The sequence below is a fragment of the Methylobacterium sp. P1-11 genome, from assembly GCF_008329595.1.
GTDB lineage: Bacteria > Pseudomonadota > Alphaproteobacteria > Rhizobiales > Beijerinckiaceae > Methylobacterium.
The window spans coordinates 1-55,615 of the sequence record NZ_NPKS01000038.1; the positions used below are offsets into that span (position 1 = coordinate 1).

Consider the following 55,615-nt stretch of genomic DNA (forward strand, 5'->3'; position numbering starts at 1 on the left):
GCGCAGGTCCACAGACAGGGGTGAAGGCATGAGCAAGCTCCTTCACCCACCAACGCGCTACCCGCAAACCCGTCTCAAGCGGCGCGGGACCGGCTCTAGGAGCGCGTCTGAGTAACGGGGTTTGGAGCCGGGATGGAGCGGCGAGGCCTGAGCAGAGGCTGCGGCTTGGCGGGCTCAGCGGCCGCCCTGTGCCAGCTTCAGCAGGTTGTGGGCGGGGCGCTGCCAGAAAAGCGGACAGCCTCCTATCGACCCAACTCAGCCGCAGAGATGGTTGCAGAGGCTTCCCCGAAAGCGGCCATAGCTCTGCCACCATCTACGGTGTGTTCGGAGGTTCAGCAGCCGGTTGACGGTGCGCGCACAGCCTCAGCGAACTCTGCAGCACCGCCGTTCACCCAGAACTGCTCGTGCGTGGTGTCGAGGAACCGGCGGAACAGTTCCCGCGCCTCTTCCCTACGGATCCCCCGACTTACAAGCAGCGGTCGGCTTTGATGCCGAGGAGGTAGTGCGGCGTCAGAAATTTGCGCGCAGCCCCGGTAGGCATCCTCCATCGCGTAAACCAGTCTTGTGACGGGCAGGTGTCTCAGCGTTCCCCAGCACATGATGCAGGGTTCGAGCGTCGTATAAAGACACAAGCCATCTTGGCGCGAGAAGCTGTAATTACCTTGAAATGCCGAGTGGAACACGACCATCTCAGCGTGGTCGAGATGGTTCGATCCCATAGCCTTGTGTCCGGTTGCAATGACTTGTTGCCCGGCTGCCAATACGGCCCCAACGGGAAAGTACGCCTTGGCTAAGGCCCGCTGAGCCTCTCCGAGCGCGTGGCCCATCATCAAGCGGTCGAGGGCTTCGTCCATGCTGAAGGTCTAGAGGACACACCATGGTCCGAGAAGGGTCCGGCGAGTTCGAACCGGCAACTTTGACTTGGGGTGCAATGCAGACGTCGAATGGGTATGCTCGACCGATGGCTCCCGCCCTCATTCGTGTTGCCAGCGAGGCCGACTGGCGGATCTATCACGCTATCCGACGCACCGTTCTCTGGGAGGAGCGGGGACTTACCGGATATGACGAGACCCGCGCCGAAGAGCGATTGCCCGACCACCACCCCCTTTTGCTGATGTTCAACGGGCAGGGGATAGGCACGACAAGGCTTGATGATCTGCGGGACAGCACGGGCATCATTAGGCTCGTGGCGATCGCTGCCGCCGTTCGTGGACGGGGTCACGGGCGCATCCTGAACGCCAGGGTGGAGGAGCACGCACGCGGTCTAGGCATCGGCATCTTGTTCGTGAACGCGGCTGCGGACGCCGAAGGGTTCTACGCCGCGACAGGGTGGCATCGCTTCGAGGGCGATCTGCCACGGATGCTCGGACGCGATGCCAACTGCGTTCCAATGCGGAAGGAGATCAGCCGTTAGAGGTGGAACGCCGCCAATCAGCCAGAGCAGCGGCTTCAACGGCTTCGATCCACGCGCTCTTGCACGCACCATACGCGTGAGAGTTGTCGGGATGAAGCGCCCGGCACCGGACTTTTTCCTGCTCATAGGAGGCGACGAGCTCTGGCCGTTTCCGAAGGTACTCGCGAAATGCGAGGTGGCGGTCGATGTCGGGCGATCCCGCGGTGTAGCAGTGCAGTTGCACGAGCCGCCGCCCAGACAGGGGCTCGTCCTTCGTCGCGTAGCGCCGCCCCGGCAGTCCGAACTCGCCCCACCATGCGAAGCCGATAGCTTCGAGGTCATTTCTGCGCCGATCCAGCTCATGGAGGTCGCCGACGACCGGCATGAGATCCAAAATGGGCTTTGCTGTCAGACCTGGGATAGCGGTCGATCCGATGTGGTGGACGGCAAACAAGATTGGCTTGAGCGCGACGCGCAGGATCGCGGCCTGCGCCTCAGCCGCTTCTGACCAGTGCGGGTCGTGTTCGGCCAACTCGACCTTGAATGGGGGCGGCATCAGGTGGTCAACAACGTGCGCCCGCGCGCGGCGTCGATTACCACATGCGCGGGAACGTTGATCCATGCGTCACCGCTAAGGTCGGCTCCCGCTTCCAGCCAATCGCCCACGATACGATAGCCTAAGGTGTAGCCGAGCCAACGCGGATACCGTCCCCCGAAGCCGAAGAACCACGCACGGTGGTCGTGCCCGTTGCCGACGAGCGTCGCGGTGTCCGGCAAGTTGGCCGCGAGCACCTCGTCGGTCACGGCACATTCCCACGGCTCGGGCAGCGAGTTGAACAGGCGGCTCACGAACTGCCCCGCCAGGCCCTCGCTCACCAGGGCCTCACCCAGCGTCCAGCCGTAGCCGGGTCCAGCCATGCGCAAGCAGTGGTGGGCCTCGTGCGCCACAGTCCGGCGCAGGTCTCCATCACGAAGCGCATGGGAGAAGTTTGGGTTGTCGGGGTCGATAGTGAGGGAGAACAGGCCAGGGCGCATCGCCAGTCCCGTCGTGCCAGTCTCTGGGATCACTGCGCCGGGCAGGCGCTGCACGAGTATGTCGAGCGGCGACACCGGCAAGACGCCCGCTACAGCCATTCGAGCGATCTCAACCTCTTCGGCGATGGTGCTACGCCAGGGATCCAGATCGCCGGACGCCTCAAGCCAATGTAGCCGCCACATTATCCTGAACCTCGTCGGGCTCCATAGCCTCATCCTGCCGGGGTTGGCAGGACGGGACAACTCCGCCTACGTCTCGGAGACAGGCGCGGCCGCGTCCGCTTCCACGCATTGCCGACCGGAAGCGGATCGGCGGGAAACCACCCAGCGGAGACGTTCAGGGAGTGATGCGTGGCGGCCGTCGTTGGCCGAAAGCGGAATGACCGCTTCGGAGAAGGCCGGCCGGAAAACCGGACGGCCTCCTACCGACCCAACCCGGTCGGAACGGCATGGGAGAGGCACCGCTGGAAAGCGGACGCTGCTACCATCGCAAGTAGCTCTTCCGCCCTCAGTCTGCTTGCCGAATATGCTCAAGCGCAGCGACCAATTCGCTCGGGCGAGAAAAGAATGGCGAGTGATCGCTCTCCAACGCGACGGTGTGCGAAACTGGAGTGGCTCGTTGCATGGCTTGCTGTTGAGCGATCGGGATCGCCTGATCTTTCGCGCACGTGATGTAGGCTCGTCGGACCGACCCGAAGCGAGGCTCAGTAACGTGGATCGGCGTCGACCAAATCTTAGTTGTCTCGGGAATAAGGCGTTCGCACGCGAACTGCACGAGCGGTTCAGGCGTTTCGTTGTAGAAAAATGTTTTGACGCCTTCGCGGCTGACGGTACAGTTTCCGTCATCATCAAATATTATTGCCTTACTAAACGCCTCGGCATTGACCGATTCCTGCACGATATCATTTAACGTCTGACCATCTTTGAGAAGAAAAGCGCATAGATAAACGAGTGACGCGATTTTATGAGGTATGCGTTCGGCCACTTCACTGATGATGAGGCCGGCGCGGCTGTGCCCGACGAGAATGACCGGTTCGTTCTGGGCGGCAGTAATCGCGGCAACCTGATCCGCCCAAGCTTGGAGCGGCTGTTTTGCCGCGGAGTGCTGACCGGAGATCACGTCGTACAGATCGGGTGTCAGAACGCGATGTCCGGCTCGCTCAAGCAGCGGCACGACCTGCGACCAACACCAACTACCGTGCCACGATCCAGCAACGAGTATGTAGATAGCCATTCGACACCCTTTCTGGCGTACGTCGGTGTCTCTTGGTCATGCCTCGTTACAGTATGATTTCAGGTGGGGTTCGATACGTAGTGCGCGTTTGAGGTCCCATTGGACGTCGGCGTTCAGATCGAGCTTCCTGAACCGCGGACGGCTCATGTGGGTCGAAAGCGGTTCCGGCGGCGATGTCGGCTGCAAGACGTTGTCGTCCGAAAATAGACCGTCTCGAAACCGCCTATCTAAGATGTTTAGGTGAGCGCTTCGTGGTGGCAAATGTGGTCGAAAACCGCCGGCCTGCCTCTGCGCTGACCTACTAGAAAATCGGACGCGCTGCCAAAACTCGAATTAGACAGATTTACTTATCAGAACGTCGCAATGAAACAGACGTTCGGGGCAAATTATTCTGCAAGGGGTGTTTGACCGCGGGTGGCCAACGCTACGCATTTGTCGTATTCAAATCCCCACGCGCATTACGCCGGATAGCCTGTGGCGGCTGCCCGAACGCTCGAAGGAACGCGCGACGCATCCGGTTGCGGTCTGCGAAGCCGGTTTGGTCGGCGACGGCGTCAATAGGATGCCGGCTGCGTTCCATCAAAACTCGCGCAGCCTCGATCCGGAGGTTCTCGACCGCCTTGGCCGGCGACTGGCCGGTCTCGGCATGGAACACACGGCTGAACTGGCGCGGGCTGAGGTGGGCGGCTTGCGCCAACTCCTCGACCGAGAGCGGGCGGTGGAGGTTCTGCTTGGCGTAGGTCAGGGCCGCCTGGATGCGGTCCGACTTCGCGTCGAGGTCGAGCAGTGTCGAGAACTGCGACTGGCCACCGGCTCGGCGATGGTAGAGCACGAGCTTCTTGGCGATCTCCTTCGTCATCTCGTGGCCGAGATCCGCCTCGATCAGAGCGAGCGCGAGGTCGATGCCGGCGCTCATGCCCGCCGACGTCCAGATAGGGCCGTCGTTGATGAAAATGCGATCCGTGTCGGCCGTGCATTGTGGGAATTGGGCCTGTAGCTCCCGCGCATGCATCCAGTGAGTTGTGACCCGCCGCCCGTCGAGCAGTCCGGCCTCGCCGAGGACGAAGGCCCCCGTGCAGATGGCGGCGACGCGCCGGGCCTGAGCGGCCGCACGCTGAACGAGCGCGACGAGGCCCGGCGTCGATGATTGCACGAAGGTGCCGCCGCCGATGATCAGCGTGTCGAAGGGCGCCTCGCCGAATGCCTTCGTCTCCATATTCATGCCGGCCGAGGCACTCACCGGCCCTCCATGCTCAGATATGAAGTGGATGTCATAGGTCGCTTCGTCCGACGCGAGGTTGGCGACCTCAAAGGCCGGCACGGCCGCCAGCGCCATCATCGAGTAGCCGGGATAGACGACGAAGCCGACGCGCTGCATGCCCGCCTCCTATGACCTAAATCGACGCAACTATGACATTTGCGCCGAGCTGGGGCAACGGTAGCTTCCTTCCATCGAGCGCCGCCAAGCCGTGGCGTGAACGAAGAGGAGAACGACGATGTCCACTCAATCCAATAAGGGCCTCGCTGTCGTGACCGGCGCATCGGCCGGCATCGGCGCGGTCTACGCCGACCGTCTCGCCAAGCGGGGGTACGACCTCCTGCTGGTCGCCCGCAACGATGAGCGCCTGCAGGCGCTGGCCGACCGCTTGACCCGCGAGACGGGGCGCAAGGTCGAGCCGTTCAAGGCCGACCTGAGCCGCAAGGACGATCTCGCGCGCCTGGAGGCTCGCCTGCGCGAGGACGCGAGCATCACCATGCTCGTCAACAACGCCGGGATCGGCTCCGTCGCCTCGACCCTTCAGGCCGACGTAGAGGCGATGGACGCGATGATCCAGCTCAACATCACCGCCCTGACCCGCCTGACCTACGCGGTCGCTCCCGCTTTCGTGGCGCGGGGATCGGGGACCATCATCAATATCTCGTCCGTGGTCGGCATCGCGGTCGAGATGCTGAACGGCGTCTACAGCGCATCGAAGTCCTATGTCCTCAGCTTCGGCCACGCGCTGCAGAAGGACCTCACGGACAAGGGCGTGCGCGTCCAGACCGTGCTGCCCGGCGCGACGGCCACAGAATTCTGGGATGTCGCAGGATACGCGGCGCAGAAGACGTCCGCGATCACCATGTCGGCGGCCGATCTGGTCGACGCGGCCTTGGCCGGTCTCGACCAGGGCGAGCTTGTCACCATCCCGGGCCTGCAGGATGCGTCCGACTGGACGCGCTGGGAGGAGGATCGCCGGGCCCTGGCCGCCAAGTTCGGCAACGCCAAGCCGTCGGCGCGCTACGGGCTTGCGACCGCGAACGCCGCCTGAACTTGGAGCCATCCATGCCGTACCTTCAGCTGGACGTCATCGGCCCCCATCCCGTGGCCTCCAAGAAGCGCCTCGCGGCGCAGATGAGCCGGACCTATGCGGAGATGATGGCGGTCGACATCAGGCGGATCAGCGTCGCCATCCGCGAACTCGGCGAGGGTGGCGTGTGGCGGATGCCGGAAGTCGGCGGCGAGCCGGTGCCGGTGTCCGTGATGATGCTGGACATCCGCAAGGGACGCTCGGCCGAGTTGCGGATGGAGGTCGCCAAGGCGCTGTGCGCCCACTGCATCGAGATCCTCGGGTTGCACAAGGATCGCCTCAACGTTGAGTTTACGCAGCATTCCGGCGACGAGATGTATCACCCGACCCTCGGGGGCTACAGCCCCGAGTGGTCTCCGAACGAGCGATGATCCGTGTCGCAAACGGTTCTGGCCGAAAGCGGCAGGTCCGCTCTCGGATAGCCCGGGTATCGAAGTGGACACTCCGCGGTTGACTCGACGATGCATCCCTCCGTCGGGGGGGCGGCATAATGCGCATGCTCTCGGCTGCAGCTGCGCGCAGTACGATTGAAGGCCGGTCGGCTCGCCGCGCTGGAGCGCTCGCATTCAACAGTTACGTGAGATCTATCTGCAGACGAAGATTGTGGCCGCCGGCCCCTGCTCACAGCGGGCGCCGGCCGTCAACGGATGTATCCTTCCCGCACCGCCGACGAACAGGGACGGCACATCCTGCACCTGTCGAACCGGAACTGAGATGGCCGCCATGATGACTCGGAGACTGTTCAGCCAAACGCTCTTCGCCAGCGCCGCCGCCGCGCTGCTTCCCGGGACGGCGCCGGCCTAGGATCTGCCGCGTGCGCGCAGCGTCGTCCTGGTCCACGGACTGTTCGCCGACGGGTCGTGCTGGTCCGAGGTGATCCCGCGGCTGCAGGAGAAGGGCCTGAACGTCACCTCCGTGCAGAACCCGCTGACCACCTTCGAGGAGGCCGTCGCGTCCGCACGGCGGGTTCTAGCCCGGCAGGAGGGACCGACCGTCCTCGTGGGCCACTCGTTCTCCGGCATGATCGTGACCGAGGCCGGGATCGACCCGAAGGTGTCCGCCCTCGTCTACGTCGCGGCCCGGGCGCCCGATGCCGGCGAGGATTACACCGCGCTGGCCAAGACCTATCCGACGCCGCCGGCCTCGGCCGGAATCGTGTTCGACGGCGACGAGGGGCGCCTGAGCGAGGCGGCCTTCCTGAGAGACTTCGCGGGCGACCTACCGGCGGACCGAGCCAAGGTTCTGTTCGCGGTCCAGCAGCCGTTCCACAAAGCGTTGTTGGCCGGGAGGACAACCCAGGCGGCGTGGCGATCGAAGCCGAGCTTCTACGCGGTGTCGACCGAGGACCGGACCATCAACCCGGACCTCGAACGGTTCATGGCCAAGCGCATGAACGCGAAGACCGTGGAACTCGCGGCGAGCCACCTGTCCCTAATTTCGCAGGCACCATACGTCGCGGACCTCATCCTTGAGGCTGCCGGCCAACCCCTAGGACGTCGCTGACCGGACAGTCCCACGCATGCTGATCCGCGCCACGGCTTCCCCGGGCTGCAGGCAAGGACCGTCGCATGTCTGATCGGACGAAGGACATCATCATGGGGAGCGCGCGACCAGACCGTCTGCCGGAACCGTTCGCGCGGCCGAAATCCGTCAATCGATCAACCGCAACGAGAGCGCACGGGCCACCGCATGCGTTCTATTGACGACGTTCAGGCGCTTCATGGCCTGGTCGAAATGGAAGTTGACGGTTCGCTCCCGCAGATCGAGGATCAGGGCGATCTCGGCGGACGTTTTCCCGCGGCTGGCCCAGGTCAACACTTCCCGTTCCCGGCCGGTCAGATGGCCCAACGCGTCTTGGCTCTGCCCGCCTCGACCCGCGCGGAGACGATGCTCCACCACGACAGCCAGCATCTCGAAGTCGACCGGCTTGGTGAGATAGTCATCCGCGCCCTTCCGGCGCGCGGCGATCTCGCTGCCGCGATCGTCGAGCGCCGTGAGGAACACGAATGGGATCCGCGCGAGGTGCGGGGCGGTCGCAGCCAGTTGCTCGAGCAAGTCCAGGCCGTTCATCCCCGGCATGCGCACGTCGCACAGGACCAAGTCCGGAGGTGACATTTGGATGGCCGACAAACCCGCCTCCCCGTCCGAGGCGAGTTCCACCGTGTATCCGAGGTCGACCAGGGCTTCCGCGAGCAGGCTCGCTGTCTCCTCGTCGTCGTCAACGCAGAGTATCCTAGGCATGCTCCGGCTCCGGGGATGACAGCGCCCCGTCTCGCGGCAGCGCCAGCATAGCACGGGTTCCGCGGCCCTCTTCGCTCTCGATGACCAGGCGGCCACCATGGCGGCGTGCAATCTCCTCCACGAGGCTCAGCCCGATCCCCGTGCCCGGTATCGTGCCGACGTTGCTCGCCCGGTAGTAGCGCTCGCGGATGCGTCCGATCTCGCCGCGCGGGATGCCCACGCCCTCGTCCTCGACGACGATCTCGACGCCGGCGCCGGACGGGTATGCCCGCAGTCGGACGGGGTCGCTGTTCGACGCATACTTGAACCCATTCGAGAGAAGGTTGCTGACGGCCAGATGCAAAAGGTCGGGATCGCCGACGATCTCCAGCGATGCATCCGACATGTCGTCGACCAACTCACCACCCATCCCGATCTCGCGATAGTACCGGCACAACGACCGCAGCATCGCGGCGAGGTCGAAGCGGCGCATGCGCGGGCGGAAGTTTCCGCCGGTATCCTCCAGCGCCCGCGATAGGCCCGACATCAGGCTCGCGATCCGGAACACGGCGGACCGGATGCGGTGTGCCCGATCGGCGATGTCGCCCGGCTTGGCCCGGTCCTTGGTCGCGATCAGCCGCTGCGCGTTTCCGTCGATCGCCATCAGCGGCGTGCGGAATTCATGCGAGACCGTCGTTATGAAGTTGCGCTGCTCGACGGCGAGCGCCCGCTCCTTCCGCAAGGCGGTGCTTAGCGCCCCGGATTGTATGGCTAGGCGCTTGCGCGACTCAAGAAGCTCGGTGGTATTGCTCCGGAACACCGCAAGCGCTCGCGCCATCGCCCCGATCTCGTCTGGCCGCTTCTCGTCGGGGAGCGCGAAGTCGGTCTCGTAATCCGCGAGACGCCGCATACGATCAGCCAGCCGCAGGAGCGGCTGCGAAATGGCGCGCCAGACGTAGACCGTGATGGCGAAGAACAGCGCCAGGGTCCCGAGCATCAGGTCGGAGACCCAGTCCTGAGCTTCCGCGATGGCCGCGGCCGCTCGGCCGCGGTCGGCCTCGGCGCGCGCTTCTGTCACGAGCGTCAGGGTGAAGGCGGCGTTACGGGCCGCGTCGAAGGTGGTCTTCGACTCGTCGTTGAACAGCAGGATTGCTTGGTCGGCCTCGCCGTCCCGGCTCAGCGCGGCCACGCGCTCCGCCACGGCTGCGTGCGCGCGCCACAGGTCTTGCAGCCGCACGAGCTCGCTCCGGTCCTCGTCTCGCCGGAGCAGCTCCGCGTAGCGTGTCATCACTTCCGCGAGATGGGCGGACATGCGCTGCAGCGACGCCAGGCGATCGGGGCGGTCCACGGGATCCGGGCCGAGAAGGATTTCGGCCTCCGCGGTGCGCGCGTCCGAGATCCCGTGGTTCAGACTCCCGAGGACCCGGATGCGCTCTAGCCAGCGGTGGTGCATCTCGCGGGAGAGCGCGTCGGCATGTTCGAGCCTATCCAGGCTGAGGAGGCGGGCGCCCTCCGTCGCGGCCATAAAGAGGAGCACCATGAGACCGAGCTTCGCGACCAGGGAGTGGCGCCAAGCCAGAGTCTTGCGCAGCAACGACATGGCGATCCCCAGCGGACCCGGTGGCCGGGCTTCGAAGGCTTAGGCCCAGCCTGTCCGATGTAAGCCTGTCAGATTTCACAGGATGACGCCGGGGGCCACGAACTGATCTGTAGACCGCGAGCCGGCGGACGGTCCGTCGCGCAGAGGGGTCACATGAGGATCGCCGTGATTTCGGACGCCGTGACGCCGACGGGCCACCTGCCCGCGGCTGGACGCCCCTGAAATGGCGCCGCGTCCCGTCGGTGCCGTTCGCTCGCGGATGCCCGATATCCGGCACGCGGCCCGGGCTGCCGTCCCGATCGTCCGCGACGTCGCGGACGCCGCCGATCGACCGGCTCCAACGGACCGGGGTGGGGCCAGTGCGCCTGCGCCGACCGCCGCGCCCCGAACATGGGCCGGCTTCGCCATCCTGTGCGTCGGCATGTTCATCGCCATCCTGGACATCCAGATTGTCGCGACATCCCTTCCGCGGATCCAGGCGGGTCTCGGGATCCCGCCGGACCGGATCAGCTGGGTCCAGACGGCATATCTCACCGCCGAGGTGCTCGTCATTCCGCTCACGGGTCCCCTCACGCGCCTGGCGAGCATGCGCCGGCTCTTCGTGACATCGGTGACCCTGTTCACGCTCGCGTCGTGCGGTTGTGCCGCGAGCGGCGGCTTTGCCTCGCTCATCGTCTGGCGCGCGCTCCAGGGCGCGTCCGGGGGCGCGTTGATCCCGACCGTGTTTTCAGCCGTCTTCCTGCTGTTCCCGCCGAACCGCCAGGGCATCGCCACGGCCGTCGCGGGAACGCTCGCCGTCCTCGCCCCGACCGCCGGCCCCGTCGTCGGCGGCTGGATCACTGAGACGGCGACCTGGCATTGGCTGTTCCTGATCAACGTGCCCGCCGGTCTCGTCTCGGCCATCGGCGGGTACTGGCTGCTGCCGCGTGACCGGCGGCGCGGACGGCTCGGCGAACTCGATGTGACAGCCCTAGGGCTCCTGGCCGTCGCCCTGTGCAATCTGGAGCTCGGCCTCAAGGCGGCCCCGGAATCCGGCTGGGTGGCGCCTGCAGCCGTCGCACATCTCGGCGCGAGCACAGTGGCCGCGCTCGTGTTCGTCCGCCGTACCCTGGCGGCTGCCCATCCGCTCGTCGAGCTCCGGATGTTCGCGGATCGCCGCTTCGCCGTGGGCTCGGCACTCAGCTTCGCGTGCGGGGTGGGCCTTTACGGTTGCGTCTACCTCATGCCGGTCTTCCTCGGCTACGTGCAGGGACGCAGGCCGCTCGCGATCGGCGAGATCATGCTCGTCACCGGCCTGGCGCAACTCGCCACGTCTCCGCTTGCCGTCGCCCTGGACGAGCGCGTCGACGCGACCGTGCTCGCCGTCCTCGGATTCGGTCTGTTCGCGGTCGGCTCGTTCCTGAGCACGACCCAGGCGGCCTCGATGGATCCTGGCGCGCTGGTCGTCCCGCAGATCGTACGCGGGCTCTCCATCATGTTCTGCCTGCTGGCGCCGACACGGTTGGCGCTGGGTCATCTGGCGGCCGAGAGCGTTCCGGATGCCAGCGGGCTGTTCAACCTCATGCGAAATCTCGGCGGTGCCGTCGGCCTCTCGCTGATCGACACCGTGATCTACGGGCGGATTCCCGGCCACGTATCCGATCTCGTCGCGCGACTCGCGTCCGGCGATCTCGACGCCGCGAAACTTGTTGGCATCCCGCCGGCCGTCTTCGCGGCCCAGTCGGGCAAGCCGATCAGCGAAGCAACGCGTGCCCTCGTCGCGCCGCTCGTCGAGAAGGCGGCCCTGACCGCTTCGATCGGCGATGCCTGGATGCTCGTCGGGACCCTCAACGTGGTCGCGATTGCCGCCCTGCTGCTCGTTCGCAGACGCGCCGAGCCGAGCCTGGAGCCGAAGCCATGACGGAAGCCTACCTCAACCGCATCGAGACGGCCGTCCCGCCCCACGACGTCCACGCGGCCTTCGCGGCCTTCGCCCGATCTCAGCTCGCTGACGACCGGCGCAAGCTGCGCATCCTGGACCGCATGGTGGAGCGCAGCGGGATCGAGCATCGGTATTCCTGCCTCGCGCCCGGGCTCGACCCGGGCAACGACGCCGTGGATGCCGACGGCCTCTATCGACCCGGGAGCTTCCCGACGACCGCGGCCCGCATGCGACTCTACGAGGAGCACGCCCCTGCGCTCGCGACGCGTGCGGTCGAGAAACTCCAACTCGGGGATCAGCGGGACCGCATCACCCATCTCGTGGTGTCGAGTTGCACCGGCTTCTCGGCACCGGGGCTGGACATCGACATCATCGAGCGCTGCGGTCTCAGGGGGTCGGTCGAGCGGACGATGGTCGGCTTCATGGGCTGCTACGCCGCGATCAACGCCCTGAAGATCGCGCGGCACATCGTTCGTTCGGAGCCGCAAGCCCGGGTCCTGGTGCTGAGCATCGAGCTTTGCACGCTGCACCTCCAGGAGACCTCTGATCTCGAGCAGATCCTGACATTCCTCCTCTTCGCGGACGGGTGCGCTGCCAGCATCGTCTCCGCCGATCCGACGGGGCTGAGGCTCGACGCGTTCAACGCCCTGCTCACGCCCGACACGCGACAGCTCCTGACCTGGCATATCCGCGAATCCGGGTTCGACATGGTCCTGTCGGGCCGCCTGCCTGCGGCGGTGCAGGAAGGGATCGGCGGTCGCGCTGACGAATTCCTGGCGGGACACCGGATTCCGGACGTCGACGCGTGGGCCGTCCATCCGGGCGGGCGGACCGTGCTCGACGCCGTGGAGCGCGCCTTCGCGCTGCCGCCCAGCGCTTTGGCGGTCTCGCGCAATATCTTGCGTCGGTTCGGCAACATGTCGTCGGCGACCGTCATGTTCGTGCTCGCCGCGCTTATGGATCAGGCGACGGCGGGCCAGGTCGGTTGTGCGATGGCGTTCGGCCCGGGTCTCGTCGCCGAAACGATGATGTTCCGAAAGGCGGCCTAGCTCCGCGCCTCCGGCGCCCGGATCCGGCATCCCGGGCGCGCCGGCCGTGATTCAAAGACGCTGCGACATCCGGGCGGGATGTCGGCGCCCGGTCTCCGCCCGTCTCCCGGCGCAAGGCGCGGGCATTCCGGTTCGGGAGGCGTCATTCGATGTCGACGCGCGAGAGGTGTTCGATGGCAACGACGGAGACCGAGATCGAGCGATGGCCGGAGCCGCCGACGCGCGGCCCCGACAGGGCACCGGTTCCGCAAGGTTCCGGGCCCTGCGGAACCACGGGGCGGCACGGGCCCCAGCGCCCGCGATCGCTAGCGGTCCGGGCCTCGGCGCAAGAACAGATGGATGCGCCGGATCTGCCCGAGGCCGCATACGCCGCGCTCCTTGTAGACCTCGCGCGCGTCAACCGGTGGACGCTGGCGGCGCGGCCAACCTTGGCCTTCCTGAGGCGGGCGGCTCGGCGCGCCGGGCGGCTCAGGCTCCTCGACGTCGGCTTCGGGCAGGGCGACATGCTGCGTCGGATCGCGCGCTGGGCGGCCCGGGAGGGCGTTCCCGTGGCGTTGGTCGGGATCGACATCAACCCCCGTTCGGCGCCGGTCGCCCGCGCGGCAACCGACGGCGCGCTCCGCATCGAATACCGCACGGGCGCCTACGCGGACCTCGCCGGAGAGGGCTGGGACCTGATCGTCTCGAGCCTGGTCGCGCACCACATGGATCACCCGGAACTGCTGGCATTCCTTCGCTTCATGGAAGCCGAGGCGCGTGTCGGCTGGCTGGTCAACGATCTGTACCGGCACGCCCTGCCCTATGCGGGCTTTCCGATCCTGGCGCGGGCGATGGGATGGCATCGGATCGTCCGCGAGGACGGCACGCTCTCGATCGCGCGCGCATACCGGCCGGCGGAATGGCCGCCGATCCTCGCCGAGGCCGGCATCGCCGATGCGTCAGTCTCTCGCCGCTTCCCGTTCCGGCTATGCGTCGAGCGCCTCCGCTGATCATCGGGGGCGGCCCGGCCGGTGCCGCCTCCGCCATCGGACTCGCCCGGGCGGGCCTGCGGCCGTTGCTGATCGAGCGGAATCCAGAAGCGCAGGATGCCCTGTGCGGCGGCTTCCTGAGCTGGACAACGGTCCGGCGCCTGATCGATCTGGGCGTTGATCCCGTTTCCCTCGGCGCCCATCGTGTCGAGGCGCTGGCGTTGTTCTCGGGGCGGCACGGCGCCGAAGCTCGGCTGCCCGCACCCGCCGTCGCCCTCTCGCGCCGCGTCCTCGACGAGGCCCTCCGGGCGCGCGCCCGGGCGGCGGGCGCGGCGATCGAGACCGGGATTGGGGTGCGGGCCCTAGCGGAAGGCCGGGTGCGTCTTGTCGACGGTGGCGAGATCCACCCGCCCTGCACGATCCTCGCGACCGGCAAGCATGATCTGCGCGGTGTCGCGCGCCCGCGCCCGGACGGGGACGCCGCGGTCGGGCTGCGCTGGCGCCTGGGTGCGAGCCGGGCGCTCGCGACGTTGCTCTCCGACCGGGTGGAGCTGCACCTGTTCCGCGGCGGGTATGCCGGATTGGTCATCCAGGAGGACGGCCGTGCCAACCTCTGCCTCGCCGTCCGACAAAGCCGCCTCAGCGAGGTCGACGGCGGACCGGATCGGCTCCTCCAGGCTGTCGCGGAGGAATCGCCCGCCCTCGGTCTGCGCTTGGCCGCGGCAACGCTCGGGCGCGCCCAAGCGGTCGCGAACGTACCCTACGGCTGGCGCGCGGGTGCGGGACCCGCGAACCTCTACCGGATCGGGGATCAGGCCGGGGTCATCCCGTCGCTCGCGGGCGAAGGGATCGCCATCGCGCTGTGCAGCGGTTTGGCCGCGGCCGATGCGATCGCGCGCGGTGAGCCGGCCGAACGCTTCCAGCGATCGTTCTCGCGCAGGTCGTCCGTCCCAATCGCTCTGGCCGGATGGCTCTGGCGCGCGGCGGAGACCCCCACAGCCGCCAGGCAGCTGGTGCGCGCTGTCGCCTCCGCGCCGGCGCTCGGGTATCTGGCCTCGCGGCTGACGCGGATCTGACCGCAGCTTGCCTCCGGCCCGACGCCGGTGGCGCTGGTGACCGAGGTGGATCGGGTCATCCGGGCAAGCCGGTCGTGGCTCTCGTTACGCCGGGCGCTCCACCTCTCCGGGGAAGCGCCGCCGATATGGGACCGGCCCGCTCCGCATGGCCCGGACTTCGGCTGATCGAAAGACCAGCGTTACAGGCCGTTCTCCTGCTGCGCGTCCCCTCTGAGGTGGCGGGTCGCTCTGTAACGGCCGGGCGACAGACCATGATGCCGGTGAAAAAGCTTTGAGAACGCGGCGACGGACTCGTAGCCGACGCCGGTCGCAATGCGTGCAATCCCCTGGTCACTCGTCTCGAGCAGGAAAGCAGCCTCCGACATCCGGCGCGCGATCAGGTAGCGGTACATCGACTGACCGACGAGCTTGGTAAAGCGAGCCGAGAACGCCGAGCGACCAAGCCCGACCTGTTGCCCCAGCTCGTCCAGTGTCCAAGACCGATCCAAGCGCTTGTGGATCAATCGAAGCGCCGGTCCGATATGTGGGTCCGTGATCGCCCCAAGCCAGCCGCCTTCGCCGGGACGCAGCGATGTCGACCAGCTTCGCAGCACCTCGACGAAGAGGACCTCCGTCAATCGTGAAAGGACCACGTCCTGGCCGGGACGCGGCTCCGCCGACTCACGCACCATGCGCCGCAGGATCTGCTCGAGCCACGCACCGTCCTCCGCCGATTTGAGGTGGAGGACGGGCGGAAGCAATTCCAACAGGCTGCTCCGCGATGGCTGTGCCACGGTGAACTTGCCGCAGATCATCGTGGAGCAGGGCGGGGCGCTGCCGCCATGGCGAACAATGCCGTGATGCGCGGACGACCGATCGAGATCGATGACCGAGAACGGTTCTGCTCGGCGATCCGAGTAGAATTCGTGGGGCTCGCCGCGCGAGATGACAACAAGGTCGCCCGCGCTCATGTGGAATTCTCGCTCCTGATCAAGCGCGAGCGTCGCCGAGCCATGGCTGACGTAATGGAACAGCGCGTACGGGCGTTGCGGGAGGGCCAGGTTCCAGGGATGGCCGAGCTCGAAATGGAACAGCAGCGTCCCACCCAGGCGCACGCGGTCGAGTACTTCGGCGAGGACGTCCATCATGGCGACGATAAGGTCCCGGACGATCGGACACAACACGCGGACGATCAAGCTCTACCGGTCAAGGGATAGTCATATTAGGTCGTGCAGAGGGCGTTGACGCATCGTGCCATCGTCCATCGTTCCTGACGCAAGGTTCAGGACGCGGATAATTCGCAGCGCCTAAACAACCGCGACCTCGCGTTATCCGCCCGTCGGCAGGAGTTGTTATGCAAAGTGTTGTTCTGCCCCTAGCCGCAGCCCTGATGTCTGCAACGACATTGGCCGCTGCGCACGCCACCGAGCTGCCCGAGGGCGCGGCTCACAATATTGTCCTTGTCCATGGCGCGTTTGTCGACGCATCGAGCTGGAAGCCCGTCGCCGATATCCTCACGAAAAAAGGCTACACCGTCACGCGCGTTGAAAATCCGCTGACCTCTCTTGCCGCCGATGTCGAGGCCACCGCGCAGGCGCTGGCAAAGCAGAGAGGCAAGACGGTTCTCGTCGGCCATTCCTGGGGTGGCGTCGTCATCACGCAGGCCGGGAACGATCCCAAGGTCTCGGCGCTCGTCTACGTTTCCGCCTTCGCGCCGGACGTGGGCCAATCGCTGGCGGACCTCGCCAAGAGCGGTCCGGTCACGGAAGGTGCCGCGGCGATACATCCCGACGACAAAGGCAATCTCTACATCGATCCCAAAGTCTTCCCCTCAGCGGTCGCGGCCGACCTTCCCCCGCAGATCGCCCAGTCGCTGGCGAACCATCAGCTTCCGTTGAGCCACACGGCGTTCGAAGCGCCGGTCGATGCGGCCGCTTGGCACCACAAGCCGACGTTCTACGTGATCAGCACGAAGGACAAGGTGATCGCACCGGAAGTCCAGAAACTGTTTGCCGCCGCTATGACGGCCCAGACGACGGAAGTCGCCGGCAGCCATGCCTCGCTCGTCGTTCACGCGAACGAAGTCGCCGCGGCGATCGAGAAGGCCACGCTCGCCAAGTAACAGGGCCGCTCCCGGTCCGTCCGCGTCGGGAGCGGCTGCGCCTGCCGAGAGATGTGCCGCCTGGATAACGTGCCGGCGATTGCGTGATCGTTCTGACGTTCCGTCATGAACGCACGCGATCCATCGAATGTATTTCGTGCGGAGGCGATAATGAATGTGGATAAAATTGCCGTCGAGCGGTTTAAAATTCTGAGCTCCAGACCGTTCGACGCTGTCGTGACGGCGCTCAAATCCGCGGTCGGCCAGCCGGACTGGAACCAATTCGTTCGGGCGTCGCAGGCTGCAACCTCCGCCTCGGATTTCGAGCGCGTTGTGCAGCGTGGGCTCGGCCGCACGGGTTTCATGCTCTTTGCGGAATTCGACCTGGGTGCCGTTCTGCGACGCGAATCCAAGTCCGACGCACCCAAGAGCGTGCGTTTTCTGATGGGCAATCCCCTCATCATGAAAGAGATGGTCAAGCACGTGCCCGACGCGGGGTCCTATGCTCCGGTCACGATCCTTGTCGATGAACGGCCCGATGGCGTGCACCTCTCCTATGACAGGATGGAGAGCTATCTGCTGCCCTATGGCAACACGGAAGCTCTCGCCGTTGCCCGCGATCTAGATGCGAAGATCACGGCCTTGCTGCGGGACTGTGCAAGCTAAGACCGCCTGATCAGGGTTCGGCCGGCGAGCCTTGGCGTCTCGGGGCTGCGGGACCGCGCCGCAGGAATGATGCGTCGTTCGGCTGTCCGGCCGACAGGCTCGAAATGGGGAAGGAAATTACGGCATGTCTAAGCGCTGTCTTGCCAGCTTCACCGCCGCGGTTCTTTTCACCGCGGCTGCCGCGGGAGCATCGGCCGCCCAGGCGGAGCCTCTGGATTCCGCGAGCGTCGGTGCGATCAGGGCGCAGTTCAATCGGCTGATGGAACTGGCCAACAAGCACGATTTCAAAGCTTTGCATGATATGTTCTGGCAATCGCCGACAACCCTGTTGGTGGCGAAGAGCGCGAACCCGGCCGAGGGAAACTGGGCTGGCTATTGGGGCAACGAGGCAATCGATCAAAAGCTGCATGACATCGGCAGCTCCGGTCCGGTCGTGCTCGAGCCCGACTATTCGAAGCTCAAGGTGGTCGGACTGACGCACGACGTCGCGGAGTCTTACGTGCCGATGAACATCACCGTTTCGTACGCGGGACAGGACGGAACGCCCAGACCCTTTCTGATGATCATCAATTGGCTGCGCATCGGGACGGACTGGAAGGTCGCCGCCGAGATTATTCTCCCCGTACCGCCAGCACCCGCGACAAAGGGCTAGATAAGGCACTCCGCAGGTGTCCGATACCGGCTCGCCCGCCTCCTGCGCCGAAGGCTTCGCCCTGAGCTTGCGGCCGCGAAACCCGAAGCCGCGAGCATATTCCGCCATTGGAGGCTCAGGCATGTGGTTGCGCCTGTCGAAAATTGCCCTGGTGGCCTCGATCGCCCTGACATGCAGCCTGGTGGCACTGGGGAACATCGTAGACCCAAATCTGAATCTGGCATTCTTGCAGCATGTCCTGTCGATGGACACCATTTCGCCGGACCCTAGCGTCCGCAATCGAGCTATCATCAATCCTGAGCTGCAATGGTTTGCCTTCATCCTGATTGTGTTGGGGGAGACTCTGGCCGCACTGCTCCTATGGCTCGGCGCGATCCAGATGCTCCGGCACCTGACGGCGGCCGGTCCCCGTTTCGCGCGCGCCAAAACGCCGGCCATCGTCGGGCTCAGCATCGGATTCATGATCTGGCAGGGTGGGTTCCTGGGCATTGGCGGTGAGTGGTTCGGTATGTGGATGTCCAAGACATGGAACGGTCAGGAATCGGCCTTCCGATTCGCCATGATGATGCTCGGCGTGCTGGTCTATTTGGTCATTCCGGATTGAGAAATGGTGCGTGATTCTTAAATGATGTTTCATATACATGCCCCGGGACGTCCGCTTGCTCCGATGCCGTCCTAGGTTTCATCATTGCCCCTCCTTGAGCGCCCGCGCGAGGCAGGCCTCGGCGGGCCAGCTGTCTGACGCCGGCAGCAGCGTTGCACCGAGGACGGCGGCGAAGATAATGACGCCTGCGTCGGGTTTGGCGGCATCTACGAGTTGTTCGATGGCCGGCTCTAGTCATCGGACGGCACCTGCGCCGGAAAATCAAATACTATCCTGCAAAACTTGAGAAGGAAATCAGGCATAACTTGTCAACGTCTAGATTTTTACAACGACTTATGTTCAGAGATGTCGGATCCGGACCTATGCGGGCACGGCATTAACACAACGATCGATTGGGTCGCAGTCATTGAGCGAGCATCGCTCGCCTGTCCGGCATCATTTTGATGTCCGCTTCCGGGTCGCATGGCTCGCTCGCTCAACGACCGAATCGGGCGCCAAGCCGAACGTCCGTTCCCGCGCGTGCTGGCGAAATGGCGTGACGTAGTCTGGCCGTAAGCGGCACGTCCGCTTACGGATATCAGAGCCGGCGAAGCGGACGCTCAGTCCTGAGGTATGTGGCCGACAGCTACGATCAAATTGTCATTAATCCAGACCGCTCACGACAGCGTAGCGGCAAGACTCATTGGATTCCGTCGATGGCAATCCCGAGTTGCTGAGGGCCCCGCAGTGAGGCGCCTGGCCGGTAGGGCGGCGGGTTCTGGAGAAGGCGTGGGGACACGAGCCTGCGGCTCAGTGCGACGAGGGCGATCTCGGCCTCGATCCGCGCGAGCGGCGCACCGATGCAGTAATGCAGGCCGCCACCGAAGCCGAAGTGCTGGTTATCCTCACGGTCGGGGTCGAAGCGGTTGGGTTCGGGAAAGCGAGCGGGGTCGCGGTTGCCGGCGGCGAAGACCAGGATCACCGGTGCGCCTTTCGGGATGGTCTCGCCGGCGATCTCGATAGCCCCAAGCGCCTTTCGGGTCCGGAAGTGCACCGGCGGATCGAAGCGCAGCAATTCCTCGATCAGCCGCGGCGCCCGCTCGGGGTCGGCGCGCAGCCGCTCCAACTCGTGCGGATGGCGCAGAAGCTGGAGCATCCCATTAGTGATGAGGTTCACCGTGGTCTCGTGGCCCGCCACGAGCAGCAGGACGGCGGTGGCGATCAGGTCGAAGTCGCCCATCCGCTTGCCTCCGGCGGAGGCCGGGGCGGCAAGGCCGCTCAGCATGTCGTCGGCCGGGCGCCGCCGCTTCTCGCGGATCAGGTCGCGCATGTAGGCGGAGATCTCGTCGAAGGCCGCCACGGTCCTGTGGCGGCCCCCCTCGTCGTAGCGGGCGTCCGGCTCTATGGCGGTGGCAAGTTGCGTCGCCCAGACTTGGAACCGCGGCTCGTCCGCCTGCGGCACGCCGAGAAGCTCGCAGATCACCGTGACCGGGAGCGGGTAGGAGAAGTCATCCACCAAGCAGATCCTGTCGCGGCCACGACATGCGTCGATGAGCCTATCGACCTCGCGCACGATGCCTTCACGCAGCGCGTTCACCCGCCCCACCATGAATTGGCGCATCACGAAGCGTCTTAAGGTGTCGTGGTCCGGAGGGTCGCGGAAGATCAGCGGGCGATGCGCGGTGACGATCCGGTTCTTGATCGGGTTGAGGAACCAGTCTCTCAGCGGGTTTCCGGTGTGAGGTCGTCGCGACGGCGGCAGGTCCTCGGAGCTGAGACGCGGGTCGAAGATCAGGCTTCGGATCGCAGCGTGCGAGCTCACGACGTAGCTGCCATCGCGCTGTCGCGAGACCGGGATCTCCCTCAACCGCGCGTAGAGAGGGTACGGGTCGGCGCGATTGTTCTGTAGAATGATCTCGGAGAACAGCACGTCCGGCTCCCCGGTGTAAGAACTGGCGTCAGGCATGTCGTGTCGCTGCCAAGTGCAGGCTCACCTGTCGGGTTGGCGGCTTCGTGGCCACCGAGCCTTCCATCACGAGCTCTCGGTCAATCCGTTCGGTCAGCCACGGCTCGACGGCAGTGGCTTGAGATCTCCGAGCACGGTCGGGATCAGTTCGGAGACGGTGGGATGGATCGGGACCGCCCATTGCAGGGTCGGCGCGGTCGCGCCCACGTTCATCATGTCGAGGATGCCGTGGACCGCCTCGTCACCGCCGGTGCCCAGGATCGCCGCGCCCAGGATGGCTTGGCTCTCGGCATCCACCAGCACCTTCATGAAGCCCTTGGTCTCGCCCTTCTCCACAGCCCGACCCACCCGGGTCATCGACCGGGTGCCCATCAAAGCCGGGCGGCCGCTCGCGCGCACCTCCGCCTCGCTCATCCCCACGCGTCCCAGCGGCGGGTCGATGTAGAGGGCGTAACCGGGGACCCGCTCGCTGACCCGGCGGCTCGCCCCGTCGAGGAGATTGGCGGCCACGATCTCGAAGTCGTTGTAGGCGGTGTGGGTGAAGGCGCCTCGCCCATTGCAATCGCCGAGCGCGTAGACGCCCAGCACGCTGGTCTGAAGGGCGTCGTCGACGGTGATGTAGCCGCGCGCGTCCACGGCGATGCCGGCCGCCTCCAAGCCAAGGTCGTCGGTGTTGGGCCGGCGGCCCACCGCCAGCAGCACGTGAGTGCCCACTATCTCCGGCTCGCCCTCGTTGCAGTTCACCCCGACAACGACACCGTCGGCATGAAGCTCGAACCTGATGCACTCGGCGTTCAGCCTCAGAGCGATGTCCTCGTCGCTTAGGATGCCGGCGACCGACTCGGAGATGTCCGGGTCCTCACGACCAATCAACCGCGGCCCCATCTCCACGACGGTGACCTTGCTCCCAAACCGGCGGTAGGCTTGCGCGAACTCCAGCCCGATGTAGCTGCCGCCGACCACCACGAGGTGCTCGGGAACGATGTCGAGCTGCAGCAGCGAGGTGTTGGTCAGGAACGGCACCGCGTCGATGCCAGGCAGCTCGGGCACGCGCGCGCGGCCGCCCACGTTGATGAAGATCCGCTCGGCCTCCAGGATCTCGTCCTCAACCGCCACCGCGTGCGCCGACACGAAGTGGGCATGTCCGGTGAGGACGGTGCAGCCGGTCATGCCGCGCAGCCAAGCCTCGACATTAGCCCTTGCCCGGGCCGAGACACCCTGCTGGCGCGCGGCGACTGCCTTGGCATCGATGCCGACGCCACCCTGTAGCACGACACCGTAATCCGCGGCCCGCCGCGCGAGGTGGGCGGCGTAAGCGCTGGCGACGAGGGTCTTGGTCGGCATGCAGCCTGTGTTCACGCAGGTGCCGCCGAAGAGTTTGCGCTCGATCACCGCGACGCGCTGGCCCGCGGCGGTGAGGCGCCCAGCCAAGGCCGGACCGGCCTGGCCCGCGCCGATCACGATGGCGTCGAAGCGTTGGCTCATCCCAGTGCCCCCAGCACGAGCGCGCCGGCGAGGATCGCGACGGCGTCCTCGATGAGCGCCGCCGGTCGGTCCTTGCCGAAGGAAGCCGCGAGGCGTCCGCGTGCCTCGGCGCCCCCGAGAGTGCCTACCACGGCGCCGACGACGCCTGCCAGGAGGCCACCGGCGAGCTGGCCGGACGAAACACCGACGGCAGCCCCGCTCAGGGCTCCGCTGAGGAGTCGCGGGGCAAACTGCATCGGGACCTTGCGGCTCGGGGTGCTTGGCAATTGGTCGGTGACGAGCTCGACCAGAGCGAGCACCGTGAACACGAAAGGCGTGAACCGGTAGCCTAGGAAGGCGAGCCACGACCCGTCGAGGTTGAGCCAACCCAAGGCCGCAGCCCAACTCACGACCGCTGGGGCCGTGAAGGCGCGCAGGCCCGCGATGATACCGACGAGCAACGCCAGAAGATAAACGGTCACCGATGATCTCCATCGCGGGGTAAGTGCCAAGGCAAGCCAATGTCATGCCGGAGTTTGGGTGAGCGCGGCAGGAACCTGCGACACCGAATTCTTCGAGAAACGATCCGGGCGGCTCAACACAGTGGGATGCTTCGATCCGCTTAGACCGCGTTCAACACGTCGGCGTGAGCACGAGCGAACTCGCCGACCGTCATCGAACGCTTGCCCGTCAGAAGCTCGACATTGTTGTCCGCTCCGGACATCGCTCCGTGCTGGTACTCTTCCATCGCGCCGCCGAAATGCTGGACGATGTACGCAGGCACGCCCATCGCGGCGAGCGAGGCGCAGTATTCGTCGACTGGCAGATCCTGGAAGATGATCTTGCGTCCGAGCGCCTCGGACAGCTCGGCAGCCATCTGCTCGTGGTCCATCTCGACGGGACCCGAGAGCGGGATGGTTTTGCCGATGTGGGCCGCGGGATCCTTCAGGAGCGCCGCGATGACGCGACCCTGGTCGTCGGCGGCGATCGGCGAGTGCCGCCCTTTCCCCACCGGCATGCGCAGCACGCCCTGCCTCAGGTACGGGAGCTGCCACGGATAGAGCAGCCATTCGAGGAAGTAGGTCGGCCGCAGGTGGATCACCGGGACGCCGGACCAGTCGAAGACCTGTTCGGCGATGAAGGTGTCCCGGCAGGACTCGCTCTTCGAGTGGCGGTCGGCAGAGCGCTGCGAGAGGTTGACGATGGTCTCGACCCCCGCCTCCTTGGCGGCCTGGGCGAAGTTGACGGCGGCACTTAGAAGGCCTGGGGCGACCGGCCAGACGAAGTAGGCCGCGTCGACCCCCTCCATGGCGGTGCGGACGGTATCGATCTCCTGCAGGTCGCCGACGACGACCTCGGCGCCTAGCTTCTCAAGCGCCTCGGAACGGGCGTCCTGCTTGTGAACCATCGCCCTGACGTCGAGACCAAGGTCGATGGACGACCTCACGGCGGCACGGCCGGTGTCCCCGGTGGCGCCCGTGATCAAGATCTTGCGTGGCATCGTTGGCATCCTTCTGCGTCCATGACCGGAACCGCGCGCCGCACCTCGATTGCTGAGAGGCGTTCACGTCAGCGGTGATCGCGCCCCTGCATGGACGCGGGCATCCTTGGGGGAGTGACGCTCAGGCGTCGGCGTCCGGGCGGAGCCGGCTCGGCGGCACGACCGTGTCCACGCGGCCGGTCGCGACGTCGTAGACGACACCCGTGACGACGAGGCCGGCGGGCAGCCGAGGGTTGGCCTTCACCGCGGCCACGTCCACGGCCACCGCCTTGTACGGATCCGTGATGGCCAGGCCTTCGAGGGCGGCCTCGTCCACGCGCAGGTACTCGGCGATCAAGTCAGGCACGAGCCGGTACCCGATATTGATGCCGCAGTCGGTGTGGTGGAGGACGATCAGGTTCCAGCCCTCGCCGATGTCCTTGCCCGCGCCCTGGGCGACCCTCCTGAGGATCGCCATCGTCTGAAGCGTCGTCATGTCGACGCGGCCGGCGACGTTGCGGATGACGACGGCCTCACCGGGCGCGAGGTCAAAGACATCCACGGGATCGACCCGCGGGTCGACGCAGCCGACGATGATGGTCTTCTCAGACGGCAACATCTTGAGGCCCGAGGCGAACGTCCGCTCGGCGAAGGCTTTGTTGCGCTGCGTGAGCGTCTCGACGAAGTCCATGGTGCTCTCCTGTTCGGGCGAAGGGCCAAGTCGGTCGTTCACTTGGCCGGATTGTTCAGAAGCATGCGGAGCGGGCTGATTGGGCCGAGCGGGATGAGCTGAAACTCCATCAGTCCTGCCGGGCCGAACGGGAGTTTTTCCAGGAGCGCCCTGGCCTCACTGGCGCCGTTGACGTTCATGAGGAACACGACCCCGCTCTGGTCCTGCTTCACGAACCACTGGTCGATCTTGCCATCGAGGTAGAGGAGCACGGTCGCGCGCACCTCGTCGGGCAGCACCTTCTGCCAGTCCGCTGGGGTGGCCTTCGCGGTGAAGCTGCCGATGGCGAGGACCTTCGTCGTCGGAACGGGCGCCGGAGCCCGCGACGCCGCCGTTTCCGGTGGGGTCACCCCCTGGGCGTGGGAGGTGTTAGGCAGGGCCGCCAGGGTGGCGAGGGCGAGGAGCCCGAGACCTCGACCAGAGAGATCCCAAGTGACCGGGCGAGCGAAGAGGCGGTTCATGACAGCATCTCCGCGGCCACAAGGCCTGGCTCGTCGAGCTGCAGCCAGTGACCGGCCGGTAGCAGGCGGAGGGAAGCGTTCCTGAAGTAGGAGGTGTACTCACGCGCGTGATCCGCGCTGAAGTAAGGATCGTTGTCACCCCAGATGACCTTCGCCGGGATGTCGAGCTCGGACAGCTCGGGGATGCGCGCCGCGTTGCGCTCCATCTCATCGAAGAACTGCGCGGTCATCTGCACGAAGGCCGGTCCCGCGCCATCCACGCGGAAGTTTTTGTCGATGACCGGGCCGAGGAAGGCTTCGTAGTGCGCCTTGTGCTTGTCCGCGAGGCGCTGCTTGAAAGCCTCGCGCTGGAAGTTCACGACCCATCCGAACTGCTCCGGGCTCTGGATGAGGGCGCCTGACAGCGCCGCGAGGCTCGGCGTCGCGAAAAGGGTGATGAGCTCGGGCCATCGCGCGGCCGGCGATGCGGCGAAGGCGGCGTTGAGGATGACGAGGGCGGCGGTCCGGTCGGGATGCGCGAGGGCGTAGTTCAGCGCCGCGGCACCGGAGGAATCGTGCGCGACCGGGATGATCCGCTCCAACCCGAGTTGATCGACGACGGCTTCGAGGTCACCGAGTTGCTGCCGGAAGCTGTACTGCGCTCCTGCGGGCTTCTCCGACTGCCCAAACCCCAGAAAATCGAAGGTCACCACCCGACGCCCGGCGGCCGCCAAATGGGGGACCAGGTCGTCGTAGATCTGCAGGTTGTCAGGGAAGCCGTGCATGAGCACGAAGGCCGGCGCATCCCCTGGATAGTCGCGGGCATAGAGATCGCCCAGTGGGCCTTTGATCCGGTGTTCCTTGAACGTCGGTGCGTCAGCGTCCGGGTGGGTTGAAGGTTGGGTCACGGTTCTGCCTCCTCGATTGGTGCATATGCAACATTACGAGTAAAACTCAGACGGCCTCCGGCTTACTCAGGATGTTGTTGGCGATGTCCATCACGGCGACCGTGCCGGCTTGGCCGAGCACCTTCTTCGCCTGTGCTTGCGCTTCTCGCCAAGCAGGCGTCGCCTTGATCAGGAGCTCCTTTCCCGCATCGGTCAGTACGAGCGGCCGGACCCGGCCGTGCGCGCGGGCCGGATCCTCTTCCACCCATCCCTCGGTCATGATGACCTTGAGGTTGCGGGATAGGGTCGACCGGTCCTGGCGGTGATAGCGCCCAATCTCCGCCCGGCTCGACGGCCCCAGCTTGCCGATGACGACGAGAAGGACGAACTGCGCGGCACCGACGCCGAACGACTGAAGCGCCTCGTCGTGGATGGCCGTGACGACGCGGGCGATCAGGCGTGTCCGCATGAGGACGCAGGTGCCTCCGATCTCCGTGAGGATCTCCTCCACCGTGTCCTGGCAGTGCTGGGATGTCATGACGCTCAATTGGTGCATATACACCTTAATGTCAAGGCCGATCCTAGACTGCCGTACCGCACTATCAGGTCTGGACAGATCCATCATGCATGCCCGAGCGGCGGTCGATACGCTCATGCAGTCGGACTTCAGCCCTTCCGGCGCTCCAGCATCAGCCCCCCGGCACTGGCGGCGATGCAGGCCACGACGTTCGCGACGATGGCGACGTGGAAGGCATTGACCAACGCTGGGCCACGAGCGGCGAGGATGCCGCCGATCAGGCTCGTGGCCACGAGACTGCCCGCGCGGGCGACGGCGCTGTTGAACCCTGAGGCTGAGCCGCTGTGGCGCTCGTCGACGGACCCGAGCACGGCAGTCGTGAGCGGCGCCACGGCACAGGCCATGCCGAGCGCCGCGACCACGAGGCCGGGCAGAACTGTCGACACGTACGCGGTGTGCTCGCCGATACGCAGGAGCAGCAGGAACCCGGCCGCCACGACCAGGGGGCCGGCTGTCAGGAGGGGCCTGGAGCCGATGCGGCCGGCGAGACCACCGAGAACCGGCGAGCCGACGGCGATGACGAGCGGCAAGGGTAGGAGCGCCGCCCCGGCGGCCGTGCTCGAATACCCCGAAGCCTCGATCAGAATGTAGGGCAACAGGACGAGCATGGGTCCGAGCGCTCCGTAGAGGAGGAGCGTCAGCAACGTGAGGCCGGCGAAGGATCGCGTACTGAACAGGACGAGCGGCATCATGGCTCGGTTATCCTGGCGCCGCTCCCACAGGACGAAGCCGACGAGGAGCACCGCGCCGACGCCGAGAAGCGTCAGAGCCTGCCAGTCGAAGCCTGGTTGTCCCGAGCCGACGATGAGGCCCCAGGTCATCGTGCCGAGCCCGAAGGTCGCGAGAATCGCCCCGCCGATATCGAGGTGCCCGTCGTCGGCGGCGCGGTCGGCCGAGACGTATCGCCAGGCCAGGAAAGCGGCACCGAAGGCGAGTGGCAGGTTGACGAGGAACATCGCCCGCCAGCCGATCCCGTCGATCAGCCAGCCCCCGAAGACCGGGCCGATGGCGGCTGTCGCCGCACCCGCGGCGGACCAAGTGCCCACGGCGCGACCCCGGTCCTCTCCGGTGAACGTGTCGCTGAGGATGGCCAGGCTGTTCGGCAGGAGGAGCGCGGCTCCGACGCCCTGTCCGAGCCGGGCGGCGACGAGGACCGCGAGGTTCGGTGCCAGGCCGCAGGCCAGCGAGGCGGCCGCGAACAGGAGGGCCCCGAGGATCAGGGTTCGGCGGCGTCCGATCCGGTCGCCGAGCGCCCCGCCCAGGAGGAGCAATGCGGTGAGCGGCAGGAGGTAGCCGTTGATCACCCACTGCAGGCCTGCCGCGCCGCCACCGAGATCCCGACCCAGCGCCGGGAGGCCGACATTCACCACCGACCCGTCCACGAAGGCGAGGCTCGACGCGAGGATGCAGGCCGCCAGGGTCAGCCGGGGGTGTCCAATGGGCTCACTCCTGCGCGACTTCACGGATCCGTCGTGGGGGGATGCGTCCACCGCGTGTTCCTACGTCCGAGAGATATGGCTACGTCGGTTTCAGAGACCGGTGGTCGTTAGCCGGCCTCAATGCGCGCCGGCCGCGCCCGCACCCGCTGCGGATTTTCGTGCCAGCAAGACCGCGACCGCCGCGGCAGACAAGACGACCCCGATCACCGCGAAGGTGTCGCTGAAGCCCATGATCAGGGCCTGGCGCTTCACGACGGCCCCGAGCTGGCCGACGGCCTTCGCAGTGGCGACAGCGCGATCCGCGATGCCGTGGGCCATGAAGTAGTCGGTCATCTGCTCGATCCGGGTGCGGACCTCGTCTCGGGTCAGCGTGATCGACTGCCCGATGATGTTCGAGTGGAACTGCTCACGCTTGGTCAGGACGGTCGACAAAGTCGCCGTACCGACGGCACCGCCGAGGTTGCGCATCATGTTCGACAGGCCGGAGGCCGCGCCGGCTTCGCTCGGAGCGATGCCGCCCGTGGTGATGGCGCTGATCGGGGTCAGGACGAGCGCCTGCCCGATGGCCCGCACGACGTTCGGGAGGAAGAACTGGTCCCCCGAGTTGTCGAGGGAAAGCTGAATGTTCATGAAACAGCTCGCGGCGAAAATAGCGATGCCAACGAACGCGACGTAGCGAACGTCCCAGCGCTTCATCATCATGGGCACGAGCGGGATGAGCAGGAGTTGCGGCAGGCCTGTCCAGGCCAGCACGTTGCCGGTCTGCTCGGCGTTGTAGCGCTGCACCTGGCCCAGGTACTGGGGCAGGATATAGACGGTGCCGAACAGGGCGAAGCCGACGAGCGTGTTCGCCAGGACGCCGATGCCGAAGTTGCGCTGCTTCAGGAGGCGCAGGTTGATCAGGGGCTTCGCGACCGTCAGCTCGATGGCGACGAAGGCCGTCAGGAACACGGCGGCGACGATGGCCAGCCGCAGGATGAAGGGCGAGGCGAACCAGTCATCCTTGTTGCCCTCTTCCAGCACCGTCTGGAAGGCGGCCAGGCCGATGGCCATGGTGACGACGCCGGCCCAGTCACCTTCCTTCAGGAGGTCGAGCCGCATCGGCGAGGGGTCGAGCGTGAGGGCCAGGGCCACCACCATCACGGCGCTCGGGACGGCGTTGACGTAGAAGATGGTCTGCCAGCCGTAGTTCTCGGTCAGGTAGCCGCCGATGGTCGGGCCGATGGCCGGGGCGAAGGTCACCGCGATGGCGAACAGCGCCAGGCCGATGGGCTGCTGGGGCTTCGGTAGCTTGGTCAACACCATGGTGAAGGCCATGGGGATCAGGATGCCGCCGGCGAAGCCCTGCAGGGCCCGCATCACGATCATGGAGCCCAGGTCGTGGGTGAACGCGCAGGCGATGGAGAAGAGCGGGAACAGGATGCTGTTCAACAGGATGTAGCGGCGGAAGGAGAAGACCCGGCTGAGGTAGTCGGTGAGCGGGATTACGATGATCTCGCCGATCAGGTACGAGGTCGAGATCCAGGCGCCGTTGTCGACACCCGTGCCGATGCCGCCCTCGATGTCGAGGAGCGAGGCGTTGGTGATCTGGATGTTCAGGATCGCCATGAATGCGCCGATCATGCTGGCCGAGACCGCGATCCACTCGCGGGTGCTGGCGCGGGCCGGCTGGGAGGCGGCGGGTTGCTGGACGCTCGACATGGGACGACCCTCCTGGGACGATGCCTCACTCGACCTGCGCGAAGGCTGAGCGGCCCTGAGCCTGCGCCTTGGTGTCGATCACCGGCTCGACGGACATTCCGGGCCGCAGGTCGCCCGTGCGGACGCTGGCCGGGTCCAGCGTGATCCTCACGGGGATGCGCTGCACCACCTTGGTGAAGTTGCCGGTGGCGTTGTCCGGGGGCAGGAGCGCGAAGGTCTGGCCGCTGGCAGGCGCCAGGCTGTCGACGTGGCCGGTGAAGGTGCGGCCCGGGAACATGTCGACCTCGACCGTGACACGCTGGCCCGGGCGGACATCGGTGAGCTGCGTCTCCTTGTAGTTTGCCACCACGTAGACGGCCGCGGTCGGGACCACCGACATAAGCTGGGTGCCAGCATTGACGTACTGGCCGACGCGCAGGGTGCGGTTGCCAACGACGCCGTCCACCGAGGCGCGGACCTCCGTGTAGGACAGGTTGAGCTCCGCTTGGTGCTCCAGGGCCCGGGCGCGAGCCAGGGCGGCCTCGGCCTGCGCGAGCTCGGCCTTGAGCTGGCCCACCTGCTTGGTCGCGGAGGCGAGCGCCGCGACGTCGCGCTGGACAGTCGCCCGGGAGGCGGCGATGCGGGAGGCCGCCTGCTGGGCGTTTTGGACGGAGCCGTAGCCGGTGGAGGCGAGGTCGGCGTAGCGCTTGTTCTCCTGCTCGGCGAAGACCTGCGTGGCCTGGCTGACGGTCACGGTCGCCTTGGCGGCTTCGATGACTGCCTGCTGGGTCTCGATGGCGGCCTTTTTGCTCTCGATGGTCGCCAGCGCGGCCAGGACATCGGCCTTCGCTTGGTCGAGCGACACGCGGTAGTCGCGGTTGTCGATCCGGGTCAGGACCTGGCCGGCCTTGACGGCCTCGTTGTCGCCGACGAGAACCTCGCCGAGGTAACCCGAGACCTTGGGTGCGACGGTGACGCTGTCGGCCTGGACGTAAGCGTCGTCGGTCGAGACGTTGAAGCGGCCGACCGTCCAGTAATCCCAGCCGTAGTACGAACCGCCGGCGAGCGCCGCGAGGCTCGCGCCGACCAGGAGCAGCCGACGGAACACGCCCTTCGCCTTCTTGGGGGAATGCAGCTGGTTGGCCTGGGCGACCAGTTTCGGATCGGCCAGCGCCTCGTCCGGCGAGACTTGGCGGTCGACGGTGAATGCGTCCTGATGCTTCGACATGACCGCTGCTCCTCGTGAGGCGGATGCCGGCCTCGTGATCGATCCGGCAATTAGGAAACTTGCTAGTTTCCAAAATGGTTCCTATAGTCTGCGGAGTCAATCGAGCCGCCGAGTTTTTTTCTGATGGACCCGCAGGCCCAGCCCGCTCGCCGCTCCCGCGGCCGACCGCCGACCCGGTCGGACGACGAGACCTGCCGCCTCATTGCGGAAGCGGCGCGGCAGGCCTTCATGGCGAACGGCTTTGCCGGCACCAGCATGGACGACGTCGCTCAGTCGGCCGGCGTGTCGAAGAAGACGCTCTACCGTCTCGTGCCGAACAAGGCCGGCCTCTTCGAGAGTTCGGTGACGGACCGCATCTCCCGGTTCATGCTGGCGGTCGATCCCGCCACCCTGGACGCGTTGCCTGTCGCCGCGGCGCTGGGCCGGATCATGGAGCAGTACGGCCTTCTCACCCTGTCGCCGGACACGGTGGCGATCCAGAAGCTGGTCATCGCCGAGAGCGACCGTTTCCCGGATCTCGCGACCAGCTTCTTCACGGATGCGATCGTGGCGACCCAGCGGGTCCTGGCCGCCTATCTCGGCCAGCAATGCGAGCGAGGCGTCCTCACTATCGAAGATCCCGACATGGCGGCGGGAATGCTTCGGGGAATGATGGCGATGGAGCCTCAGAGAGCGGCGATGATGAAACAGCGTGCGCTGCCGTCTCATGAGGAGATTACGGCGAGGGCTCGCCATTGTGTCCAAGTGTTCCTGTACGGCACCGTGGCGAAAGCCTGATAGATTACGATCTGACCGGCCGCACAGGCCACTACCGGTCCGCCGCTGCATCAGCGGGCACGGTCGTCGTCGCATTCGTGCCCATTGCTGTTGGCCGACGACTTGGCATTGCCGGCAAAGCTGGAAGAACCGCTTGACTACAAGGTGCATATACACCATTTTGTCATGACTTACGAGCTAGTAGACGGGTAAGACCGTCGCCGACCCGGCCGCAGCTACACGTCGCTGCATCGTTCGAACTGCCCACTCGCTCTATGGTGCGTATGCACCATAACTGGCTCGATGGTCAATGGAGAAGGTCATGGATGCGCTCATCGAGGCCGTCAGAGAGCACTACAGCCCCTCCAATCTGACAGCGCGCATCATAGGACTGCTAACCGATCTCGCCCCAGGCGAGCAGCGTCTGACCGTCGAGCAGCTTGCTCCGCTCGACCAGTTCCACACGCGCGGCCTCGCAGCTACGTCCGACTTGGCGGGGCTTGCGGGCATCGACGGGCAGACGGAGGTCCTGGATCTGGGATCCGGCCTCGGCGGTCCCGCCCGCTACCTGGCGGCGACGTTTGGGTGCCAAGTCGTCGGTATCGACCTCAGTCCGGAGTTCGTTGAGGCCGCGGCCTACCTGGCCCAACGATGCGGCTTGGCTGATCGCGTGACGTTCAAGCTCGGGAGCGCCCTCGACCTCCCCGTCTCGGACGAGGCTTTCGACGTCGTGTTCCTGCAGCACGTCGCGATGAACATCTCGGATCGCGACCGGCTCTACGGGGAGGCGCACCGCGTACTCCGGCCGGGTGGCCGCCTGGCCATCTATGACGTGGTGATGCGCGAAGGGGAACTGCATTACCCCGTACCTTGGGCATCGGATATCTCGACGAGCTTCGTGTTCAGTGCCGATGCCACGCAGGATGCCTTGAAGCGAACCGGCTTCGAGGTTCTCCATTGGCACGACGACACGGCGAAGGCCCTGTCATGGTTCTCTGCGGCGGCGGCGCAGCCCGCTCAGGGTCCTTCCCTGGCAACCATCCTCGGATCCGAGTTCCCAAGCAGGGCCGCCAATCTCGTTCGAAATATCCGCGAGGGTCGGGCGGGCATTCTTTCGGCCATCCTCAAGCGTGACCCAAGCTTTGAGGCACCCCGAGGCAACGCACCTCGCGAATAGGCCCAGGACATTCAACGCGGTTGGCGGCGGATATTCGATGCGCCGCCTGATCGAACAAGAATGACGGACCCGTTCGCGCGGCCTCGCCTCGATGTGCGCGGATAGGCTTCAGGAGATCGGCATGTCTCGACTCGAAGAGCACCCCACCGTCGTTCGGGTTCGTCGAAACGAACCGCCTCCTGTACCGGTCCCGTTGGATCGGGAGTGGCTACGAACACTCTGCCTTGAGGCGGGCGCCGACGACGTCGGCTTTGTCTCCATCGACCGTCCGGAACTCGCTGGTGAGAAGCCTCACATCCTTGAAGCTTTCCCCAAGGCGCGGACGCTGATCAGCCTTGTGACACGGCTACACCGCGAGGCCGTCCGCTCGCCAGCGCGATCAATCGGGAACCTGGAATTTCACCGCAACGCCCATGCAATCAACGAGGTCGCTCACCGGGTGGCGGCCGCATTGGAGAACAAGGGCGTCCCGGCCCTACATCCGGCAGCCGGCTTCCCGATGGAGATGGACCGTTTCCCGGGCCGGATCTGGGTCGTCTCGCATAAGCCCGTTGCGGTCGCGGCGGGACTTGGGCAGGTGGGGATCCACCGCAGCGTCATTCACCCGGTCTTCGGTAGCTTCATCAACCTGGCGACCGTTCTCGTGGCAGCGGAGGTCACGACCGAGACCAAACCGATCGACTACAATCCGTGCCTCTCGTGCAAGCTGTGCGTCGCCGCCTGCCCGGTCGGCGCCATCGAACCGGACGGCTACTTCAACTTCTCGGCCTGCCTGACCCACAACTACCGAGAATTCATGGGGGGCTTCACCGACTGGGTCGAGGGCATCGCCGATGCCAAGAGCGGCCTGGCCGTCCGCGATAAATTCGCCGGGTCGGAGCAGGCCTCCTTATGGCAGAGCCTGTCCTTCGGGGCGAACTACAAGGCCGCCTACTGCATCGCCGCCTGCCCGGCGGGGGAAGACGTCATCGGGGCCTACCTCGATGACCGAGTCGGCTTCGCCCGCGACGTCGTCAAGCCTTTGCAAGCCAAGGTGGAGCCCGTCTACGTTGTGCCGGGCTCGGATGCCGAGGAGCACGTCCGGAAGCGTTACCCTTCCAAGACAGTGAGGCGGGTGGGAAACGGCGTCAGACCGCAGGACATCGCGAGCTTGCTCGTCGGGATGCGCTTGACCTTCCAACGCAACAAGGCCCGCGAATTGGATGCAGTCTACCACTTCCGCTTCACGGGAGCGGAGAAGCGCGACGTGACCATCACCTTGCGCCGCCGTGACCTCACCATAGAGGATGGCCTCAAAGGCACCGCCAACCTCGTCGTTCAGGCAGACAGCGAAGCGTGGCTGCAGTTCGTACGCAAGGAACGCGGACTTCCCGGCCTGCTGCTCTCGCGCAAGCTGCGCGTCAAAGGCTCACCGAAGCTCCTCGGCGCCTTTGGCAAGTGCTTCCCATGACCCCAGGTGATATTTAATACACTTTCGACCATGCTCGCCCTTCGACGGAACAAGCGGCGACAGCCATCTTAACTGGCCGCTTCATGTCCGCTTACGGGATTGAACGGGTGGCCGATATACGACCGGGAAGGGCGCTAAGCCGAACGTCCGGTTCAGCCGCGATGGTGATCCGGCCGGCCTAACGTAGCCTGCACGAGAGCGGGCTGGCCGCTTTATGGGTGACGCGCTGAGAAATCGGGCGGGCTCGCCCAGGTCCCTTAGCGCGCACGTGAAGATATTGCGCCGAATCAGGCTCGAGCTTCCACCGGATGCGATCTCCCAATGGCCGCGACTAGCTTCGCCATCAAGAACGATCCGGCAAGACCGGTCGCAGGCGCTGGAAATTTCCGCCTCGGGACACTGGGGTACTGCGCCGACAGCGGCATCACCCTGCCTCCGCATATGCAGGATAGCATAACGCTCGCGAGGCAGAAGAAATCAGGCTCAGCTCACAGCATCGAGCGTCTGCTGGTGGGTACGCGCCGAGAGCTGCTTCAGGGCGACTGCACACGCATTGATGACATGGAGGCGCGCCACGTGCTCGGCTTTCGCCGCGTCGCGGGCCTGAAAAGCCTCGACGAGGGCATCGATCTCGGCGAGGCTGTGTGGCAGCCGCTCGGGATGCATCAGGGATGTCGCACGCAGCAGGTTGATCCGGGAGTAGAATCCGCGAAGAATCTCGCAGACGAGATCGTTTCGGCAATTGCTGAGCATGATATCGTATAGAATACCCTTCGCGCGCAGGACGTGGTCCGTGTTGCCGCTGCCGGCTGCCTCGCGCAGATGCTGGGCCGCCGCCCCGAATTCTGCAATGGCAGCGTCCGAAGCCTGGGTGGCGAATTCTTGGGCTGCGTAGCCTTCTAGGACAGCCCGCAGCGCGTAGAGCTGACGCGCCTCCTCGACCGAGATCGAGGCTACGACCGGGCCGCGATGCGGGACCGTGTGGACGAGCTTCTCGGCCTCGAGCCGGCGCAGGGCCTCGCGCACGGAGGCGCGGCTGACGCCGAGGCCCTCGCACAATTCGCGCTCGATCAGCCGCTCGCCGGGGGCGTAGACGCCCGAGGTGATGGCCTCGCGGACCGCGTCCTCGACCTTTCGACGGAGCGTGTCCGGCTGGATGGCCCTGATCTTGTTCATCGCTCGGTGTTCGGGGATCACTGACGAGCCGAACGGGTGACATGGCGCGCCGTCGGGTGGCAAGGCATGCCCCGGAGCGCGTCCGTCAGCCCCGACGTCGCGCCGCCAGTTCGTCGCGCAGGATGGGCGCGGCCAGCTCCGCGCCGTGCATGCCGATCAGGCTGACGATCTCGAGAACCTCCATGAGCTCCTCCTTGGTCGCGCCGTAGCCGAGCGCGTTCTTCATGTGCATCTTCAGGCCCGGCACGTAGAGATGGGTCGCCGCGGCGTCGAAGGCACAGTAGACGAACTCCTTCATCTTCGGGGTCAGGACGCCGTGGCGCCAGGGCCAGGCCGAGAAGTCGAGATAGCCCTCGAACAGGTCGGGATCGAGTTCGAGGAGACCGTCCCAGAACGCGTGCCAGTAGCCCCGGTCGCGGGTGAAGTCGGACTTCAGTTGCTCCTGCCGCGGCGTCAGCGGTTCCGGCCCGCTCCGCTGCCCGGCCTCCTCCAGCACCTCCAGCAGCAGCGGCACGCCGATGTTGCAGGCGTGGATGCCGAGCGTCGCCGTGAGCGCGAGCACCTCCGTGATCTCGTCAACCGTCGCGCCCGCGTCGAGGGCGTTGCGGATCTGGCGGCGGGTCCCGGGCGCGTAGAGGTGGGTCGCGGCCGTCGCGGCCGAGAGAGCGATCAGGGCGCGGTCCTTGGCGCCGAGATGGTTCTTGCGCACCGGAACCGTCGCCAGCCGCGCCCAGGCGTCGAGGAAGCCCGGAGACAGCTCGGCCAGAGCCGCCTGCTCGGCGTCCCAGTAGCCGAGCTGCTGCTGCACGGTGTGCTGAAGGGTCTCCGGGTTCGGCGCGGTCCCGGTCATGCCGTGGCTCCGGCGTAGTCGGCCTCGACCACCTCGTCCTGCCAGTCGGTCTTGCCGAGCGAGATCGCCGTGTGGAGCAGGTAGCTGTCGGCGGCCGCGCCGTGCCAGTGCCGCTCGTCCGCGGGGATCCAGACGGTGTCGCCCGCCCGGATCGGCTGCGCCTGCTGGCCCGCGACGCAGATCCAGCCCTTGCCGGCGGTCACCTGCAGGATCTGGCCCTGCGCGTGCGCGTGCCAGAAGGTCCGCGCGCCGGGCGTGAAGAAGACGTTGTTGATCATCACGCCGCCCGTCGACGGCATGACCGGGTCGGCCCAGACCTGCCCGGTGAAGGTCGGCCCGCGGCTCTCGGATCTCGCGCTGTTCTCGCGACCGTGGAAGATCTGCATCGTATCCTCTCAGTTCTCGTGTCGGTTGCCGTGGAGCCGGACGCCGCCGGAGACGTCGCCGATGGCGTCGACGACGCGGTTGGAGATGACGTCGCCGTAGCCGAGCGCCGTGGCGAGGCCGAAGCTCGCCATCGGGCCCGCCGCGTTGAGCGAGGCGACGCCGAGCTCGTGCAGGAGATCGGTGTAGAGGACGACGTCCTTGGTCATCAGCTTGCCGGTCAGGCCGCCTTCCAGGTAGTCGCCGTCCACGATCTTCGGGAAACGGTTCAGCGTCGCGAAGTTGACGCCGCTCGACGCGTTCAGCACCTCCAGGAGCCGGTGCAGGTCGAGCCCGGCCTTCCGGCCCGCGACCATCACCTCCGCGGTGGCGGCGAGGCTGACCGCGTTCAGGAAGTTGTTGAGCAGCTTGGTCGTGTGGCCGGCGCCGGAGCCGCCCATCACGACGACCTTCCGGGCGATCGGCGCGAAGACCCAGCCCAGCCGGTCGATCACGGCCGGATCGCCCCCGACCATCAGGGTCAGCGTGCCTTTCTCGGCCGCGGCGGCGCCGCCGGAGATGCCCGCATCCACGTAGGCGACGCCGCGCGCGGCCAGAGCCGCGGCGATGCGGCGCGTCGAGCGGGCGGCCGCCGTGCTGAGGTCCACGACGATCTGCCCGTCCTGGCAATTCGCGAGGACGCCGCCCTCGCCCAGCACGACGCGCTCGACCACCTTGCTGTCGGGCAGCGACATCAGGATCACGTCGGCCGCCTCGACGACCGCGGCGATCGAGGCCGCTTCCGTCGCGCCCCAGCGCGAAGCGGCCTCCCGGTCGGTGTCGAAGCCGACGACGTCGATCCCTGCCCCGGTCAGGCGACGCGTCATGCGGCCGCCCATGTTGCCGAGCCCGATGAAGCCGATCCGGTTCCCGTTCATGCTGCGTCCTCCGCGCGGCGTCCGGCTCAGTGCCCGGTGCCGAAATCGACGTCCCTGGTCTCCGGCCCGATGAGCGCGCCCACGGTGCCGATCAGGCCGCCGACGATCAGCAGGGCCACGGGCGTCAGCGCGAGCGGCATCAGCGCGCTCAGCCAGTCCATGTAGAAGGCGTAGAAGGACGGGATCACCACCGAGAGGCTGAAGCCGATGCCGAAGCCGGTGGCGCGGACATCGGTGGCGAAGCGCTCGTTGATGTAGGTGACGATGACGCCCCAGGGCGAGGTCACGATCACCGCCAGGAGGCTGACCAGCAGCACGCGGGTGCCGAACGCCATCTCGGGCGTGACGGTCAGCGTGTAGAGGATGTACGCGCCGACGGTCGCGATCAGCGGGCCGACGATCACGAAGAAGCGCCGGCGGCCGATGACCTGCCCCAGCAATCCGGAGCCGATGTAGCTGAAGAACAGGATCGTGTAGCAGATCATCAGCGTCGCGGTCAGCGCGAAGCCGTTGAGGTGCAGGGTCCTCACCAGCAAGCCGGTCGGCATGTAGATCGTGATGATGTTCTGCGTCATCCAGAAGCCGGTCATCAGCAGCAGGACCTGCAGGAGGTCGCGCCCGGCCTTCCCGGAGAGCAGTCCCGCCATGGGCGAGGTCTCGGCCTGGACCGCCCCGCCGGCGGCCTCCTTCTTCCAGACTTCCGATTCCGAGACCTTGTGGACGTAGTAGAGGGCGAGCAGGCCGGCGAGCGCCGCGCCGACGATGAAGGGGATGCGCCAGCCCCAGACCGTGTAGGGCGACCCGGGCCCGTCCAGCGGGAACAGGTAGAACATCAGCATCGTGATCAGGTTGATGCTGACATAGGCGGCCGGGAAGCCCGCGATGATCAGGCCGCCGACGAAGCCGCGCTTGTCCTTCTTGGAATACTCGATGGCGAGCGGCATCGCGCCGGTGTAGCCGCCCCCGAGGAAGATCCCGTCGAGGAAGCGCAGCACCACCAGCAGGATGTACGAGGCGAGACCGAGCGTCTCGTAGCCCGGCAGCAGGCCGATCAGCAGCGTGATCACGCCGAAACCCGCCACCGAGTAGATCGAGGCGGCGCGGCGCCCGACCTTGTCGGCGATGAGCCCGAAGATCAGGGCGCCGATCGGGCGGCCGAGAAGGGTGGTGATGAACACCAGCGAGGCCAGCACCGTCTCCACCTGGGGCGACAGGTTCTTCGGCTGGAACATGAACATCACCGGCGCCAGCGCGACCACCGGCAGGTAGATGTCGAACATGTCGATGTATTCGGAGAAGAATGCGCCGCGTATGGCGCTCTTCCGCTTCTCCTCGATCGACTGGGACGCGGCCGGGCGCGCGCCCGCCGCGTCCGTTGCCAAGGCTGCCGACGTGACCGACATGGCGTCTCCCTCCCTGCTCGTCTGCCGCGCAATTTCTCGACTGCGTCGGTCCGGGGCGCGGGCTCGCGCCCGCGCGGTCGTTCGCGAAATCAGCGGTCGCCGGCCTGCTCCGCGTCCCACGCGGCGATCGCCGCGGAGGCGGTCCGGAAGGCGGCCAGAGCCGCCGGGGCGCCGCAATAGACGAGCGCCTGCATCAGCACGGCCCGGATCTCGTCCTTGGTCACGCCGTTGTTGAGCGCGCCTTTGACGTGGACACCGAGCTCGTGATGCTGGTTCATCGCGGTCAGCATCGCGATGTTGAGCATGCTGCGGGTCTTGAACGGCAGCGTCTCGTCGCCCCAGACCGCGCCCCAGCAATACTCGGTCACCAGCCGCTGCACCGGGCGGTTGAACGCGTCGGCATTGGCCCAGGACTTCTCGACATGGGCGGCGCCGAGGACGGTCTTGCGGTTCTCGAAACCCTGGCCGAACAGCTCGCTCTCGTCGGACATCTGGTTCTCCTGGTCGAGGCCGACGCGGGCGGGCGCCGGCCGCATCGCGCGGGACGGATCAGTCGAGGCCGAAGCCGATCATCGCCTTGGTCTCGAGGTATTCCTGGAGGCCGGCCTCGCCCCATTCCCGGCCGTTGCCGGACTGGCGGTAGCCGCCGAAGGGCGCGTGGAAGTCCGGGGGCGGGTAGTTGATGTGGACCTGCCCGCCGACCAGCCGCCGCGCCACGGCGCGCGCCCGGTCGCGGTCCCGCCCCTGCACGTAGGCGGCGAGCCCGTAGCGCGAGCCGTTGGCGATCGCGACCGCGTCGTCCTCGCTGTCGTAGGCGAGGATCGACAGGACCGGGCCGAAGATCTCCTCGCGCGCGATGGTCATGTCGGGAGTCACGTCGGCGAAGATTGTCGGGCGGACGTAGAAGCCGCGGTCGAGGTGGTCCGGCCGCTCCGGGCCGCCGGCGACGAGCCGCGCGCCCTCCGCGATGCCGGTGCGGATCAGCCCGACGACCCGCTCGTACTGGGTGAGATTGACCACCGGGCCGAGATCCGTCTCGGGATCGGCGGTCGGGCCGAGCCGGAAACCCGCCGCGGCCTCGGCCGCGATGGCGGCCGCCTCGTCCATCCGGGCCCGGGGCACGAGCATCCGCGTCGGGATGGAGCAGGACTGGCCGGAATTAATGCAGCAGGCCGCGACGCCGCGCCGGACCGCCTCATCGAAGTCGACGTCCTCGAGCAGGATGTTGGCGGACTTGCCGCCGAGTTCCTGCGCGACGCGCTTGATGGTCGGGGCCGCCGCCCGGGCGATCTCGATCCCGGCGCGGGTCGACCCGGTGAACGAGACCATGTCGATATCCGGATGCGCGGCGATCGCGGCGCCGACGCCGGGGCCGTCCCCGTTCACGAGGTTGAACACGCCCGGCGGCACGCCCGCGTCGTGGAGGACCTGCGCGAACAGCATCGCGCTGACGGCCGAGTACTCGCTGGGCTTCAGCACCATCGTGCAGCCGGCCGCGAGCGCCGGGGCGATCTTCACGACGATCTGGTTGATCGGCCAGTTCCAGGGGGTGATCAGGCCGCAGACGCCGATGGGCTCGCGCCGGATCCGGGTGGTGCCGCGGTCCTCCTCGAAGGCGAAGCGCTCCATCACCTCGATGAGCGCGTTGAGGTGCGCCGGCCCGCGCGCAGCCTGCCCCTTGCGGGCGAAGCCGATGGGCGAGCCCATCTCCTGCCGGATCGTCTCCGCGAAGGTCTCGAACCGCTCCTCGAAGAGCGCCAGGATCCGGCGCAGGAGCGCGACGCGATCGGCGGGCGCCGTCTCCGAGAAGGCCGGGAAGGCGGCGCGGGCCGCGCGGACGGCCCGGTCGACGTCCTCGGCGCTGCCGAGCGCGAGGGTGCCGAACGCCGTCTCGGTGGCGGGATCGATCAGCGGGAACGGCCGGGCCGCGACCGGCTCGACCCAGGCGCCGTCGATGTAGAAGCGGCTCAGGTCCGGGAGCGCCATGGTCTCAGGCTCCCTCGGCCAGCAGGCGGTACATCTCGGTGTGGTCGGCCGCGGGCCCGACCTCGGCGGCGATGGCGTGCCAGGTCTCGATGCAGTGCCGGCCGAACCCGAGCGGGTAGTCGACCGAGTCCGCCAGAGCACCGGCGATGCCGAGATCCTTGTCCATCAGCTTCAGCGAGAAGCCCGAGGCGAAGCTGCCGCTGAGCATGAACTGCTTGACCTTGTTCTCGGAGGTGTTGCTGCGCCCGGAGGAGGCGTTGAGCACGTCGGTCATGGCCTCCGGCGCGATGCCGAAGCGCTGCGCCACGTGGAGCGCTTCGACGGTGGCGAGCAGGCCCGCGGCGGAGACGAAGTTGTTCAGCGCCTTGGCGGCGTGGCCCGATCCCGCCGGGCCGATATGCAGGACGGATGAGCCCATCGCCTCCAGAACCGGCCGCCAGCGGGCGAGGAGATCCGCCGCGCCGCCGACGAGAATCGCGAGCGTGCCGTCCACGGCCCGCCGCACGCCGCCCGAGACCGGCGCGTCGAGATAGCCGAGCCCCTTCCCGGCGAGCGTCTCGCCGAGCGAGCGGGACCGCACCGGCTCCGAGGAGCTCATGTCGATCACGGTGGCGCCGGCCGGGAGCGCGTCGGCCCAGCCCTCGTCGAGCAGGACCGCCTCGACGATCGCCGAGTTCGGCAGCATCGTGATCAGCAGGTCGAGTTCGGACGCGTTCTCCCGCGTGAGCGTCGGCGCGCCGAGGTCCCGGGTGAGCGCGTCCGTCCGGCCAGCGTCCGCGTCGAGCAGGCGGAGCGCGTGCCCCGCCCTGGCGAGGCACCGGCTCATGGGGTCGCCCATCATGCCGAGGCCGATGACGCCGATGGTTCTCTGTTCCATGCCGTGAATGTCCCTCTGGTCGACGACCGGAGCGGCCCGCCGCCGCGCGTCCCCGTCAGCGCAGGGCGGAGAAGTCCGTGGGGGTGAGGAAGGTGTTCTCGATCCGGGCGACGATCGGCCGGTCCTTCTCGGTCTCGGCGCGGGCGGCGATCCAGTCCGGATCGGCCTGGAAGGCGTTCCAGCGGGCCTCGCGCTGGGCCATGTCGTCCCACTTGAGCAGGTAGGTGAGCGCGTGGTTGTCGGGACCGACGAGCGTGGTCCAGAAGCCGACCTGCTCGATGCCGTATTTCTGGAAGAAGCCGAGCGTCGTGGAGCGGAACCGCTCCAGCAGCGCCGGCAGACGTGTCGGGGCGCAGTAGTAGACGCGCATCTCGACGATCATGGGATCCTCCGGTCAGGTTGTCGGTGAAGCGGTCGGGGGCAGGTCGACGCGCGCGATCCAGCCGGCGACGTCGTCGGCCGCCGGCGGGTAGATCGCGAGAACCTGCGGATCGTGGCCCGGGACGATGTGATCCTCGGACTCGGCCAGACGCCGGATTGTCCGGTAGCCCTCGAACATGTCGCCGAGGTTGTAGACGATCGGGTAGGCGAGCCGGCGTCCGATATTCGCGAAGAAGTGCGCGGCGTCGGAGGCCAGCACGACCCAGCCGCGCGCGGTGCGGACCCGGACGATCTGCAGGCCGTCCGAATGCCCGCCGACCCGGTGGAGGGTGATGCCCGGACAGAGCGTGTCGGTCGTCTCGCGGAAGCGGACGCGGTCCTCGAACAGGCGGTCGACCATCGCCTTCACGTCCTCTGCGGCGAAGGGGTGGCGGATCTCCGGGTGACACATGCACCGGCCGGTGCAGAAGGCCATCTCGCGCTTCTGGACGTGGAAGCGGGCGTTCGGGAACAGGTCGTGGTTGCCGGCGTGGTCGTAGTGCAGGTGGGTCAGGACGACGTCCTCGACCCGCAGCGGGTCCACCCCGATCCGCGCCAAGCCCTCCTCGACCGGCCGCACGATGTGACGGCCCCGCTTCGTCGCCATTGCCCGGTCGAAGCCCGTGTCGACGACGATCGTCCTGCCACCGCCGACGACGACCCAGACGAAGTAATCGATCGGCATCGGACCGTCGTGGATGTCCCCGCCGATGAAGTTTTCGCGGGCCATGCGGTGATGATGCGCGTACTTGATCGCGTAGATCTTGTAGATCTCTGCGTCCATGCGGGCGTTTCCTTCAGGCGGCCGATTGATTCGGCTCTTCCTCGCGGATGCATCTCATCCGCGAGCCGAATGGAGCATATCGTCCGACAATCTGTCAATCTGGCAAAAGCGGGTCCGACGACGCCGGTCATCGACCCCGCTCGGCGGACCCCGTGATAGGCTCCCGCTCCGATCAGGCCTGCGCGCTCGGGCGTCGCATCGCGAAGCCGAACACCCAGAGGGACAGGCCGAGATTGATTGCCGCCACGGCCAGCATCACCTCCAGCAGCGGCATCAGGCCGAACCATTCGGCGATGTAGCCGCACGCCAGGGGGGTGATCGCCTGGCCGAGGAGCGGGAGGCGGGCGAGCCGGCCCATCGCCGCCGCGTAGTCGCGCTGTCCGTAGAGCGCCAGCGGCAGCGTCCCCCGCACGACGGTGCGCATGCCGTTGCCGGCGCCGTAGAGCAGCATCGCGAGCCAGGCCAGGGACGGCAGCACCGCCAGAAGCAGCAGGCCCAACCCGACGCTGGCGCTCGACAGGAGCAGGGACCAGGCCGGGTGGGCGCGGCGCCCGAAGGCGAGTTCGACGACGCGCACGCCGACCTGGGCGGGACCGATCAGGCCGGTCAGGGCCACCGCCGCGGTCGCGCCGACGCCCAGCGTCTGCAGCAGGTTGAGCAGCTGCACCGAGGCGGCGGTCATGATCATCGCCGCCATGGTGAAGGTCACGGCGAGCAGGCGCTCCGCAGGCAGGCGCGCCGCCTCGGTCGAGCCGGCCGGCTCGTGGGGCCGGGGCGCAGCAGTGGGCGCGACCGCGGCCCGGCTCCGCGCCGGCAGGGCCCAGGCGAAGAGCGGGACCACGAGGGCGACGGACAGGATGGCGTAGGTGAGGCAGGCCCCGCGCCAGCCGACATGATCGACCAGGAACCGCGTGGCCGGCCAGCAGAGCGAGACCGCGAAGCCCGACGAGATCGCGATCTGCGTCATCGCCCCGCGCGCGGCGGCGCCGTAGGCTTGGCCGATCGCCGCGAAGAGCGGGTCGTAGAGCGCGGCCGACATGCCGAGGCCGGCGATCACCCACGCGAGCAGGAAGACCGGCAGAGACTGTGCGACCGCCATCAGCACGAGGCCGGCCGCGATGATCGTGGCGCCGGCGACCAGGACCGGCCGCCCACCGTGACGCCGGATCATGCGGCCGACGACGGGTGCCGGCAGGCCCGACACGAAGATCGCGAGCGAGAGCGCGCCCACCACCATCGCCTGCGGCCAGCCGGTCTCGGCGACGATCGGGTCCGAGACGACCGCGGTGAGGAAGAAGGTGCCACCCCACAGGACGATCTGCGTCACGCCGAGGGCGGCGTTCCCGGCGAGGGTCGGACGCGGCGGCGCCTCGGGCGGCTCAAAACTGCGCGCGGATGGGGCGCCGGGCACGATGATGACGTCTCCACTGGATCGCGTTCGAGGCTGCAGGGCCTCGAGCTTCACTAGCGCGCCGCCGGGCGCTCCAGCCCCGCAATCCTCGATCTGCAGCCGTGCGCGGGCTTCGGAGGTGACGGCGGGCTCGGCGGCGACCGGCCTCAGAGCCGCGCGGGATCCTCGGGCAGGAACCGCGCGACCGCGTCGTGGATCGTCGCGGCGATCTCCGCTTCCCGATGCTCGAGCGCGTCGAGCAGGCCCGATACCGCGACCGCGAGCGGGCGGCCCTTGCTGTCGATGCGCTTGGGCAGCGGGACCGCGATCGAGCCGGCGCCCGGCGTGACGAGGCCGCGGGAGAAGAAGTGCCCGTTCCGCCGCAGCCGCGCCAGATTGGCCAGGACGGCCGCGAGCGCGATCGGCGGCTGCTCGGCCGGTGCCTCGGCGTTCGTCCGGCGGACCAGCGGACCGATCTCGGCCTCTTGGCTGTCCGCGAGGAGCGCGGTGCCGGTCGCCGACCAGACGACGAGGCGGCGCGTCCCGGGCGGCACGTGGAAGCGCATGGCGGTGCGCGCCTGCAGGACGTGGACGTATTGCGAGAAGATCGCGTTGCGCGCGGCCAGGATCACCGTGCCGCCCGTGCGCTCGGAGAGGTGCTCGAGCATGCGCACGAGGCTGCCGTCGCGCACCGGCCCCTTGTCGAGCCACGCGCCGAGGAGCGCGACCCGGGGCGACGGCAGGAAGCTGCGGCGCGCCGGGTCGTAATCGAGGTAGCCGAGACGGACGAGGCTCTTCAGGAGCACCGAGGTCGAGGATTGCGGAAAGTTCAGCCGCTCGGCGATCTCGGAGACCCGGGCCTCGCGCTGGATCTCGTCGAACAGCTCCAGGATCTGGAGCACCCGTCCGGCGGACTTCACCAGGGTCAGATCCGCGCCGGCGGGATCGGCCCCCACCGTCAGGTCGGTGCACGCGGCGCCCCGCTCACCGATGCCCTCACCCATGCGGGAACCCGCGGACCGGCTCTCGCGGAGGCCGCACGGTTCGTACCGGCCCTGATCGCCCCTGCGCGAATCCGGTGTTCTCGCGGCGCATCGCCGGCGCGTCTCCCCTGCAGCAGCGCGAGCCCGCGCGCCATCGGCCGGCAGTATAGCGCCTGCACCGACGACACGCCCCATCACACATGTGATATTCTTCAGCAGATGGGCGATGGCGGTTGAAGCCGGGTGCGCGCTCTGCCCTACTCGCCCGCGGTGTCGGGCTCGTCTGACCGACCGGCACCGGGAGACCGCGCGGCAAGCGCGGCCCTGTTCGGGAGGAATGCCGATGTCGATCCGCCACGCGGCCGTCGCCGCGCGCCTCCTCGCCGCCGCCCTGATGCTCCCGGCCTTCGGCGGGGCGGCGCGGGCCGAGGCGGCCTCCGTCCGCATCGGCCTGCAATACGGCCTCGTCTACCTGCCGGTGATGATCGCGCAGAGCGAGGGGCTGTTCGACAAGCGCGCCAAGGAAGCCGGGCTCGACGGGCTGACCGTGACGCTGACCCGGTTCAGCGGCTCGACCGCGATGAACGACGCGCTGCTCTCCGACAGCGTCGAGCTCGGCACCCTCGGCTCGGCCGGCGCCCTGATCGCGTGGGACAAGACCCGCGGGAGCCAGCAGATCAAGAGCCTCACCGCCCTGAGCTCGGTCGTCTACACGCTGTTCACCGGCAAGCCCGGCGTCGCCGCGCTGAAGGATTTCACCTTCGGCGACAAGATCGCGGTCCCGGCCTTCAACTCGCCCCAGGCGATCCTGCTGCGGGTCGCGGCGGCCCAGCAGCTCGGCGGATCGGCCAAGGCCGACGCGCTGATGGTGAGCCTGCCCCATCCGGACGCCACCGCGGCGATGCGCGCCGGACAGGGCATCGCCGGCTACTTTGCGACGCCGCCGTTCACGCAGGTGCTGCAGGCCGATCCCAAGATCCGGACGGTCATGACCTCGACCGGCCTGATCGGCAGCGGCGACATCACCGCCGCCACCCTGAACGCCAAGCAGGGCTTCGTCGACGCGAATCCGAAGGTCGCGCAGGCGATCCGCGCCGGGATGGAGGACGCGGTCGCGCTGATTCGCAGCGACCCCAAGCGCGCGGCGTCGATCTACCTCGCCTCCGAGCAGGTGCAGATCGACCGCGCGCAGGGCGAGACGATCCTGACCGACGGGTCCATCGTCTACGACGTGGCGCCGAAGGGCATGGTCAACCTCGCCAAGGCGATGGCGACGCAGGGCTTCCTGCGGAAGGTGCCGGGCGACTGGCAGGAGATCTTCTTCCCCGGCCTCGAGGGCCGCGACGGCAGCTGAGCGGCGCGGATCCCGCGCCGCCCGTCCCGCCGCTCACGGAGCCCCGATGCACAGTTTCCGCTTCAGCGCCGAGCCGCTCCCGCCCGAGGCCGAGGCCGCGCGCGCCTCCGTCCGAGCCTTCCTCGACGCGGAACGGGCGGACGGCCATTTCGTGCCGCACCGGACCTCGTGGACGACCTTCGACGCCGCCTTCAGCCGGCGCGCCGGCGCGGCGGGCTTCATCGGCCTGACCCTGCCGGAGGCCTATGGCGGCCACGCCCGATCCGGCCTCGTCCGCTTCGTCGTCACCGAGGAGATGCTGGCGGCCGGTGCGCCCTGCGGCGCGCACTGGATCGCTGACCGCCAGTCGGGTCCGCAGATCCTGCGGCACGGCACCGAGGCGGCTAAGCGGGCGATCCTGCCGCGCATCTGCAGCGGGGAATGCGCCTTCGGCATCGGCATGAGCGAGCCGAATTCCGGCTCGGACCTGGCCGCCGTGCGAACCCGGGCAGTGCGCGACGGCGACGGCTGGGTCATCAACGGCTCCAAGATCTGGACGACGAACGCCCATCAGGTCGACTACCTGCTCGCCCTGGTCCGGACCGGCGAGCCCGGGCCGGACCGGCACGGCGGGCTGACCCAGTTCATCGTCGACATGGCGGCCCCGGGGGTGACGGTGCGGCCGATCCTCGACCTGTCGGGCCATCACGAGTTCAACGAGGTGTTCTTCACCGATCACCGCGTGCACGACGCGATGCGGGTCGGCGCGGAGGGCGCGGGCTGGGGTCTCGTCACGGAGGAGCTCGCCTTCGAGCGCTCGGGGCCCGACCGGTTCCTGTCGGATTACCGGCTGCTCGTCGAACTCGTCGACCGGATCGGGCCGGAACCGGACCGGTTCCAGGCGGTCGAGACCGGGCGGCTGGTGGCGCAGCTCACGGCGCTGCTGGGCATGTCGGCCTCGGTGGCCTGCCTGCTCGACCGGGGCATCGTGCCAAGCGTCGAGGCGGCTCTGGTCAAGGACGTCGGTAACGGCTTCGAGCGCGCGGTGCCGGAGATCGCCCGGCGGCTGGTGCCGGTCGAGCCGAGCCTCGCGGCCCAGGGCGACGCCTTCCGCGAGGCTTTGGGCGGCGTCACGCTGAGGGCGCCGTCCTTCACGCTGCGCGGCGGCACCCGCGAGGTCCTGCGCGGGGTCATCGCCCGGGGGCTGGGGCTGCGATGAGCCGGACCGAGCACGCCGCGGAGGAGACCGGCGACGAGGTCGCCGGGATCGTCCTGGATCAGGTCGAGCGCCTGCTCGCCCAGCACCTCACGCCGGCGCTGCGCACGGCTTGCGACGGCGCCGCGGGGGCGGCCGCCTGGCCCGCGGATCTCTGGACGGCGCTCGCCGAGAGCGGCCTGCCGCTGGCGCTGGTTCCCGAGGCGGACGGCGGGTTCGGCCTCGCGGCCGGCACCGCCGCCCGGCTGATCCGGCGCTGCGGCCGGGCCGCCCTGCCCCTGCCGCTGCCCGAGACCGTCGCGGGCGCGGCGCTCTGGGCCGCGGCCGGCGGGGGCGCGAGCGCCGACGCCCTGTCGCTGGTCCCGCGCGGCGGCCCCGTGCGGATCGCGCCGCAGGCGAAGGGCTTCGTCCTGGACGGACGGGTCGCGCAGGTGCCCTGGGGCGGTTCGGTCGCCGCTTTCCTCCTCGACGCCGTCGACGCGGCCGGCGTCCCGCAGCTCGTGCGGATCGCCGCGCCCGGCACGATCCGCGACACGCACCACAATCTCGCGGGCGAGCCGCGCGACACGCTCGACCTCACGGGCTGCACCGTCCCCGCCGACGATATCCGGGCCGCGCCGGGCTGGGCGACCGAGGCGGGCGTGCCGTCCGTCGAATCCGTCGGCGCCTGGGTTCGGGCGCAGCAGATGGTGGGCGCCCTGGAGACCTGCCTCGGGTCCGCCCTCGATCACGCCCAGGAGCGGCAGCAATTCGGCCGGCCGCTCGCCAAGTTCCAGGCGATCCAGCACATGCTGGCCGAGGCCGCGGGCCACGTCGCGGCCGCGACCGCGGCCGCCGATCTCGCGGCGGCCTGCTGGGGCGACCCGCGCTTCGTCCTCGCGACCGCGATCGCCAAGGCGCGCTGCGGCGAGGCGGCGGGGCACGTCGCGGCGATCGGCCACCAGATCCACGGGGCCATGGGCTTCACCCAGGAGCACCCGCTCCACCGCGCGACGCGGCGGCTCTGGTCCTGGCGCGACGAGTTCGGATCCGACGCCCTCTGGCAGGAGCGGATCGGGCGCGCCGTCTGCGCGGGCGGCGGCGCGGCCCTCTGGCCGATGCTGGTCCGGCTCCGGGGCGGCGCCGGCTGAGATGGGAGATCAGTGCGTGCCGGACCACTCCGCCGAGACGAAGAAGGCCGGGCCGCTCGCGGGCGTGCGGGTGGTCGACCTGACGAGCGTGATCATGGGGCCCTCGGCGACGCATATCCTCGCCGATCTCGGCGCCGACGTGATCAAGATCGAGACGCCGGAGGGCGATTCCTTCCGGCATTACCGGCCGGCCCGGGGCGCCGGGATGGGCGGCAACTTCCTGCACCTCAACCGCAACAAGCGCAGCGTCCGCCTCGATCTGAAGCGGGCTGCGGCGCGCGCGGCACTGGACCGGCTGATCGCCACGGCCGACGTGTTCGTCCACTCGATGCGGCCCGACGCGATCCTGCGCCTGGGCTACGGCTACGATCGCGTGCGCGCGCTCAGGCCCGACATCGTCTTCTGCGGCGCCTACGGGTTCGGGGCCGACGGCCCCTACGCCCACAAGGCGGCCTACGACGACCTGATCCAGGCGGGCTCGGGCCTGGCGGCCCTCCAGACAGCCGCCACCGGCCAGCCCGGCTACCTGCCCACCGTGCTGTGCGACAAGATCGCCGGACAGGCCATCGCCTGCGCGATCCTCGCGGCCCTCTACGAGCGCCGGGCCGGCGGCGGCGGGCAGGCGGTCGAGGTTCCGATGTTCGAGACCATGGTGGAGTTCAACTTCGTCGAGCACATGGTCGGCTACGCCTTCGAGCCGCCGCTGGGGCCGCCGGGCTTCAACCGGGTGCTGAGCCCGCGGCGCAAGCCCTACCGGACCCGGGACGGCCACGCCTGCATCCTGCCCTATTCCGACCGGAACTGGCGCGACTTCTTCATCCATACCGGCCGGCTCGAATTCGTGGACGACCCGCGCTTCGCGCCGCTCGCCGTGCGGGTGGAGAACATCGAGATCCTCTACGCGCTGGTGGAGGAGGAGGCGCCGCGCAGGACAACCGCCGAGTGGGTGGCGTTCTGCGATTCGGTGAGCATCCCGTGCATGCCGGTCCTCGGCCTGGAGGACCTGCCGGAGGACGCGCACCTGAAGGCGGTGGGCTTCTTCGGCAGCGCCGAGCACCCGAGCGAGGGGCGCTACCGTACCATGCGCCGGCCGGTCTCGTTCAGCGGCAGCCGCTTCGCGATCCGCCGCCACGCCCCCCGGCACGGCGAGCACACCGCCGAGGTCCTGGCCGAGGCCGGGCTCGACCCGGCGGAGATCGCCGCCCTGATCGACGCGCCGGACAAGCCCGACACCGCGCCCCTGGAGGCCGCCCGATGACTACCGAGACCCGAGACGCCGGCGAGGACCTGCTGTTCTCCGTCGCGGAGGGGGTGGCGACCATCACGCTGAACCGGCCCGAGCGGAAGAACGCCTTCACCTTCCCGATGATCGAGGCCTGGACGGCGGCCCTGCAGCGCTGCCGCACCGACGCGGCGATCCGCGTCGTGGTGGTGACCGGGGCGGGCTCGGCCTTCTGCAGCGGCGGCGACATCGTCGAGATGGGCGAGCGCCTCGACCAGCCGCCGGCGCGGCGCAAGGACGAGCTCCACGCGCGAATCCAGCGCATCCCGCTGACGCTGGAGGATCTCGACAAGCCGGTGATCGCCGCCCTGAACGGCGTGGCGACCGGCGCGGGCCTCGACCTCGCCCTGATGTGCGACCTGCGCTACGCCGCGCAGAGCGCCCGCTTCGCCGAGACCTACGTGCGGGTCGGCCTCGTCCCGGGTGCGGGCGGCGCCCATTTCCTGCCCCGTCTCGTCGGGACCGCGAAGGCGCTGGAACTGTTCTTCACCGGCGATTTCGTCGACGCCGACGAGGCCCTGCGGATCGGCCTCGTGAACGGCGTCCACGCCGACGCGGATCTGATGCCGGCCGTCGCGGCTCTGGCGCGCAGGATCGCCAAGGCGCCGCCGCTGACGCTGAGCCTGATCAAGCGCGCGGTCTACCAGGGGATGCGCAACGATTTGCGCACCAACCTCGACCTGATCTCCTCGCATTATGCCGTCGTCACCGCCACGCCCGAGCACCGGGAGGCCGTGCGGGCCTTCATCGGCGGGCGCGACAAGGCGTAATCCCGCTGGATCCGGCTCTCGCGTCGTCCCGGACGAGGGAGAGAACCGCCGCCGCGCGCGACATCTACCCCCGGGCGTCGCACTTTCGCGCTTGTCGCCACCGCGCCCAACTGCAAGTCTATCCAAAATTCAATCTGCGCAACGACGCGGAATCAGTCTGGGAGGACACGATGACGGCTCGGATTCTCGGTGCGCTCGCCTGTGCGCTCGCCTTCATCGCGCCGGCCGCGGCGCAGACGCCGATCGTCATCAAGTTCAGCCACGTCGTCACCACCGACACGCCCAAGGGTCAGGGCGCCGAGCGGTTCAAGCAGCTCGCCGAGGAGCGCACCAAGGGCGCGGTCAAGGTCGAGATCTACCCGAACAGCACGCTCTACAAGGACAAGGAAGAGGTCGAGATGCTCCAGCTCGGCGCCGTGCAGATGCTGGCGCCGTCCACGAGCAAGTTCGGCCCCCTCGGCGTGAAGGAGTTCGAGGCCTTCGACCTGCCCTACATCTTCCCCAACGAGCAGGTGCTGCGGCGCGTCCAGGACGGACCGATCGGCCAGGACCTGTTCAGGAAGCTCGGATCCAAGGGGATCAAGGGCCTCGGCTACTGGGACAACGGCTTCAAGATCCTCACCGCCAACAAGCCCATGCACGCCCCCGAGGACGTGAAGGGCCTGAAGTTCCGGATCCAGTCCTCGAAGGTGCTGGAGGCGCAGTTCAAGCAGCTCGGCGCGCTGCCGCAGGTCCTGGCCTTCTCCGAACTCTATCAGGCCCTGCAGACCGGCGTGGTCGACGGCCAGGAGAACCCGCCGTCGAACGTGACGACCCAGAAGCTCAACGAGGTGCAGAAGCACGCCACCCTGACCTACCACGGCTACATCGGCTACGCGGTCATCGTGAACAAGGGCTTCTGGGACGGCCTGCCGGCCGACGTCCGCACGACGCTCGAGGGCGCCATCAAGGACGCGACCGCCTACGAGCACGAGATCGCCGACAAGCAGAACGAGAAGGCGCTCGCCGACATCCGCGCCACCGGCAAGACCGAGGTCTACACGCCGAGCGAGGCCGAGAACGCCGCGTGGCGCAAGGCGCTGGCGCCGGTGCAGCGCGAGATGGCCTCCCGCGTCGGCAAGGATCTGGTCGCGGCGCTCAACAAGGAAGCCGAGGCGGCGCCGAACAACTGATCCCGCCGCAGCAGCGCCCGGACCGACCATGTTGCTGAAACTGCTCGATCGGCTCGAAGAGGTGCTGATCGGAACGCTGATGGCGGCCGCGACAGTCATCACCTTCGCCACGGTGGTGCACCGGTTCCTCTCCGGCATTCCGGCATTGCAGGACTACACTGACCGGATCGACTTCGGCTGGTCGCAGGAACTGTGCATCTACATGTTTATCTGGGTCGCGAAGTTCGGCGCGGCCTACGGCGTGCGCACCGGCATCCACGTCGGCGTCGACGTGCTGGTCAACCGCCTGCCGCCGGGCGCGAGCCGGATCATGGTCCTGGTCAGCCTCGCGGCAGGCGCCCTGTTCACCGGGATCGTCGGCACCCTCGGCACGAACTTCGTCTGGCGCATCGGCCACACGGATCAGACGACGCCCGACATGGAGATCCCGGTCTGGATCGTCTACCTCGCGATCCCCCTCGGCTCCTACCTGATGTGCTTCCGCTTCCTGCAGGTCGCGTGGGGCTACTGGACGACCGGGCACCTGCCCGGCCGCGACCACGCCCATGTCGACGGCGTCCCGACCGTTGAGGGCATCGACCCAATCCAGCTCGGCCGCGAGGGAGGCCCCGCATGAGCGGCCTGATCATCTTCGGGCTGCTCATCGCCCTGATGCTCACCGGGATGCCGATCTCGATCGCGCTCGGCCTGACGGTGCTGACCTTCCTGTTCACGCTGACGCAGGTGCCGATCGAGAGCGTCGCGCTCAAGCTGTTCACCGGGATCGAGAACTTCTCGATCATGGCGATCCCGTTCTTCATCCTCGCCGGCAACTTCCTGGCCCAGGGCGGCGTGGCGCGGCGGATGATCGCCTTCACGACCTCCCTCGTCGGGCACTGGCCGGGCGGCCTCGGGCTCGCGGGCGTCGTCGCCTGCGCGCTGTTCGCCGCCGTTTCGGGGTCGAGCGTGGCCACCGTGGTGGCGATCGGCTCGATCATCCTGCCCGCCATGGTGGCGGAGGGCTACCCGAAGCGCTTCGGGGCCGGGGTGATCACCACATCGGGGGCGCTCGGCATCCTCGTGCCGCCCTCGATCATCCTCGTGCTCTACGGGGTATCGACGAATTCCTCGATCGGCAACCTGTTCCTCGCCGGCGTGATGCCCGGCATCGTCCTGTCGGCGATGCTGGCGAGCGTCACCTTCGTCATCGCCAAGCGCCGCGGCTACCCGCGCATGCCGAAGGCCTCCTGGGGCGAGCGCCTGCGCGCCTTCCGCGAGAGCGCCTGGGGCCTGTTCCTCGTGGTGATGGTGATCGGCGGCATCTACGCCGGCATCTTCACGCCGACCGAGGCGGCCGCAACCGCCGCCGTCTACGCCTTCGTCATCGCGGTGTTCGTCTACCGCGACCTGAAGCTGTCCGACGTGCCCCGGGTGCTCCTCGCCTCGGCGAACATGAGCGCGATGCTGCTCTACATCATCACCAACGCCGTGCTGTTCTCGTTCCTGATGACGTCGGAGAACATCCCGCAGGCGATGGCGGCGTGGCTGATCGCCATGAACTTCAGCCCGCTGATCTTCCTCCTCGTCGTCAACATCATCCTGCTGATCGCCGGCAACGTGATGGAGCCGTCCTCGATCCTGCTGATCATGGCGCCGATCCTGTTCCCAATCGCCGTCAAGCTAGGGATCGACCCGATCCATTTCGGGATCATCATGGCGGTCAACATGGAGGTCGGCCTGTGCCACCCGCCGGTCGGGCTCAACCTCTACGTCGCCAGCGGCATCGCCCATATGGGCATCTCCGAGCTGACGGTTGCGGTGCTGCCCTGGCTCCTGACGATGCTGGCCTTCCTGGTCCTGGTGACCTACTGGCCCGCCCTGTCCCTGTGGCTTCCGCGGGCGCTCGGGGCGATGTGACGCGACGACCGAGCTGTTTCGCCATCGGCAACGCACAGTCTGTGTGCCAGCCTGCAATGACGCGACTTTGCCTCCCTACGGTCGCTCGGAGGACGCGACCTCCCTTCGATATGCGTCTGGAAAGCAGGCGGCGAGATCCGCTGAAGTCAAGCTTAATGCATTCCAGTTGGCCAAAAACCCAGGACAGCGTCGGAGCTCTTCGCGTCACCAAACGAACGACTTGGATCGCGTCAGTGATTGCTGCTGGGCTCGGCCAGTCAGCGGCCCCGGAGTGAAATTGAGCGTTGGATTCCGGGCTCCGTCCCGATGGCCGCGTGCCATCTATTGCAGAAGGCTTTGACGTCCGCTTCTAAGCAGCCGGACAAGCCAATCTTGGCGGCTCTTGGCCGAAAGCCGCTGGTCCGCTTCGGAGACGGTGAGACAATGAAGCGGACACGATGCGTCCGCACCCTTGCTGCCCCTTTGGAGGTCGCGTCGGCCCACCTATAGTCGGAAGTGGCGTTCCTCACCGATCGGAACCGGCCATGAGCACCGTCACGCGCCGCATCTTCGGCCTCTTCTGTGCCAGCTTCGCCGCGACCTCGCTGCCCGCATTAAGCACTACGTCTCCTACAATCACGCTCCCGGACGGCACGACGGTCCCCTCAATCGGGCAGGGTTCGTGGCATCTCGGCCAAGGTCGGCACCCGCCAGCTGCAGAAGAGGAAGCGCTGCGCCTCGGCCTTTCCCTCGGGATGACGCTCATCGACACGGCGGAGGTCTATGGCGATGGCAAGGCCGAACAACTCGTCGGACGCGTGATCGCCGGGCAGCGCGAACGCGTCTTCCTGGTCTCGAAAGTTCATCCGGGGCACGCCACGGCAGCGGGCATCCGCAGTGCCTGCACTGCAAGCCTGTCGCGCCTCGGCACGGATCACCTCGACCTCTACCTGCTTCATTGGCGCGATGGTGTGAAAGATCTGACAGAGGTCGTCGACGCGTTCGAACGCTTATGCGCCGTCGGTCACATTCGCCGCTGGGGCGTCTCGAACTTCAGCGTCACCGACATGGAAGACCTGTTCCGCGTCGCGTCTGGACAGCGCTGCGCGATCAATCAGGTCGCCTACAGCCTGGTCAATCGGAAAATCGAGCGCGAGCTGCTCCCCTGGTGCGCACAGCACCGCATGCCCATCATGGCCTATTCTCCGCTGGGCGGTCAGGGCTCGGAAGTCCTGAGGCACCCGGCCGTGCTGCGGGTTGCCGCGGCGCATGGGCAGGCGCCGTCGGCCGTCGCGTTGGCCTGGGTGCTGCGCCGGGGACAAGCCATCGCGATCCCCGAATCGGGTTCGCCCTCTCACGTGCGGGAGAACGCGGCAGCTATGAATCTGGAGCTGACCTCCGAGGAGTCGCAATCCTTGGATGCGGCTTTCCCCGCTTAGGACTGTCACGAGTTCGTGCTCGCTACGGCGATCACGAGGCAATCGAACTTGGAGCGCTCATATGTACGGCTCGCATGGACCCACTCGGTTTCGGTACGTCGGCCGTGCGGTTAGGTGTCGTGCGGAAAG

54 protein-coding genes and 1 pseudogene are annotated in these 55,615 nt (G+C 67.5%); 24 read left to right on the forward strand and 31 right to left on the reverse strand.

Annotation, left to right across the window (positions count from 1 at the left end; all coding sequences use genetic code 11):
* Positions 1–332 precede the first annotated feature (332 nt).
* Positions 333–854 (reverse strand): nucleoside deaminase, encoded by a 522-nt coding sequence (locus tag CIW48_RS27740; RefSeq protein ID WP_149313648.1) that lies wholly within the window; start codon positions 852–854, stop codon positions 333–335.
* A gap of 107 nt (positions 855–961) precedes the next feature.
* Here CIW48_RS27740 and CIW48_RS27745 point away from each other — a divergent pair, with 107 nt between their 5' ends.
* Complete coding sequence (locus tag CIW48_RS27745) at positions 962–1,414, forward strand: GNAT family N-acetyltransferase (protein WP_173009423.1); 453 nt, start codon at positions 962–964, stop codon at positions 1,412–1,414.
* Here CIW48_RS27745 and CIW48_RS27750 read toward each other — a convergent pair.
* The 4 genes from CIW48_RS27750 to CIW48_RS27765 all read right to left on the reverse strand — a co-directional run bounded on the left by CIW48_RS27750 (position 1,404) and on the right by CIW48_RS27765 (position 5,040).
* Positions 1,404–1,949, reverse strand: coding sequence for a GrpB family protein (locus CIW48_RS27750; RefSeq protein WP_149313650.1), 546 nt, complete (start codon positions 1,947–1,949; stop codon positions 1,404–1,406). The genes CIW48_RS27745 and CIW48_RS27750 overlap by 11 nt on opposite strands.
* Positions 1,949–2,611, reverse strand: coding sequence for a DUF2268 domain-containing putative Zn-dependent protease (locus CIW48_RS27755; RefSeq protein ID WP_246695444.1), 663 nt, complete (start codon positions 2,609–2,611; stop codon positions 1,949–1,951). Before CIW48_RS27755 ends, CIW48_RS27750 begins: the two co-directional genes overlap by 1 nt.
* Before the next feature lie 325 nt (positions 2,612–2,936).
* Positions 2,937–3,662: an alpha/beta fold hydrolase gene (locus CIW48_RS27760; RefSeq protein ID WP_149313651.1), complete on the reverse strand. Its 726-nt coding sequence runs from the start codon at positions 3,660–3,662 to the stop codon at positions 2,937–2,939.
* Positions 3,663–4,086: 424 nt separating this feature from the next.
* A complete protein-coding gene (locus tag CIW48_RS27765) occupies positions 4,087–5,040 on the reverse strand; it encodes a GlxA family transcriptional regulator (protein ID WP_149313652.1) in 954 nt (317 codons plus the stop codon).
* A gap of 118 nt (positions 5,041–5,158) precedes the next feature.
* On the opposite strand from CIW48_RS27765, the gene CIW48_RS27770 reads away from it, so the two are divergent.
* The 3 genes and pseudogenes from CIW48_RS27770 (at position 5,159) to CIW48_RS27780 (ending at position 7,513) form a co-directional block, all read left to right on the forward strand.
* Positions 5,159–5,971, forward strand: coding sequence for an SDR family oxidoreductase (locus tag CIW48_RS27770; RefSeq protein WP_149313653.1), 813 nt, complete (start codon positions 5,159–5,161; stop codon positions 5,969–5,971).
* A gap of 14 nt (positions 5,972–5,985) precedes the next feature.
* Positions 5,986–6,381 carry a tautomerase gene (locus CIW48_RS27775; RefSeq protein WP_149313654.1) on the forward strand — a complete coding sequence of 132 codons (396 nt, stop codon included), beginning with the start codon at positions 5,986–5,988 and terminating at the stop codon, positions 6,379–6,381.
* A 352-nt stretch (positions 6,382–6,733) separates the two neighbouring features.
* Positions 6,734–7,513: pseudogene (locus CIW48_RS27780) on the forward strand (alpha/beta hydrolase).
* Between the two features lie 147 nt (positions 7,514–7,660).
* Here CIW48_RS27780 and CIW48_RS27785 read toward each other — a convergent pair.
* A complete protein-coding gene (locus CIW48_RS27785) occupies positions 7,661–8,251 on the reverse strand; it encodes a response regulator transcription factor (protein ID WP_149313655.1) in 591 nt (196 codons plus the stop codon).
* On the reverse strand, positions 8,244–9,830 hold the full coding sequence (locus tag CIW48_RS27790; RefSeq protein ID WP_149313656.1) for an ATP-binding protein: 1,587 nt from the start codon (positions 9,828–9,830) through the stop codon (positions 8,244–8,246). Before CIW48_RS27790 ends, CIW48_RS27785 begins: the two co-directional genes overlap by 8 nt.
* Before the next feature lie 223 nt (positions 9,831–10,053).
* On the opposite strand from CIW48_RS27790, the gene CIW48_RS27795 reads away from it, so the two are divergent.
* The 4 genes from CIW48_RS27795 to CIW48_RS27810 all read left to right on the forward strand — a co-directional run bounded on the left by CIW48_RS27795 (position 10,054) and on the right by CIW48_RS27810 (position 14,844).
* Positions 10,054–11,730 (forward strand): DHA2 family efflux MFS transporter permease subunit, encoded by a 1,677-nt coding sequence (locus tag CIW48_RS27795; protein WP_246695445.1) that lies wholly within the window; start codon positions 10,054–10,056, stop codon positions 11,728–11,730.
* A complete protein-coding gene (locus CIW48_RS27800) occupies positions 11,727–12,800 on the forward strand; it encodes a type III polyketide synthase (protein WP_149313657.1) in 1,074 nt (357 codons plus the stop codon). Before CIW48_RS27795 ends, CIW48_RS27800 begins: the two co-directional genes overlap by 4 nt.
* Positions 12,801–13,135: 335 nt before the next feature.
* Positions 13,136–13,789: a methyltransferase domain-containing protein gene (locus CIW48_RS27805; RefSeq protein ID WP_149313658.1), complete on the forward strand. Its 654-nt coding sequence runs from the start codon at positions 13,136–13,138 to the stop codon at positions 13,787–13,789.
* On the forward strand, positions 13,768–14,844 hold the full coding sequence (locus tag CIW48_RS27810) for an FAD-dependent monooxygenase (RefSeq protein WP_149313659.1): 1,077 nt from the start codon (positions 13,768–13,770) through the stop codon (positions 14,842–14,844). Before CIW48_RS27805 ends, CIW48_RS27810 begins: the two co-directional genes overlap by 22 nt.
* 179 nt (positions 14,845–15,023) lie before the next feature.
* On the opposite strand, the gene CIW48_RS27815 is transcribed toward CIW48_RS27810, so the two are convergent.
* Entirely contained in the window at positions 15,024–15,968 is a 945-nt protein-coding gene (locus CIW48_RS27815; RefSeq protein ID WP_149313702.1) for an AraC family transcriptional regulator, read from the reverse strand.
* Between the two features lie 209 nt (positions 15,969–16,177).
* On the opposite strand from CIW48_RS27815, the gene CIW48_RS27820 reads away from it, so the two are divergent.
* The 4 genes from CIW48_RS27820 to CIW48_RS27835 all read left to right on the forward strand — a co-directional run bounded on the left by CIW48_RS27820 (position 16,178) and on the right by CIW48_RS27835 (position 18,846).
* Positions 16,178–16,945 carry an alpha/beta hydrolase gene (locus CIW48_RS27820; RefSeq protein WP_149313660.1) on the forward strand — a complete coding sequence of 256 codons (768 nt, stop codon included), beginning with the start codon at positions 16,178–16,180 and terminating at the stop codon, positions 16,943–16,945.
* A gap of 150 nt (positions 16,946–17,095) precedes the next feature.
* The gene (locus CIW48_RS27825; protein WP_149313703.1) at positions 17,096–17,590 is read left to right on the forward strand and encodes a DUF302 domain-containing protein; all 495 of its coding nucleotides are present in this window, start codon (positions 17,096–17,098) and stop codon (positions 17,588–17,590) included.
* A gap of 124 nt (positions 17,591–17,714) precedes the next feature.
* A complete protein-coding gene (locus tag CIW48_RS27830) occupies positions 17,715–18,242 on the forward strand; it encodes a hypothetical protein (protein ID WP_149313661.1) in 528 nt (175 codons plus the stop codon).
* A gap of 121 nt (positions 18,243–18,363) precedes the next feature.
* Positions 18,364–18,846, forward strand: coding sequence for a DUF2165 domain-containing protein (locus tag CIW48_RS27835; protein WP_149313662.1), 483 nt, complete (start codon positions 18,364–18,366; stop codon positions 18,844–18,846).
* Between the two features lie 679 nt (positions 18,847–19,525).
* Here CIW48_RS27835 and CIW48_RS27840 read toward each other — a convergent pair.
* From CIW48_RS27840 to CIW48_RS27890, 11 genes are all read right to left on the reverse strand, one after another.
* On the reverse strand, positions 19,526–20,791 hold the full coding sequence (locus CIW48_RS27840; protein WP_149313663.1) for a cytochrome P450: 1,266 nt from the start codon (positions 20,789–20,791) through the stop codon (positions 19,526–19,528).
* Between the two features lie 93 nt (positions 20,792–20,884).
* A complete protein-coding gene (locus CIW48_RS27845; RefSeq protein ID WP_149313664.1) occupies positions 20,885–22,276 on the reverse strand; it encodes an FAD-containing oxidoreductase in 1,392 nt (463 codons plus the stop codon).
* The gene (locus tag CIW48_RS27850) at positions 22,273–22,737 is read right to left on the reverse strand and encodes a DUF4126 domain-containing protein (RefSeq protein WP_149313665.1); all 465 of its coding nucleotides are present in this window, start codon (positions 22,735–22,737) and stop codon (positions 22,273–22,275) included. Before CIW48_RS27850 ends, CIW48_RS27845 begins: the two co-directional genes overlap by 4 nt.
* A 140-nt stretch (positions 22,738–22,877) precedes the next feature.
* Positions 22,878–23,756 carry an NmrA family NAD(P)-binding protein gene (locus CIW48_RS27855; protein WP_149313666.1) on the reverse strand — a complete coding sequence of 293 codons (879 nt, stop codon included), beginning with the start codon at positions 23,754–23,756 and terminating at the stop codon, positions 22,878–22,880.
* A gap of 121 nt (positions 23,757–23,877) precedes the next feature.
* The gene (locus CIW48_RS27860) at positions 23,878–24,426 is read right to left on the reverse strand and encodes a carbonic anhydrase (protein WP_149313667.1); all 549 of its coding nucleotides are present in this window, start codon (positions 24,424–24,426) and stop codon (positions 23,878–23,880) included.
* Positions 24,427–24,464: 38 nt separating this feature from the next.
* Positions 24,465–24,926 (reverse strand): hypothetical protein, encoded by a 462-nt coding sequence (locus CIW48_RS27865; protein WP_149313668.1) that lies wholly within the window; start codon positions 24,924–24,926, stop codon positions 24,465–24,467.
* A complete protein-coding gene (locus CIW48_RS27870) occupies positions 24,923–25,813 on the reverse strand; it encodes an alpha/beta hydrolase (protein WP_149313669.1) in 891 nt (296 codons plus the stop codon). The genes CIW48_RS27865 and CIW48_RS27870 overlap by 4 nt, the downstream gene beginning before the upstream one ends.
* Before the next feature lie 46 nt (positions 25,814–25,859).
* Positions 25,860–26,447: a MarR family winged helix-turn-helix transcriptional regulator gene (locus tag CIW48_RS27875; RefSeq protein WP_197739387.1), complete on the reverse strand. Its 588-nt coding sequence runs from the start codon at positions 26,445–26,447 to the stop codon at positions 25,860–25,862.
* Positions 26,448–26,458: 11 nt separating this feature from the next.
* Positions 26,459–27,859 carry a DHA2 family efflux MFS transporter permease subunit gene (locus tag CIW48_RS27880; protein ID WP_149313670.1) on the reverse strand — a complete coding sequence of 467 codons (1,401 nt, stop codon included), beginning with the start codon at positions 27,857–27,859 and terminating at the stop codon, positions 26,459–26,461.
* Positions 27,860–27,925: 66 nt separating this feature from the next.
* The gene (locus tag CIW48_RS27885) at positions 27,926–29,509 is read right to left on the reverse strand and encodes a DHA2 family efflux MFS transporter permease subunit (protein ID WP_149313671.1); all 1,584 of its coding nucleotides are present in this window, start codon (positions 29,507–29,509) and stop codon (positions 27,926–27,928) included.
* Positions 29,510–29,534: 25 nt separating this feature from the next.
* Positions 29,535–30,716 carry an HlyD family secretion protein gene (locus CIW48_RS27890; protein ID WP_149313672.1) on the reverse strand — a complete coding sequence of 394 codons (1,182 nt, stop codon included), beginning with the start codon at positions 30,714–30,716 and terminating at the stop codon, positions 29,535–29,537.
* 123 nt (positions 30,717–30,839) lie between these two features.
* Between CIW48_RS27890 and CIW48_RS27895 the strand changes: the two genes are divergently transcribed.
* From CIW48_RS27895 to CIW48_RS27905, 3 genes are all read left to right on the forward strand, one after another.
* Entirely contained in the window at positions 30,840–31,493 is a 654-nt protein-coding gene (locus tag CIW48_RS27895) for a TetR/AcrR family transcriptional regulator (protein ID WP_149313673.1), read from the forward strand.
* Positions 31,494–31,794: 301 nt separating this feature from the next.
* On the forward strand, positions 31,795–32,649 hold the full coding sequence (locus CIW48_RS27900; RefSeq protein WP_149313674.1) for a class I SAM-dependent methyltransferase: 855 nt from the start codon (positions 31,795–31,797) through the stop codon (positions 32,647–32,649).
* A 121-nt stretch (positions 32,650–32,770) separates the two neighbouring features.
* Positions 32,771–34,099 carry an SCP2 sterol-binding domain-containing protein gene (locus CIW48_RS27905; protein WP_149313675.1) on the forward strand — a complete coding sequence of 443 codons (1,329 nt, stop codon included), beginning with the start codon at positions 32,771–32,773 and terminating at the stop codon, positions 34,097–34,099.
* Positions 34,100–34,582: 483 nt separating this feature from the next.
* Here the strand turns inward: CIW48_RS27905 and CIW48_RS27910 are convergent, their stop codons facing one another.
* The 12 genes from CIW48_RS27910 to CIW48_RS27965 all read right to left on the reverse strand — a co-directional run bounded on the left by CIW48_RS27910 (position 34,583) and on the right by CIW48_RS27965 (position 45,290).
* Positions 34,583–35,275: a GntR family transcriptional regulator gene (locus CIW48_RS27910; RefSeq protein WP_149313676.1), complete on the reverse strand. Its 693-nt coding sequence runs from the start codon at positions 35,273–35,275 to the stop codon at positions 34,583–34,585.
* 85 nt (positions 35,276–35,360) lie between these two features.
* Positions 35,361–36,125, reverse strand: coding sequence for a carboxymuconolactone decarboxylase family protein (locus CIW48_RS27915; RefSeq protein ID WP_149313677.1), 765 nt, complete (start codon positions 36,123–36,125; stop codon positions 35,361–35,363).
* The gene (locus tag CIW48_RS27920; RefSeq protein WP_149313678.1) at positions 36,122–36,511 is read right to left on the reverse strand and encodes a cupin domain-containing protein; all 390 of its coding nucleotides are present in this window, start codon (positions 36,509–36,511) and stop codon (positions 36,122–36,124) included. Before CIW48_RS27920 ends, CIW48_RS27915 begins: the two co-directional genes overlap by 4 nt.
* Before the next feature lie 9 nt (positions 36,512–36,520).
* Complete coding sequence (locus tag CIW48_RS27925) at positions 36,521–37,426, reverse strand: NAD(P)-dependent oxidoreductase (protein WP_149313679.1); 906 nt, start codon at positions 37,424–37,426, stop codon at positions 36,521–36,523.
* Positions 37,427–37,452: 26 nt separating this feature from the next.
* Positions 37,453–38,829 carry an MFS transporter gene (locus CIW48_RS27930; RefSeq protein WP_149313680.1) on the reverse strand — a complete coding sequence of 459 codons (1,377 nt, stop codon included), beginning with the start codon at positions 38,827–38,829 and terminating at the stop codon, positions 37,453–37,455.
* Between the two features lie 89 nt (positions 38,830–38,918).
* Positions 38,919–39,320 carry a carboxymuconolactone decarboxylase family protein gene (locus CIW48_RS27935; RefSeq protein ID WP_149313681.1) on the reverse strand — a complete coding sequence of 134 codons (402 nt, stop codon included), beginning with the start codon at positions 39,318–39,320 and terminating at the stop codon, positions 38,919–38,921.
* A 58-nt stretch (positions 39,321–39,378) separates the two neighbouring features.
* Positions 39,379–40,815, reverse strand: a complete 1,437-nt coding sequence (locus CIW48_RS27940; RefSeq protein ID WP_149313682.1) for an aldehyde dehydrogenase family protein — start codon at positions 40,813–40,815, stop codon at positions 39,379–39,381.
* A gap of 4 nt (positions 40,816–40,819) precedes the next feature.
* The gene (locus CIW48_RS27945) at positions 40,820–41,692 is read right to left on the reverse strand and encodes an NAD(P)-dependent oxidoreductase (protein WP_149313683.1); all 873 of its coding nucleotides are present in this window, start codon (positions 41,690–41,692) and stop codon (positions 40,820–40,822) included.
* 55 nt (positions 41,693–41,747) lie between these two features.
* Positions 41,748–42,074 (reverse strand): NIPSNAP family protein, encoded by a 327-nt coding sequence (locus CIW48_RS27950; protein ID WP_149313684.1) that lies wholly within the window; start codon positions 42,072–42,074, stop codon positions 41,748–41,750.
* A 12-nt stretch (positions 42,075–42,086) separates the two neighbouring features.
* Complete coding sequence (locus CIW48_RS27955; protein WP_149313685.1) at positions 42,087–42,896, reverse strand: N-acyl homoserine lactonase family protein; 810 nt, start codon at positions 42,894–42,896, stop codon at positions 42,087–42,089.
* A gap of 172 nt (positions 42,897–43,068) precedes the next feature.
* Positions 43,069–44,307, reverse strand: coding sequence for an MFS transporter (locus tag CIW48_RS27960; protein ID WP_149313686.1), 1,239 nt, complete (start codon positions 44,305–44,307; stop codon positions 43,069–43,071).
* Positions 44,308–44,453: 146 nt separating this feature from the next.
* Positions 44,454–45,290, reverse strand: a complete 837-nt coding sequence (locus CIW48_RS27965) for a helix-turn-helix domain-containing protein (protein WP_246695446.1) — start codon at positions 45,288–45,290, stop codon at positions 44,454–44,456.
* 322 nt (positions 45,291–45,612) lie between these two features.
* Between CIW48_RS27965 and CIW48_RS27970 the strand changes: the two genes are divergently transcribed.
* The 9 genes from CIW48_RS27970 (at position 45,613) to CIW48_RS28010 (ending at position 55,486) form a co-directional block, all read left to right on the forward strand.
* Positions 45,613–46,623 carry an ABC transporter substrate-binding protein gene (locus CIW48_RS27970; protein WP_246695447.1) on the forward strand — a complete coding sequence of 337 codons (1,011 nt, stop codon included), beginning with the start codon at positions 45,613–45,615 and terminating at the stop codon, positions 46,621–46,623.
* 46 nt (positions 46,624–46,669) lie between these two features.
* Positions 46,670–47,821, forward strand: coding sequence for an acyl-CoA dehydrogenase family protein (locus tag CIW48_RS27975; RefSeq protein WP_149313688.1), 1,152 nt, complete (start codon positions 46,670–46,672; stop codon positions 47,819–47,821).
* A complete protein-coding gene (locus CIW48_RS27980; protein ID WP_149313689.1) occupies positions 47,818–48,948 on the forward strand; it encodes an acyl-CoA dehydrogenase family protein in 1,131 nt (376 codons plus the stop codon). Before CIW48_RS27975 ends, CIW48_RS27980 begins: the two co-directional genes overlap by 4 nt.
* A gap of 16 nt (positions 48,949–48,964) precedes the next feature.
* Positions 48,965–50,206, forward strand: coding sequence for a CoA transferase (locus tag CIW48_RS27985; RefSeq protein WP_246695448.1), 1,242 nt, complete (start codon positions 48,965–48,967; stop codon positions 50,204–50,206).
* Positions 50,203–51,000 (forward strand): enoyl-CoA hydratase-related protein, encoded by a 798-nt coding sequence (locus CIW48_RS27990; RefSeq protein ID WP_149313691.1) that lies wholly within the window; start codon positions 50,203–50,205, stop codon positions 50,998–51,000. Before CIW48_RS27985 ends, CIW48_RS27990 begins: the two co-directional genes overlap by 4 nt.
* A gap of 170 nt (positions 51,001–51,170) precedes the next feature.
* Positions 51,171–52,172, forward strand: a complete 1,002-nt coding sequence (locus tag CIW48_RS27995) for a TRAP transporter substrate-binding protein (RefSeq protein ID WP_149313692.1) — start codon at positions 51,171–51,173, stop codon at positions 52,170–52,172.
* Positions 52,173–52,200: 28 nt separating this feature from the next.
* A complete protein-coding gene (locus tag CIW48_RS28000; RefSeq protein WP_149313693.1) occupies positions 52,201–52,788 on the forward strand; it encodes a TRAP transporter small permease in 588 nt (195 codons plus the stop codon).
* Positions 52,785–54,068: a TRAP transporter large permease subunit gene (locus CIW48_RS28005; protein WP_149313694.1), complete on the forward strand. Its 1,284-nt coding sequence runs from the start codon at positions 52,785–52,787 to the stop codon at positions 54,066–54,068. Before CIW48_RS28000 ends, CIW48_RS28005 begins: the two co-directional genes overlap by 4 nt.
* A 524-nt stretch (positions 54,069–54,592) precedes the next feature.
* Positions 54,593–55,486 (forward strand): aldo/keto reductase, encoded by an 894-nt coding sequence (locus CIW48_RS28010; protein ID WP_149313695.1) that lies wholly within the window; start codon positions 54,593–54,595, stop codon positions 55,484–55,486.
* The last annotated feature ends 129 nt before the right edge of the window (positions 55,487–55,615 follow it).

Coding starts and splice junctions, on each gene's coding strand:
- CIW48_RS27740 (WP_149313648.1), bottom strand. CDS start 854: ATGGACGAAGCCCTCGACCGCTTGATGATGGGCCACGCGCTCGGAGAG.
- CIW48_RS27745 (WP_173009423.1), top strand. CDS start 962: ATGGCTCCCGCCCTCATTCGTGTTGCCAGCGAGGCCGACTGGCGGATC.
- CIW48_RS27750 (WP_149313650.1), bottom strand. CDS start 1,949: ATGCCGCCCCCATTCAAGGTCGAGTTGGCCGAACACGACCCGCACTGG.
- CIW48_RS27755 (WP_246695444.1), bottom strand. CDS start 2,611: ATGTGGCGGCTACATTGGCTTGAGGCGTCCGGCGATCTGGATCCCTGG.
- CIW48_RS27760 (WP_149313651.1), bottom strand. CDS start 3,662: ATGGCTATCTACATACTCGTTGCTGGATCGTGGCACGGTAGTTGGTGT.
- CIW48_RS27765 (WP_149313652.1), bottom strand. CDS start 5,040: ATGCAGCGCGTCGGCTTCGTCGTCTATCCCGGCTACTCGATGATGGCG.
- CIW48_RS27770 (WP_149313653.1), top strand. CDS start 5,159: ATGTCCACTCAATCCAATAAGGGCCTCGCTGTCGTGACCGGCGCATCG.
- CIW48_RS27775 (WP_149313654.1), top strand. CDS start 5,986: ATGCCGTACCTTCAGCTGGACGTCATCGGCCCCCATCCCGTGGCCTCC.
- CIW48_RS27785 (WP_149313655.1), bottom strand. CDS start 8,251: ATGCCTAGGATACTCTGCGTTGACGACGACGAGGAGACAGCGAGCCTG.
- CIW48_RS27790 (WP_149313656.1), bottom strand. CDS start 9,830: ATGTCGTTGCTGCGCAAGACTCTGGCTTGGCGCCACTCCCTGGTCGCG.
- CIW48_RS27795 (WP_246695445.1), top strand. CDS start 10,054: ATGGCGCCGCGTCCCGTCGGTGCCGTTCGCTCGCGGATGCCCGATATC.
- CIW48_RS27800 (WP_149313657.1), top strand. CDS start 11,727: ATGACGGAAGCCTACCTCAACCGCATCGAGACGGCCGTCCCGCCCCAC.
- CIW48_RS27805 (WP_149313658.1), top strand. CDS start 13,136: ATGGATGCGCCGGATCTGCCCGAGGCCGCATACGCCGCGCTCCTTGTA.
- CIW48_RS27810 (WP_149313659.1), top strand. CDS start 13,768: ATGCGTCGAGCGCCTCCGCTGATCATCGGGGGCGGCCCGGCCGGTGCC.
- CIW48_RS27815 (WP_149313702.1), bottom strand. CDS start 15,968: ATGGACGTCCTCGCCGAAGTACTCGACCGCGTGCGCCTGGGTGGGACG.
- CIW48_RS27820 (WP_149313660.1), top strand. CDS start 16,178: ATGCAAAGTGTTGTTCTGCCCCTAGCCGCAGCCCTGATGTCTGCAACG.
- CIW48_RS27825 (WP_149313703.1), top strand. CDS start 17,096: ATGAATGTGGATAAAATTGCCGTCGAGCGGTTTAAAATTCTGAGCTCC.
- CIW48_RS27830 (WP_149313661.1), top strand. CDS start 17,715: ATGTCTAAGCGCTGTCTTGCCAGCTTCACCGCCGCGGTTCTTTTCACC.
- CIW48_RS27835 (WP_149313662.1), top strand. CDS start 18,364: ATGTGGTTGCGCCTGTCGAAAATTGCCCTGGTGGCCTCGATCGCCCTG.
- CIW48_RS27840 (WP_149313663.1), bottom strand. CDS start 20,791: ATGCCTGACGCCAGTTCTTACACCGGGGAGCCGGACGTGCTGTTCTCC.
- CIW48_RS27845 (WP_149313664.1), bottom strand. CDS start 22,276: ATGAGCCAACGCTTCGACGCCATCGTGATCGGCGCGGGCCAGGCCGGT.
- CIW48_RS27855 (WP_149313666.1), bottom strand. CDS start 23,756: ATGCCACGCAAGATCTTGATCACGGGCGCCACCGGGGACACCGGCCGT.
- CIW48_RS27860 (WP_149313667.1), bottom strand. CDS start 24,426: ATGGACTTCGTCGAGACGCTCACGCAGCGCAACAAAGCCTTCGCCGAG.
- CIW48_RS27865 (WP_149313668.1), bottom strand. CDS start 24,926: ATGAACCGCCTCTTCGCTCGCCCGGTCACTTGGGATCTCTCTGGTCGA.
- CIW48_RS27875 (WP_197739387.1), bottom strand. CDS start 26,447: ATGAGCGTATCGACCGCCGCTCGGGCATGCATGATGGATCTGTCCAGA.
- CIW48_RS27885 (WP_149313671.1), bottom strand. CDS start 29,509: ATGTCGAGCGTCCAGCAACCCGCCGCCTCCCAGCCGGCCCGCGCCAGC.
- CIW48_RS27890 (WP_149313672.1), bottom strand. CDS start 30,716: ATGTCGAAGCATCAGGACGCATTCACCGTCGACCGCCAAGTCTCGCCG.
- CIW48_RS27895 (WP_149313673.1), top strand. CDS start 30,840: ATGGACCCGCAGGCCCAGCCCGCTCGCCGCTCCCGCGGCCGACCGCCG.
- CIW48_RS27900 (WP_149313674.1), top strand. CDS start 31,795: ATGGATGCGCTCATCGAGGCCGTCAGAGAGCACTACAGCCCCTCCAAT.
- CIW48_RS27905 (WP_149313675.1), top strand. CDS start 32,771: ATGTCTCGACTCGAAGAGCACCCCACCGTCGTTCGGGTTCGTCGAAAC.
- CIW48_RS27910 (WP_149313676.1), bottom strand. CDS start 35,275: ATGAACAAGATCAGGGCCATCCAGCCGGACACGCTCCGTCGAAAGGTC.
- CIW48_RS27915 (WP_149313677.1), bottom strand. CDS start 36,125: ATGACCGGGACCGCGCCGAACCCGGAGACCCTTCAGCACACCGTGCAG.
- CIW48_RS27920 (WP_149313678.1), bottom strand. CDS start 36,511: ATGCAGATCTTCCACGGTCGCGAGAACAGCGCGAGATCCGAGAGCCGC.
- CIW48_RS27925 (WP_149313679.1), bottom strand. CDS start 37,426: ATGAACGGGAACCGGATCGGCTTCATCGGGCTCGGCAACATGGGCGGC.
- CIW48_RS27930 (WP_149313680.1), bottom strand. CDS start 38,829: ATGTCGGTCACGTCGGCAGCCTTGGCAACGGACGCGGCGGGCGCGCGC.
- CIW48_RS27935 (WP_149313681.1), bottom strand. CDS start 39,320: ATGTCCGACGAGAGCGAGCTGTTCGGCCAGGGTTTCGAGAACCGCAAG.
- CIW48_RS27940 (WP_149313682.1), bottom strand. CDS start 40,815: ATGGCGCTCCCGGACCTGAGCCGCTTCTACATCGACGGCGCCTGGGTC.
- CIW48_RS27945 (WP_149313683.1), bottom strand. CDS start 41,692: ATGGAACAGAGAACCATCGGCGTCATCGGCCTCGGCATGATGGGCGAC.
- CIW48_RS27950 (WP_149313684.1), bottom strand. CDS start 42,074: ATGATCGTCGAGATGCGCGTCTACTACTGCGCCCCGACACGTCTGCCG.
- CIW48_RS27955 (WP_149313685.1), bottom strand. CDS start 42,896: ATGGACGCAGAGATCTACAAGATCTACGCGATCAAGTACGCGCATCAT.
- CIW48_RS27965 (WP_246695446.1), bottom strand. CDS start 45,290: ATGGGTGAGGGCATCGGTGAGCGGGGCGCCGCGTGCACCGACCTGACG.
- CIW48_RS27970 (WP_246695447.1), top strand. CDS start 45,613: ATGTCGATCCGCCACGCGGCCGTCGCCGCGCGCCTCCTCGCCGCCGCC.
- CIW48_RS27975 (WP_149313688.1), top strand. CDS start 46,670: ATGCACAGTTTCCGCTTCAGCGCCGAGCCGCTCCCGCCCGAGGCCGAG.
- CIW48_RS27980 (WP_149313689.1), top strand. CDS start 47,818: ATGAGCCGGACCGAGCACGCCGCGGAGGAGACCGGCGACGAGGTCGCC.
- CIW48_RS27990 (WP_149313691.1), top strand. CDS start 50,203: ATGACTACCGAGACCCGAGACGCCGGCGAGGACCTGCTGTTCTCCGTC.
- CIW48_RS27995 (WP_149313692.1), top strand. CDS start 51,171: ATGACGGCTCGGATTCTCGGTGCGCTCGCCTGTGCGCTCGCCTTCATC.
- CIW48_RS28000 (WP_149313693.1), top strand. CDS start 52,201: ATGTTGCTGAAACTGCTCGATCGGCTCGAAGAGGTGCTGATCGGAACG.
- CIW48_RS28005 (WP_149313694.1), top strand. CDS start 52,785: ATGAGCGGCCTGATCATCTTCGGGCTGCTCATCGCCCTGATGCTCACC.
- CIW48_RS28010 (WP_149313695.1), top strand. CDS start 54,593: ATGAGCACCGTCACGCGCCGCATCTTCGGCCTCTTCTGTGCCAGCTTC.